Source organism: Sinobaca sp. H24, assembly GCF_023845525.1.
Genome location: NZ_JALBWT010000006.1, coordinates 1 through 56,499 on the forward strand (window position 1 = coordinate 1; position 56,499 = coordinate 56,499).

The window sequence follows — 56,499 nt, forward strand, 5'->3', positions numbered from 1 at the left end:
CCTGCATGGAAAACATCGATAAGGTCGTCGTATACGCTGTTTCAAACTCGTCTTTTGTAATTTCTTCCCCGTTCACTTCAGCGACAACATCGGGAACATCATCGAGGTTTACTTCCGGCTCCTGCGGCTGTTCCGCTTCCTGACCTTCAGATTCTGCGCTCTCCTGCTGTTCCTGTTCTTCATCTGATCCTGCTTCTTCTTCGGATTCTCCCCCGCATGCTGCAATAACGGAAAGGGAAATAGCCATACTGGCTGTTAGTAACCATTTTTTACTCAAAGAAAAGCTCCTTTCATATCTATGCTGTTCCGTATTGTATCATACTTCCAGGGTGGAAAGATAACGGAACGCCTGCTCCCACCTGCCTGTTCAAGGATTTACTTCACCGGTTTTCCGCTTTTGACTCGAAGCCAGGGACGTTCTTCTTCCCATGTGATGGACGCCTGCACATCAAAAGCCTCCGAGATCAGCTTATCCGTCAGAACATCTGCTTTGAACCCTTGACAGAGCAGCTTTCCTTCTTTTATAAGCGCCATATTGATAACAGCCGGCGGGAGCTCTCAATGTGATGGGTGACGTATAAAAGCGTCGGGGCATTCGGTTCACTCAGGGCCTGCTGCAGTAAAGAGAGCAGCTCTTCTCTTCCTTTAACGTCAAGACCGGTGCACGGCTCATCAAGGATCAAAAGTCTAGGTTTGATTACCCATGCTCGTGCCAGCATCACACGCCGTTTTTCTCCTTGGGATAAACTGGCTGTATGGTTTATCTGCGTATCTTTCGACTTGAAACCGATCCAGACATTTCAGTGCATAGGCGGTCACCTTTTCGTCGGGATCTTCGTACAAACCAACCGAGGCAAAATAACCACTGATAACAACTTCAAGTGCCGTATCGCTGCTTCTCGTCCGGTAACGGTCGTCAAGTGCATCGCTTACCCAGCCGATTTCCCGGCGCAGCTGCTGCATCGGTACCTGGCCATGTTTCCCCATCCAGCTGTGCACGGTTCCTTCTGTAGGCCAGATATAGCCTGTCAACAGCTGAAGAATCGTTGTTTTTCCAGAGCCGTTTAAGCCGAGCAGTCCGGTATGTACCCCTTGTTCTAAAGAAAAAGAAACATTTTCAAGTCTTGTCTGCCCGCCGGTTTGTACAGTGACCTTCTGCAATTGAAATAATTCCTCCGGCATCGCTGCCTGCCCCCTTTTTTCTTTTCAGTATAACAAAAAATGATCCGGCGCCCGGCCGGATCATTCGATTATTCGTTTATTCGTTGGACGTTTTATAAATTCTCCAGCCAAGCCGGTCAAAATACTCGTCAATAACATCGTCATTTGGTTTTGCATTCGGCTTATTGACCGCTCGGGCGATACTGTAGTGATACTCTGATACAGTATCGAGCGTATCTGCTTCAGGCATCAGCACATTTCCATTATCAAGCTCATAAAAACGAAGCTGTTCAATTAATGACGCTCCCAGATGGATGTCAAAAAACAATTCACGACCTTTGCTGCTTCCCGTTTTTGTGAACCAGTCTTTGCTTACCTCTTCGGTACCCCGTTCTTTACAGAAGTGAATGGATACGCTCAGGTTTTCTTTCAGCGTATACACCTGATGAAACTCATCATATAACCAGTCCTCGCTGTTGCCATTATGCACAATTAATGTTTTAAAATCTTCGTAATTCAAAAATAACCCCCTTTTTCGTATATAGTGCAGATGAATACCGCATTCCCCAGCCTGCAGCTCCTTAAACGAAGAAACCATACCAACATGAAAAATCGGGCTTCTCAAGACAGGTATGTTCGTCTATAATAGACTCTTATCTATAAAACAATATAATGTTTTTCTCTCGTATAAATTGCGGAAATATGGTCCGCGCGTTTCTACCAGGCTGCCGTGAACGGCCTGACTACGAGTGCAGCGACGGTATTTCTATGTATACGTCCGCCTGTCACTCGATCCGTCGGGAGGCAGGCTTTTTTATTTGTATAGGAGCAGATAACTTAAAAAAGGAGCAGACGAATGGAACGATTAAAACAAGCGATTATGGACCGCGGCAGTGTGTTATCCAAAAATGTCCTTAAAGTGGATACGTTTTTAAATCATCAGATTGATACCGTCTTAATGGCAGAGGTAGGAGAAGAATTTGCCCGTATTTTTCAAGAGGAAGGGATTACGAAAGTATTAACGATAGAGTCTTCCGGTATTGCACCAAGCTTTATGGCGGCCACGAAACTAGAAGTGCCGCTCGTATTTGCGAGAAAGCGGAAGTCGCTGACAATGGATGAGCATGTGTATGCCAGTAAAGTTTACTCGTTTACCAAGCAGCAGGAATCCGAAATTGCCGTATCGAAAGATTTTCTGGATCCAGGTGATAAAGTACTGATTCTGGACGATTTTCTTGCTAACGGCCAGGCGGCCAAAGGTTGATCGATATTGTTGAGAAAGCAGAAGCAGTTGTTTCCGGTGTCGGCATTGTTATTGAAAAATCCTTTCAGCCGGGACGGGAACAGCTTGTAAACAGCGGCTACCGGGTCGAATCTCTGGCACGGATCAAATCACTTGATGATGGACGCGTCACTTTTGTCGAATCGCATGCCCCCGTTAAATAAGAAAAGAGAAGGTGAAACAGTACATGAACGACCAGACGGTTCACTATCCGTGGTTTAAGCGGCAGGATCTTGATGCCTTTTTTGCTTTGTTCCAAAATAATCTAGCCAACTTTGTGGTAATTACCGTAACAATGCTTGGTATGGGTTTTCCTGCTTCGATCGTTTTGGAAAAGTAATTCCCGGTACGGCAGTGGCCGTAATGGCAGGAAATTTATATTATGCCTACATGGCTTCCCGGCTTGCTAAAAAAGAAAACAGGAGTGATGTGACGGCTCTTTCTTACGGTGTCAGTACGCCTGTTATGTTTGTCTTTTTATTCGGAGTACTTGCTCCGGCTCTAGCTATTACGAATGATCCGGATCTGGCCTGGAAAATTGCCGTGGCAGCTGCTTTATCAGCGGATTGATCGAAGCCCTTGTGAGTTTGACCGGCAACTGGATCCGTGATCACCTGCCCCGGCCTGCGCTTCTCGGCGCCCTGGCCGTGTGGCGTTTTCCTTTATTGCCGGTGAAATGCTGTTTCATACGTTTGCGATCCCTGTCGTCGGGCTGGTTGCACTGGCCATAATTCTTGTCGGGTTTGTCGGAAAAGTCGTTTTCCCTTTCCGGATGCCGGCGTCTTTACTAGCCGTGATCGTTGGTACTATTCTGGCATTTACGCTTGGATATCAGAGCCCGGGAGAAGTAGCTGAAGGGTTATCTAATGTAGGCTTTTATCCTATTCTGCCCAGCCTGGCCGCATTTGACGGCATGACCTTATTGTTTGGAGCAGCGATAGGACTGCTTGGGGTGCTGCTGCCTATTACAATCTATAACGCCATTGAAACAATGAATAATGTAGAAGCGATGTCTGCGGTTGGAGATTCGTATGATGTCAGGGAATGCCAGGCAGTTGATGGTACTGGTACGATGCTCGGTGCCCTGTTTGGCGGGCTGTTTCCTACGACTGTGTACATAGCAACGATAGGTTCGAAAGAAATGGGAGCCGGGAGGCTACAGTATCTTAAATGCATTTGTTATACTGGCTGCCGCTTGACCGGGATGATTGCAGCACTGTCTGCCCTGATCCCGCTTGCAGCTATAGCGCCGGTACTTGTTTTTGTCGGTATGTCCATGGTAGCGACCGCCTTTTCGACTACGACCAGCCGGTATTTTCCGGCGGTTGCGCTCGCTATGCTTCCATATCTCGCGAACTACACGATGACTCGTTTTAATAATCCGGCCGGAGAAGTGGTGGCTGATATTTCAGAAGGGATCGTTCCTCTTGTCAGGGAGCTCTCTTTACAGCAATACTGCTTGGAGCGGTAACTGTTTCCATTATTGACCGGGAATGGAGACGCGCAGTCCTATTTACGTTAACAGCAGCACTGTTTTCATTTGTTGGGTTTATGCACGCACCTGCACTTGCCTTGAATGCAGCGCCGGATTTCACGGCAGGCTATCTCGTGGTAGCTGTCTTTTTCGCTCTCTGCGCTTGGCAGCAGCGGTAGCCAGACGAAGACAGATCAATGGAAAAACGAAGAACGACGGGTATCTTAAAAGAGCCGGGTTCCTTTAAAAAGGACCCGGTTTTTTCTGTCATCTGTTTGAGTCTGCATCAGCAGGGGTACTGCTTATTATATTCAACCACAACAAGGAGGCAGAAATAGATGGAATTTAAAGATAAACAACAGGACGGCCAGCCCGCTCAACAGCAGCATAAACAACCCGGTGAAGTAGAAGAAATGAATCCGAAACCGGTTCATGATAATCCGGAATATAAAGGTGCCGATAAGCTGAAAGACAAAATAGCACTTATTACAGGTGGAGACAGCGGCATCGGGAAAGCCGCCGCTATTGCATACGCTAAAGAAGGAGCAGATCTTGCGATCGTGTATCTTGATGAGCATGAAGACGCCGAAGAAACCAAAAAGGAAATAGAAAACTACGGCCGTCGCTGTCTGCTGCTGCCAGGTGATGGCGGAGATGATGAATTTGCTAAAAAAGCAGTGGAAGATACAATAAAAGAATTCGGCCGTCTTGATGTACTAATAAATAACGCGGCCGAACAGCACCCTCAGGAAAAAATTGAAGACATTACTAAAGATCAGCTCGAAAAAACGTTTCGAACCAATGTCTTTTCGATGTTTTATTTCATTCAGGCGGCAATGCCTCATTTAAAAGAAGGGGCCGCTATTATTAATACGACGTCTGTCACGGCGTATGACGGTTCAGCCGGTTTAATCGATTACTCTGCTACAAACGGCGCGGTAACGACTCTGATTCGTTCCCTGTCTACCTCGCTTGCTTCGAAAGGAATCCGTGTGAACGGTGTCGCTCCCGGCCCAATCTGGACGCCGCTTATTCCTTCAACATTCGGCGAGGATAAAGTTGAAGGTTTTGGTACGAACACGCCGATGGGACGGCCGGGACAGCCGGCTGAACTGGCACCGGCATTCGTGATGCTTGGTTCCCAGGACTCGAGCTATATGACCGGCCAGGTTATTCATGTCAATGGCGGACGGTTTGTAACTACCTAAATAAAAAGAGATACCTTATCTGTTTATATAACAGCGGGGTATCTCTTTTTTATAGGCTGTATGGCAAGTATGCATCGCTTTCGAAAGGAGCGGACGGCTTTCTTGGTATGGCAGTAGGCAACGATTCGTTCTGGTTCGTTTTTATATATTGTTATCGTCCGTTGCGTAATACCGCTTTTGCTCTCATAAACGAGCTGAATTGGAACCTGTTCTTCAATCGCTCTTTCGATAATACCCTCCATCATCCCCACCTCTTTCTTATATAATCACATTATATAAGAACAAGTGTTCGATGTAAAGCAAACAGTTTTGACATACTGTTTACGTTTGGGACAGAAGATTTGTTATTTCATAAACGACCAATTTTTGATAATCAAAGTCTTCGCCATATCGTGCCTGTATTCCTTCATAGGCTCTTGTTCGTTCAACAGCGAAGTCAGCATCGGATTCTGTTAGCTGTTTTGCTTTAAAGGCAGCCATCGGTTCCTGGATAAACGCAGGTCTTGGCCCCCACGTGAAATGAACGTCTCCGGAAGTGTTGGACACAATTACCTTAGGAACTGATGCTCCTCCAAGCGTCCGAAAAGCATCTATAAAAGCAGGATGATCTTCCTGAATAAATACTTCTGTTGGGATAGCTGCCTGCTCCATTACTTTTGTAATAACAGGAAAGTTCCGGTGCACGTCCTCGCACCAGTCCGAAGCAATAATCGAGCAGTGCAGGTCTGACCTGGTCCGCAGAAAGCTCAGCACTTCCTGCGAATGATCTGTCCAGACAAATCCATTCTGCCACTCTTTCATTTTTTCCTGATAGTCTGGTTTCATTTGTGATTCAAAAGCATCTACGGTGATTCCTTTTCCAATCATATCTGCAATGTTCTGCTGCGCAGGCATTATGTACCCTCCTCGTTATTTTAAACGGATAAACGCTGTAAATACTGCATGCTTTCTTTTACGCTCTCGATAGGCTGCTGCCGGGATTCATCCTGTTCTACGATCTGCCAGTCTGCATCGCTTTGCTCCGCTTTTTTACAATGGCTTCTATATCCATACGTCCTGTTCCGAGCTCTGCAAAAAATGCCTCGTCGTCTCTGGTCATGTCTTTTAGATGGACGAGCGGCAGTCTCTCCTTACAGCGTTCCATCCATTCAAGTGGATCTTCACCGGCTTTCTGCACCCAGTATGTATCGAGCTCAATACTGACAAGTGATGGGTCGGTATGCTCCAGTATAACCGCAAGCGGAAGCTCTCCATCCAGCATCAGCAGTTCAAAATCATGGTTATGGTAGGAAAACGTAATATTTTCTTTCCGGCACGCTTCGCCAATGCGATTGAAAACAGCTGCTAAATCCTTGTATTGCTGGATGCTCCGGCGCCTCTCTGCCTCCAGATACGGGCAGACGATGTGCCGGCAGCCAAGTGCATGAGCAAACTCAATGTGATAGGCAAGATTATTCTCCAGCTCCTCCAGCGGTATATGAAGAGAAGCTGTTTCAAGCTTTATTTGTTTTAAAAACACATGGAGCACTTCAGCTGACATTCCACCGGTGTCCCCTGCCAGTTCAATTCCCTCATATCCCATTCTGGAAACCTGATGCATGGTGCCTTCAAAATCCTCTTTTAATTCGTTTCGAAGTGTATATAACTGCAATGCTGTTTTGGTCACAATTATCCCTCTTTCATCTATTATGTAATGGGTATAGTTTACCATTTTTTGATTATTTAATTGTAATTTTATTAATAAATAAATTTAGTACGTGAAATTATTTATTAAATTAATTGTTGTCTATTATTAAAATAGCCTCTTTCTATTCCCTTCATTATGGTATACCATAACGAAGGGTAGTGATATTTTGAGACTTAATCTTGCAATTATGAATGGTGATGATATTGGGCACGAAATTGTTCCGGCTACAGTAGATATAATGAAAAAAGCTATCATGAATTTTAATGATGTGCACATTTCTTGGAATGATCTCCCCATAGGCTACACTTCTCTAATTGATTATGGTGAAACACTGACTGATGAAACATTAAAAACGTTAGATGAAATGGATGGTTGGATTTTAGGTCCAATTGGTCATGCTGCTTATCCTAAAAATGACCCTGACGCCATAAAACCCTCACCCAATTATTAGAAAAAAATATGATCTTACAAGCAACATTCGACCGAGCCGTTCTTATCATGGAATTCCTTCCTTACACAACAATGTTAATTTGGTTATAGTCGAGAGAATAATGAAGGATTTCAACCAGATCGCAACATGCATACCGGCTCTGGAGAATTCATGCCAAACCCTGATATGGCTATGTCAGTTCGTGTTATTACAAGAACCAATTCAGTAAAGGTTGCTGAAACAGCTTTTAAATTAGCCGAACAGCGCAACAAAAAAGTAACAGTAGTTCATAAAAAATCTGTTTTTAAATTAGGGTGTGGTTTGTTCACAGAATCTTGTCGAAGTGTCGCTGAAAAATTTCCTAATGTAGAGTACAGAGAGGCACATGTAGATTCTATAGCAGCCGAGTTAGTAATGTATCCTGAACATTTCGATGTTTTAGTAACCACAAATATGTTTGGGGATATTTTATCAGATTTAGCCTCTGGTTTGGTTGGTGGTTTAGGAATGGCTCCGGGCCTTTCTGTCGGTCCAAAATACGTTATGGCGCAAGCAACACACGGTTCTGCTCCGGACATAGCAGGTAAAGGAATTGCTAACCCCTACGCATTAATCATGTCTGGTATGATGTTGTTTCATTGGCTTGGTACGAAAACAAATACATCTTCCTTACTCCACGCTTCCAAATATATAGAAGATGCTGTGCACAGTACTATTAAAGCAAAATTAGTCACACCAGACTTAGGCGGCAACTATTCTACTAAACAGATGGCTGAAGCTGTTATGGAACGTCTTCCAACGGCTTAAAAAACCATTCAAATTTAAAATAATGTTGAAACTATTTAATAAAAGGAGTTTTTATATGACCAATATAATAGTTTTAGGAGATTATGAAAGCGTTTTTATAAATTCACCCAAGCTTCAATCTTTAAAAGATCTTAATTGCAGAATTCAAATTTATTCAAAACCTATGTCTGGCACCAAAGTAACGGAAGCTTTGAAAGAGGCCGATATCGTTATTCTAGTTAGAGAGCGTGTTAAATTGACTAAAGAAATTTTATTAGAACTTCCCAACTTGAAAATGATATCTCAAACTGGATCTGGTACTGCCCATATTGATAAAGTGCAAGCAGAAAAACAGAATATATTTATTACTCTGACTGGCGGAACTTCTGGTCCTTCTGTAGTTGAATTAACTTTTGCTCTTATTATTGGGTCCATGCGAATGCTACCAATTCATCAAAAGAACCTTATGGAGAATCGTTGGATTCAGACTCCTGGTTTTGAACTTCAAGGAAAACGATTAGGACTTATTGGATATGGTGAAGTTTCTAAAAAAGTCGCCAAAGTAGCTTCTTGTTTTAATATGGAAGTTGTAACGTGGAGGCCAACAGGAGAAAAAGGGGATGAAGAGATTAAAGTTCTTCCTTTGGAAGAATTAATGAAAACCTCAGATGTAGTTTCCATTCATGTAAGGCTTGTACCCGAGTTAAAAGGAGTAATAGATGCTCAGAAACTACAACTTATGAAAAAAGGAAGTGTTTTGATAAATACCTCAAGAGGCGGGCTATTAGATAATGAAGAGCTCTCACGTTTGTTAGAAAATGGCCATTTGCTAGGGGCAGGTATTGATACATTTCCTGAAGAACCTTTAGTGGAAAACATTTTCAAAAATGCTCCTAATGTTTTATTAACCCCCCATATGTAAACGATAAACTAGAGAGAGCAATTTATCACAATTAAGACAGAGCAGGTTTCCACAAATAAGATTGACCAATTTCCCTACAAATATGACACTTTTAATAGGCTGAGGCTAGTTTATTGAAAGTGAGGAAATTGGAGTGAAGCGATTTATGAAATATGCAGAGATCCGGCAGTTACATGCCGAAGGGTTTTCCATTAACTCGATTGCAAAAAAACTAAATATGTCGAGGAATACGGTAAAAGATTATATGGGGATGGCCCCGGAGGAATTTGAGGATTTTCTCATTTCCCTGCGCCACCGGTCAAAGAAGCTGGATCCCTTCCGGGATCCGATTCTCCACTGGCTGCAGGAGCACCCGGATTTGACTGGGGCCCAGGTCCATGACTGGTTGGAAGAACGGATGAGTTTTCGAGGTGCTACGGAAAATACAGTCCGTAATTATGTGAATGAGCTGCGCGAGATGTACCATATTCCCAAAAAAATACAGCACCGAAACTATTCGGCCACTCCTGAAAGTTTTCCGGGGCAGCAGGGGCAAGTCGATTTTGGACAAACCGTCGTGAAAAAGAAAACGGGAGGACACAAACGCCTTTACTTCATTGCTTTTGTCCTGTCCCATTCTCGCTATAAGTATGTCGAGTGGCTGGATCGTCCCTTCCGCACGGCTGACGTCGTAAGATGTCATGAAAATGCGTTTGCCTATTACGAAGGAATGCCGGCGGAGATGGTTTATGATCAAGATGCGCTGCTCGCCGTCAGTGAGAACGCCGGAGATCTCATTTTAACAGCCGAATTTACCAAATACCAAACAGCACGAGGCTTTAAAGTGTACCTTTGCCGGAAAAGTGATCCAGAATCAAAAGGGAAAATCGAACAGGTCGTGAAGTTTGTGAAATACAACTTCAGCAAAAACCGAGTGTTCGATCAATTAGCGACGTGGAATGAAGCCTGCTTGGCCTGGTTAAAGCGGACCGGCAATAGGAAAGTGCATCACAACATAAAAAGAGACCTTTCGAAGTGCACGCCCTGGAAAAGCAACACTTACAAAAAGTCTCTACTACTTACCTATTTGAACATCATCTTTCCTCCAGTATACCAAGAACGATTCATAAGGACAATGTCATTCGTTACCTGCAGAATCGATATAGCGTGCCCTCAGGCACGTATCGAGAACAGGCATCAAATAAAGCATACCTCCAGATCATAGAGGGGCGTACCCTTTTGATTCGCTTAAAACCAACGGGCCCTGTGTTAGCAACACACCCTCTTTCCGAGAAAAAAGGGATCGTTATTTCAGACCCGCGGCATCGAGTGAAAAGCGAATCCAAGCGCAGTCTTTTAATTCATGAACTGTCGGACGCTTTTTCTAACAAAGCAGGTATTCAGTGGTTTATCGAAGCATTAACAGAAAAATACCCACGGCATTTGATCGATCAATTGAAGGTGATTCAACAAACCATTCGAGCCCATCCAAACAGCATAGAAGCAGCTCTAAAAGATATTCAAAAGCTCCAATTAATCAGTGGCAACGATTTTCGCGATATGGCTTATTCCCTGGACCGGCAGGTCCAGCTCTCTTCTTCTCCTGACGTTTCACTCAACCCAAAATACATGGAATGGAAAGCGCCTGAACGATCAAGCGATACATACTTGAACGTATTGAAGGGAGGGCGAGGGTCATGAGCCATCCTTTTGAGTTGTTACAACAGCAATGCCGAACCCTACGGTTGGCTGAAACAGCCAAAGAGCTGCCGACTCTTCTCCGTAAAGCAGAAGCTAAAGGGTGGACGTATCATGAGTTCACCCATGAACTTTTGACGTACGAGCTCCAGTGTCGGGAACAAAAAACCATCGAACGACTCATGAAGTGGGCAGAGTTTCCAGAAATAAAAACACTAGCTGCGTATGATTTAAAAGAACAAAATGCATTAGGAGAAAAGCAATTCAATGTCTTGAAAGATCTTCATTGGGTGGAAGATGATTTCACGCTCATTTTGATGGGACCGACAGGTGCAGGCAAAACACACCTGTCCGTCGCATTAGGCGTGCATGCCGTCGAACGAGGGTTTCAAGTCTCTTTTATTTCGATGGCCAATCTGATGTATATCTTAAAAACACGAGAGCACATCAAAAAATCCAACACCCGGTATAAACGGATCATTGGATCGGATCTCATCATCATCGATGATGTCATGTATATGACGTACGAAATGCATGAAGCGCATCTTTTCTTCCAATTTATTTATGACCTCTATGGAAAGGCTGCCTTCATCTTAACGTCAAATAAAGGACCGAATGAATGGGGAAAGTTCTTAGGTGACCCTACCCTGACCACGGCGATCTTAGATCGCCTCCTTCACCGCAGTGAAATCATTACGTTTGGCGAAGAAATGGACAGCATTCGCATGAAATATCGAAAAACATTGTTTCCCGAAACAAGTGGTCTATCTTAATTGGTGAAAGTTGATCTATCTTATTTATGAAAATTGATCTATCCTACTTGACGGTTACATATCGGCTATATAACCTGGGAAGTATTACAGCGCTTTGCAGAAGGTTCTTTAAATAATGTATTAGAACATTATTCTTTTGAATAAAATTTATTAAAAATATAAAGACACCTCTATTATTAAGGTGTCTTTAATTATATTCTGAAGTCTATCAATAAATATCAAATTTACTTTTTTAGCTTTATAACTTTTATGGACGTCAATACATGATCTAAACTATTATAATGTTGCTTTCGAGTTACGTTTTCAGCTAAAAAAGCATCTCCTTTTTTTCTCGCTTCTACTATTTCCACATGCTCATGTATATTAGTAGTAAGTCTTCCATCTACCGATAGTGAAGTAGATCTCATTAAATTAATACTCGACTGTAAGGAATGGAAAATATTAATTACATACAAATTTTCAGTACTTTTCGCAATTAGTTGATGAAAAGAACCATTAATTATAGTTTGTTCCTTAATATCATTTTTAGTAGCTGCTTCTTTTGCCTGAATTATCATATTTTCTAATTCAGATATCACTTTTTCATTACCCTTTTCTGTTACTAATCTAACTGCCAGTCCTTCAATGTATTCCCTAACGTCGTATAAATCTTTAACCTCTTCTTCTGTAAAGAAAGGAATCATCATTCCTTTTCTTCCTTTTTCAATTATTAATCCTTCTAATTTCAATTTATTGAATGCATCTCTTACCGGTGTTCGACTCACTCCCAGTTTTTCTGCTATTTCCCTTTCTTTTAAATAATCACCAGGCGAAAATAGCCATTCGTAATAAGTTCATGCAATTTATTTAAAACTAAATATTTTTTTTCCATTTTTCACCTCTCTGCTATCTTAACTGGGATTAACTATTCACTCTCTCATAAAAATAATAAAATTTTATTCCAAAATAGATAATCCCATCACTGGCCAATAATAGAAAGCTGCAGCTAATGTTACAATAATTATAGCAAGCGTAACTGGGAGTCCTACCTTAAAGAAATCAATACTCGTATAATACCCTAGAGAATAAGTTGTCATGCTCCCTATTGCTTGGGTAGGGATAAAGAAAGATGTACTACTAGCCATTAAGTAAACCATTCCAAGCCACACTGGATTAATATCACTAATTATACCCAAAGTTAGTATAAGCGGCATAGTAGAAGCAACCATAGAGTTAAAATTAGTGAATCCAATTCTAATAATAATTATTATTAGCATGACACTAAATGATAAAGCTAATGGTTGAACGCTTTCCAGCCTATATAATATATTATCAGCTATAAATTCAATTACTCCTCCAGACTCAAAAGCTGATGCGATAGCTAATCCAGCTGCAAAAAGTATTGGAACTCCCCAATCTACCTTCTTTTCTTGCCTCTTCCCACTTGATGATTTCTATACCAGGTAAAAATAAAATAATCATAGCTACTAGAGATACCATCGAAATAGAGATGGTATGCCACTCATTTGTAACCCAACCAAGTATTAATACTAGGTAAATGGCAATTAATTTCTTCTCTGTTTTTTTTACTTTTCCCATATTGTTTAATTTTGTGTGGAATAACACTGTATTCATTTTTTCAGCATTATTTAATGGAAACCAATAATTTAAAGAAAACCATAAGATTATTAACGTAAATATTGTAATCGGTGAAATTAATAATAACCAATAAAGATACCCCCATTGATAATCTAAAGTTGCTTCAAACAAACCTGCAGCATAGATAGATCCACTGGCTCCTGTGATTATAGCTACAGTAGTTATATAAGGAACAAAAGTGATCGTTAGAATTAAAGCCTTTCTGAAATTTTCTTTATTCTTCGATTTTATACTATCAATTACTCCTTGAGAGATAGGTAATAACATCGATAAGCGTGCCATAGAATTTGGTATTAGAAAAGTTAATATATAACCTAATACTATAAAAATTATAATAACTTTCTTTTCACTTTTTCCAAACAACGCCAAAGATTTATATGCAATTCTTTTATCCAAAAGAGTTTTTCTACTGCTGTACCTAAAACTAAAACAGATATAACTAGCCAAATTACTGGTTCACCTAACCCTGAAACTACCTTTTCAAAAGAAGAATTCCAAAAAAAGTAAATAATATCATTATTAAAATTCCAGTTATAGGCGCTGGCATAATATTTAAAAACCACATCATAATTCCAAAAATAAAAATACTTATAGTAGTAACCGGATATGGTTGAGAGACTATATTCGTTTCAAATTGGTATATAGTAATAATCCCTATTACACATAGTATAATAATGCTTAATCTACCCATGTCAGCACCTTCTTTTTGTAAATAAAGCAGCAGCCTTTATTGGCTGCTGCTTTCTAAATTATTTTGTAAGCTTAATTATATCGTTGAAATTAGTAATTTTTTCCCAATTATAAAAATCATGTATAAGTTGATTTGCCTGTTCCTTTCCTATAATAGGTTCGGTTAAATTTAAGAATTTGGATTTTATTTCTTTATCTTTCATGGATTATCAATACTACCCGTAGCATGTTTTACGTGATATTCATGAACCGAACCATCTTTTAATGTTACTTTGGTATAAGCTTCATCACTTTTGTAATCATTATCAACAGTAGGACTTATCTTTTCCCGGAATTCTATTACTTCTTTCGAATTAACAACTTCATCTGAATACTGTTTTTCTCCTGCTGCGCCATATAAATAGCCAACTGCCGCAGAGTGATAGATACTAAATTTCCTTCTAGTCCTGTATTTGGCTCCTTTTTACCCGTTAATTCAAGAACATATGGATTTACAGTGATTTCTATTTTTTTTACATCTTCCGGATCAGCCACTTTATTAAGTCAATACAAGTATCAATTGAAGGATGAAGCACTATTCCACACGCATAAGGTTTAAAACTATTTTTTAGAAGTTCCCACTGCTTTCCCCAGTTAACATTCACTTGTTCCAAATCGTGCTCTGGAGCTAGGACATTAGCAAATCCTCTTTTAGCTTCTAGAACTGTTTAGAACTTGTAAAACCTCTTTTTGCTAAAAGTGCTGCTAACAATCCATTTTGAGCAGCCTTTCCAGGGTGAAATGGTTTAGTCATTGTACCAAACATTTCTCTTAAACCACTAGCTTGTGTGCCGGCTACACCTAAGCTATTTAATATTTGCTCTTCCTTCATATCCAATATAAACAGCAGCTGCAATCGCTGAGCCAAATACCCTGCTGTACTAGTTATATGCCACCCTAAATCGTAATGACTTGGGTATACTGCGTTACTAATTCTTAATTCAGCTTCACATCCTAATATAAAAGCAAGAAGCAATTTATCAGGTTCAACACTATATTTTTCACCAAGTGCAAAAACGACTGGAGCTACCGGTCCACTCGGATGATGAATAGTGTCGAGATGCGTGTCATCAAAATCAAAAATATGAGAAGACATTCCATTAATAAGCGTAGCTGTTAGCATGTCACTTTTATCTTTTCTTCCAAGAATGGTGATTTCCTCGCTCCAATTTAATTCTTCTTTTAAATCTAACACCATGTCTACTGATGGATGATGAGAAGCTCCTATAGCTACTCCTAGCCAATTTAGCAAACTTTTCTGACCATGAAGCTTAACTTCCTCTGGGATATTTTCTAATTTCGTATTTAGTATGTTTTTAACTAGTGTTTTTGTCGTCATTTTATTCCTCCTGTGTAGTTGAAGATACTTTTTTTATCGCATTAGCCATTGCTTTTCTTACATGATATTTCGTAATTGATTCGGCCAGCATTGGATCTCCTTGTTTAATAGCTTCTAAGATCATCCAATGTTCTTTAATGTTTTTAGTGGGTCTTCCTGATTGTGATAATGATTTTGACATTACAAGGCTGATATGAGACTGAAGAGTTTCCATTATACTTTCTAAATATTGATTGCCAGATCTCTTTGCTAATTCTTGGTGGAAAGATGAATTGATTTTAGAAAGTTTTCCTATGTCGTTTTCATTTGCAGCTTTTTCAGCTTCATGAATGATATTCTCTAAAATTTCAATATCATTTTCTGTAGCTCTTCGGGCCAAAGCATTAGCACCTAATCCTTCCAATAATTCTCTCACTTCATAGAGCTGTTTTACAGAATCTATGCTAACTGTAATAACTCTAACGCCTTTATTTGGTTCGTGTTTGACTAAACCATACTTTTCTAACTTTCTTAAACTCTCTCTTATGGGTGTTCGGCTTACTCCTAGAGATTTTGCTAATGACCTCTCCGTGAGCATCTCTCCAGAAGCAATTTCTCCAGATACTATTGCATTCCATAAATGATCAAACACGGAATTTGGCTTTGATGAAGAATTCTCAACGGGCATTATCTCATTCTCCTTCTAATTATAAACTAGGTATTATTAGGTTTTCTAAAACTCTTAATAATAGGTACAAACAAGCTTAATCCGGCTAAGACTAGTAATACTGCAGCAATCGGCTGAGAAAAAATGAATCCAACGTCTCCTCCTGAAACTACCATAGCTCTTCGGAAGTTCACTTCCATTAAAAAACCAAGAACCATCGCTAGCACTACAGGTGTTGTTGGTATGTTCGCTTTTCTGAATATATAGCCTACCACTCCAAATATCAACATAATCCAGACAGGATACATAGAATTACTATAAGCGTATGCACCTAAAATACATATACTACCTACTATTATACCTAATATATGCTTGGGAATAAGTGTTACCCTTACCCACATGTGCACTCCTAACAAGCCAAACGCTAACATAAGAGGAGCAGTGAGCAATAATGAAGCGAAAATGGAATAAGGTATTTCCGGTGTTCTTGTAAACAACATTGGCCCTGGTTCAAGACCATGAATCGTAAGTGCTCCAATTAATATAGCAGCACTTGCCGAACCTGGAATTCCAAGTGCTAACAATGGACCCAATGAACCCGGTACCGCTGCATTATTAGCACCTTCTGAAGCAGCAATTCCTTCTGGGTTACCTTGTCCAAATGATTCTTTATCTTTGGCTGTTCTTTTTGCCTCGTTATAACTAATTAATGAAGCAATGGTCGTACCGGCACCAGGGATAACGCCGATAACATAACCAATCAAAGGAGCGCGCACTAAAGTTAATTTAATCTTTCTTAAAGCAGTTAATGACCCCTCGAAACCCTTTATTTTAGTTATTTCTCTTTTCTGAGGCTGACCTGACGTTTCAATCATATTGAAAACTTCTGACAGTGCAAATAATCCTATTAAAGCTGGTAAGAAAGGAACTCCCGAATACAAATCGTTTGTAAAAGCAAATCTTACTACTCCATCAACTGGATCAATACCGATAGTAATAACCATTAATCCAAACAGCATAGCTATCAAACTTTTCAGCATTGAACCTTGGCTTAAACTACTTACTAAACTTAAACCAAAAACTGCTAGTGCGAAATATTCAGCCGGACCAAACTGTAGAGCAACTCCAGCTACTGGAACAGCAGTGAATATTAAGAGAATCGCACTAATTACAGCTCCTATTGCCGAAGCCACAATGGAAACAGTTAATGCTTTTCCTGCTTCTCCTTTTTGCGTAAGAGGATATCCATCAAATGAGGTAGCAGCTGCAGCGGGAGTTCCTGGAGCATTTAGTACAATGGCAGTTATACCACCACCGTATTCGGCAGCTACATATAAAGTAATAAGTAGAATCAACCCTGGGATAGGATCCATAGTGAATGTAAATGGGATTAATAAAGCGATACCTATACTTGGAGTTAATCCCGGCAAAGCACCTATAAAATAACCCACCAGAGTGCCTAATAAAATCATTAACATTATTTCTATAGTAAATAAAGTGGAAAAGCCCGTCATTAAGTTCTCAAACATTATTTAGCCTCCTACGGTAGTGGCACCCCTAATGCAATATCAAATGCCGCCCAGGAAAAAAGTAAAAATCCAAGTGTTACTAGAGTTATTTTCAGCCACTTTTTTTCTTGTGCTATTATCAATAAAATGGGCATAAATATTATGGTCGAAATATAATAACCAATTAATGGCATTAAAAATGCATACATTCCGAAGGCCCCTACAGCAGATAGTATTCGCATTGGATTATCAAATCGAATTATATCTTCGTTTTTCTTCTTGTACTGATTAATCCCAATAACGAGTAGACTAATAGAAAATATCAGACATAGAGATGAAGCAAAGAGAGGAAAAGCAGCTGCTCCTACATCACCACCACCCAGGCTTAACGGAAGCCCCATCGAATTTATTAAAAACCATAGTGATAGTAAAATCATTATTGAAGATATCACTATATCAGCTGTATAAGATTTAGTTAAAATCATGCTACACCTCCATTACAAACCTTCTATTCAAAGCCGATTCTTTCATACCATTCCCTATTTAGTTCATCCACCCCCATAATATATTCATCAGTCTCCTCGTGACCTAAAGCACCCTCAACCATATAAGCATTGTCCATGTATTCTTGATATTCTTCCGTCTCCATTGCTTCAAGGAATATTTCACTTAAAGATTCTTTAACTTCTTCAGGCATCTCTGGTGGTCCGTAAATACCTCTAAATTGCTGCCAATCTGTATCAACTTCATACCCTTCTTCTTCATAAGTAGGTACATCTGGGAATGCTTCAAGTCTTTCATCCGACATGACCCCTAAAATTCTTAAATCTCCACTTTCTACATATTCTCCCACTGCTCCAGGATTCGAATTAGCTACATCTATATGCTGTCCTAATACCCCTGTTACTGCATCTCCTGTACTTTCATAGGGAGTCCAATCCGCTTCAATGTTAGCGCTTTCAGAAAAAATGTTAAAAGCGATATTATGACCGGATCCCTGGGCACCATAACCACCGACAGTTAAAGAATTTGGATTTTCTTCTGCTTCTTCTACAAAGTCATCAATAGTCTCAAAAGGACTGTCATTGTGTACTACCAAGACATAAGGGTCTATTTGTGAACGAGTTAACCACGAAAAGTCATCTATTTCATATTGATCATCTAATGTTCCATTTATTAAACCTACTTGCGAAGGTGTCATCGTTCCAAGTGTGTAACCATCTGGGCTCGCACTTGTAATTTCATTCATTTGAGTTGCTCCACTTCCTCCAGGCTGGTTTTCTACTACGACATTTTGGTCTATCACACTCTCCATAGCACTAGCTAATTCTCTTGTCATTAAATCAGCAGGACCGCCGGCACTTGTGTGTACAATCATTGTAATATCATTTTCTGGAAAATCTGAATCGGCTTCTCCACCGGATTCTCCACCCCCACCACATCCTGCTACTAACAACAAGCCAGAGATGGAGATCAGACCAAATGTACTTCTATTAAACACTCTCATAAAACTTTCCCCCTTTGTTATAATGATTAAAACGATATATTGTATACCATTTGATTGAAATTATGATGTATCATTATTGTTATGTCAATGATATTTTTTGTATTTTATTATTAAATGCTTTTATATAAGGGTTTTATAGTTTTAATTTTAATTTCATTTTTTTGTGATAATTAAAAAAGGTATACCATTTTACCTAATAAAAGTTACAAAAATTTAATTTTTTATTATTTAAAACTCTAAATTTATAGATATATAAATTATCTAAGTATTAATAATTTTCTAAAAATAAATTATTATTTAGAAAATAGCAGGTTTTGTTGAATAATTTAAACGTTTCTTTCTATTTCATACTATAACGATCTTCACTCACTCCTCTTCTCCTCCCAAAATATGCTACACTTATTGGTATACATAACGTTCCTGCCAGAAGGGAGAAAATTCAGCATGAGTTACCCGGTGCTCCATCTACAGAAAGTAAAAGGGTCCGAATTAAAAGAAGTCCAGGCTCACATTCAACGTGAAAAAGAGGCGCTCCCCGGTGATGGTATTGATCGGCGCCGTACCGTTCTAAATTATGATTTGATAAACGAGCAGCCGTTTGACTATAAAAAAGTCATTAATAAAACGATTGATCAACGCTATTCCGGTCAGAAAGTGATTCGAAAAGAAACGATTAAGCTGTGCAATATGACGGTAATAAATGACGCTTCTTTCTTTGAAAGCCTCTCCCCTGAAGAAGAAGCACGCTTTTTTGATACCAGCTTACTATTTTTTAAAGAACGGCACGGCCTTGAAAATATCATGTATGCAGCCGTACATAAAGACGAAAGTGCCCCCCACCTTCATATTGGATTTATTCCATTTACTGTCGACGGTCAGCTTTCTGCCAAAGACTTTTTTGGACATAATAAAGATTTATACACGCTCCAGGCCGAATTTCATACGTTTTTAAAGCAGCATAATTTTGATCTGGACCGCCCGGATCCGAAGGTTGAAGAGCTTCACCTCGAAGCACACGAGCGCGACCTTTTGATCCTTCGTGAAGAAGTAACTCGGCTGGAGCAGCGTCTGCATGACGGCGAAGGATTTCTCGGCGAATTTGAAAAATTAACGGGATCGGTAAAAGAAAAAAATGCCATCCATCTCTCTGAAGGATTTAAAACAAAACCAGTCATGGAAATACCTAAGGAAGACTACAAACAGCTTTATACGCTGGCGCTTCATTCCTACACCAGACGCCGGGATGCTGATTCCTACAAGCAGAAGTATGAGCAGTCGCAGGCTGAATTAAATGAAGCACGGACCCGTCTGCGTGAAATCAAACAAACGAAAGACCAGGCGCTTGCCTATGGGAAAGTATTAAATAGTGAATCCGAGCTGCTACGCGATACGCTGCTTCATTTTAAAGAGATGTTCTCGGACTCTTACGAGCATTTGAACTGGGCGATCGGACACGCGAAAGCTTCCGCCCATTTATCGAGTAAAACGAAAGAAGTACCTATCGATTTCTACAACAGCGAAGATCCTGAAGAACTAGAAGGAGCCAGAGACTTTTTCGAGCAGGGCAAACAATCCCTTACCCGGCAGGAAAAACTCCATTTTCAACGCTTATTTCCAGAAGAAATCGCAGTTGATGACCACAACTATCCTAAATCATAAAAGAAGGAAGGCTCTCCGTATGGAAAGCCTTCCTTCTTTTTATTTACAGCTGTTCGCCGTTCGTTTGAATCACCTTTTTGTACCAGTCAAAAGACTCTTTTTTCGAACGCTTCATCGATCCCTTGCCCTGATTATCACGGTCTACGTGAATCATGCCGTACCGCTTTTTCATTTCCCCGGTCGTAAAGGAAACAATATCAATAATTCCCCACGGGGTATATCCCAACAGCTCGACACCGTCATATTCCACGGCTTTTTCCAGCGCTTCAATATGGGACCTTAAATATTCAATCCGCTGGGTATCATGGATGGATCCGTCCTCTTCTGGTGTATCCACGGCACCAAAACCGTTTTCTACAATAAACAATGGAATCTGATATCTATCATACAATCTGTTCAACGTATAGCGCAGGCCTGTTGGATCAATGGCCCAGCCCCAGTCGCTTGATTTGATATACGGATTTTCTACTCCGTTGGCCAGACCGCCGTTTACGATATTTCCAGTCGTATTATTCTGCGCCCCGCTTTTAACGGTAGTCGACATGTAATAGCTGAAGCCTAAATAGTCGACAGTGCCATTTTTCAAAATCTCTTCGTCTCCATCTTCAAAAGGAATGTCATATCCTTCTCTTTCAAATTCTTTCAATGCATACCTTGGATAAAAGCCGCGAATATGGACATCCGGAAAGAAATAACGTTGTCTCATCGATTCTTCTGCAAGCATCACATCTTCAGGATTGGAGGAGTAAGGATAAATCGGTACATGGGAAACCATCGCTCCAATTTCAAATGCCGGATTAATTTCTTTTCCTTTTGTTACGGCGAGCGCACTTGCTATCAGCTCATGGTGCCCTGTCTGATACATAATTTCTTTAGCGTTTTCGCCTTCTTTTACAACAACACCGGAGTTAGTCCATAGAAATAACGGATTCTCCACGTCCATTTTGTTATTAATTTCATTAAATGTCATCCAATATTTCACTTTATCCTTGTAGCGGCTGAAGCATACTTCCGCAAACCGGACAAAGAAATCAACTACTTTTCTGCTGCGGAATCCCCCGTATTCCCGGGCAAGATGAAGCGGCATTTCAAAATGGGACAGCGTAATGACCGGCTCGATTCCGTGTTTAATTAATTCGTCCAGTACATTATCGTAAAACTGCAGGCCCTCTTCATTTGGTTCCTCTTCGTCTCCTTTTGGAAAAATCCGGCTCCATCCGATCGATGTACGCAGGCATTTCAGCCCCATCTCCCCAAATAAGGCAATGTCTTCTTTGTAATGACTGTAGAAATCAATGGCTTCATGGTTAGGATAAAATGTATCGGCTTCAATCTCTTCCGTAATTTCCCGAGCAACGCCGTGGGCTCCCGCTGTCATTACATCAACGACACTTGGGCCTTTACCGCTCTGATCCCAGCCCCCTTCAAACTGATGGGCAGCAAGCGCGCCGCCCCATAGAAAATCTTTTGGCATTGTTGACATATATTTGTCCTCCTTATTTTATAACCGTGAATAATTCCTGATCGAGCGTGCTGTCTGCTTCGTCTTTAAAAATGATTTCTTCATAATCGCCGGAATTGGTCACGATAATAGGTGTAATCGTATCCAGTCCTTCCGCTTCAATCGACTGCTTATCAAATTCAAGCAGCAGATCTCCTTTTTCAAAAGTGCTGTCATTTTCTACCTTCACAGTGAATGGTTTTCCTTCCAGATTCACCGTATCCAATCCCACGTGTATCAGAAGTTCCACTCCTGCATCCGAGCGAAGGCCGATGGCGTGCTTTGTCGGCGCGGTCATCACAACCGTGCCGTTAAAAGGTGCGTAGACCTTGTTACCTGAAGGTCTTATGGCAACCCCTTTACCCATAGCTCCGGAGCTGAATACTTCGTCCGGCACCTGATCAAGAGGAATGACACTTCCGGCAAACGGAGCACGTACGGTTTCTTCATTAATTCTTGTGTCTTCATTTACTGCCGCTGCCGCCTGGGCACTGCTTCCCTGCTCATTAATCAGCGTATTGTCTCCAGCCTGTTTTGCGGTATCTTCGCCAAAACCGAGAAGTTGAATCAAAATAATAGGAAGAATAACCGCAATGCCTACACCAAGAAGGATACCCCAGATTGACATCGGATATTCCGGGTCAATTCCGTTTACAATCGTAAGCGGACCGGGAAGCCCTGCATAGGCAAAGTAGTAGGGATTAAAGAAGCTTGCGGCGATCGCTCCGACAGCGCCGGAGATACAACCGTAAATAAACGGCTTTTTAAATCGCAGGGTGATACCGTAAATAGCCGGCTCGGTTATACCGAAAATGCCGGTAATACCGGCCGAGGTACCCACCTTCTTAATTTCCTGTGATCTGGTTTTAATAATAACACCGAGCACTGCACCGACCTGTGCCATCACGGCAATGGTCTGGTACGCCTGGAACGAATCTCTTCCATATAATTCGAAGTTAGCCAATACCATTGGTGTAATACCCCAATGAACACCAAAGATGACAAGAACCTGCCAGAAAGCTCCGATAATAGCTCCTGCCAGTGCCGGGGCATATTCTGCAAGGAAATTATAGCCGTTGGCAATACCATTCGCACCCAATGTAGTAATAGGACCTATCAAAACAATTGTCAATGGCACCATAATGACAAGACATAGTAATGGAACAAATAAAGGACGAATGACTTCATTAATTCGTTTGTTTAAAAACCTTTCCAGATAAGACAAGATCCAGACGAGAAACAATGGAGGCAGCACCGAAGAGGTGTATACCGTTTCCGACAGCGGCAACCCGGCAAACGTGGTCTGCGCCCCTTCCGAAATCTCTGCAGCCATGCCTGCCCACTCTGGAGTCACAAGCGCGGCGCAGGCGGCCACCGCTATATACATGTTCGTTTTGAAATGTTTGGAAGCTGTAATAGCAATGAAAATGGGCAGAAATGTAAAAGGCGCCCAGGATATAAAACTGAATACTTGATAAGTACCGGTTTCGGCGAATGAGTCCGAGAATAAGTTAATAAGTATCAGCATACCCTGAAGGATACCTGCTGCTGCCAATATATAGATAAAAGGAGCAAATACAGCTGACATCGTTGCAATAACCCGGTTGACGACCGTTCCTTTGCTTTCCTGCGTATCCTCTGATACGTCGTTTTTCACGAGGGAAACAAATTCATCGTGAACCTCCCCCACGTGCTGGCCGATTACAACCTGAAACTGGCCGCTGTTTTCCACAACGGTAATAACACCGGGCATCGAAGCTACGAGCTGCTTCGCATCAGGCTTGGACCGTTTCAGTACAATACGCAGCCTTGTCGCACATCTTGTTGCGCTGAGAACGTTTTCTTCTCCTCCTACTGCTTCTAATATATCTTTTGCCAGTTTTGGATAGTCCCTTACTTTTTCTGCCACATTCCATCCTCCTTCAATTGTTATCCGTTTACATTTTATATTGTACCGTAACAATTTAATAATTACTATATAAATTTTTGATGTATGTACAATTAAATTAAACTGTTTTCAGCACAATTATGGTAGAATTGGAACACAGACCAGCGCTAAACTAGACGATAATGAGGAATGTCCATGTTAAAATACCAGCAGATTGCAGCCGAAATCGAAAAAGATATAGAAGAAAAAGACCTGCAGCAGGGAGATAAACTTCCCGTCCTTGACGCTTTTATGGTTCAGTTTGAAGTCAGCAAAAGCACCATTACAAAGGCATTGGATCTACTTGAAAAAAAGGGAATCGTCTATCAAGTGCGGGGAAGCGGCATCTTCGTGCGGAGACATAAGCGTAGAGGCTATATTGGGCTTCTTTCCAATCAGGGCTTCAAAAAAGAGCTGGATGGTTTTCAAATTACCTCGGAAGTACTCGCGCTTGATGTGCGGATCCCTACAGAAGAGGCTGCCCGTAATCTGGCAGTTGACCCGGCAGAGAGCGTATATTATGTAAAAAGAGTCCGGTATATTAACGGACAGACGTTATGTGTCGAGGAGTCCTATTACAATAAGTCGATCGTGCCCTATTTAAACAATGAAATTGCTTCTGAATCGATTTTCAATTATATAAGCGAAGCACTGGGCTTAAATATTGGATTTTCCGATTTGTATTTTAATATTGGAAAGATTAACGAAGAAGAGGCCGGACTGCTTCGGCTGCCTAATGCTTCTCCCGGATTATTTATGGAACAGATTTTCCATCTCACCAACGGACAGCCGTTTGACTTTTCAAAAATCACCTACAACTATGAACAATCTCAGTTTTTTATCCAGGCGAATAACTATTTCTTATAAATAGACAAAACAGGCCCCTGTACAGAGTGGATCTCATACAGGGGCCTGCTTTCTATTCTGCTGGTTCGGATGGCTCGGACTCCTGTCCGAAAATATCTACGGTGGTAACGTAATACTCACCGTCTGCCAGATCGGGTGAACTGAAGCTTTTTCTTTCGTGAACAGCGATACTCTCTATATGCTGGTCCTCTCCTTCTGCATTCCTCTCATACACCCGGTATCCGGCCACATTCTCATCGCGGACGGCATGAAACGACAGCTGGCTGGCTGAAAGAATGACATTGTCCGGTGCTTCGGGAGGATCGCCGTTTTCTATTTTTTGGACGTCCTCCTCCTGAAGCTCCGTATATACGACCAGGCGTTCATCGTGCGTTCCCTCGGCCTGGTCAAACGTGCCGGTACACGTAATTAGATTAAGGCTGCGTGTATTTGATGGCCCGAAGATTTCTTCAATCGGCGCCTCCGTTCTGTCGTAGCTGACGGAGTGGGTCACTACAAATGTCAGTACTTCCCCTTCTTCATCGGTCACTTCAATCTCATCGCCTTCTTCCAGCTTATCCAGATCATAAAATACGGCAGGCCCGGTTCTGCTGTCCACATGTCCGGCCATCACCGCATTTCCTTTTTCACCGGGCTTTGCCCCCGGTTCAAACCAGGCGACCCCGTCTTCGGTGGAAGGCACGCCCATCTGCCCATTTTCAAGCACGCCCTGCGGCTCAAGCTCTGCCGTAATATCAATCGAAGGAATCGAAAGGCCGGAAGGTGCAGTCTGCTCTGCTTCTTCTTCCAGAGCCATCTCGGCTTCTGCTTCATTTAAAAGGACAAACTCTTCTTCCACCGCTTCCAGTGACTCCCCTAAATCTTCTCCGTTTGTTTCCGGGCGCTCCTGCACGTCGGCGGGAGTCGTATCCTGATTCGATGAACCAGACGCAAACACCTGAAACCCCGAATAGCCGGCAACCCCTGCAAACAAAAGCATAGCGAGCACAATCAGAATACTGCTTTTTCTTCGAGCTTTTTTATTTTGGTTCATCCGTGTCATAAACTGACCCCCACCTTATTATATCCTTTTATGGCATTCGTTTTATCTGTTATGTAGCTAACGAAATACAGCAGCAGATGGATCACTTTTTACGTATATTTATAAAAAATCCGGCCTCTGTGGGAGGCCGGTCTGCACACTATTCTTTGTTTACCTGTTTTCTAACTTCCTGTTCTACAAACTGAACGCTGGTGCCGACAATCACCTGAATATTGTATTTACCGACAATATTCGTTCCCGGTACGCCGGTTTGTTTAATTCGTGCCTCGTTTACTTTGTCCATATCGTTGACTTCCAGGCGCAGTCTTGTCGCGCAGCTGTCGATAGCGGCAATATTAGATGCCCCTCCCAGACCTTCAATAATTCCGGCGGCCTGAACAGCGGTGGCATCATCCTGATCAATGTCAGATTCAGTCATTCCACCTGCCGCTGCTACAGCTAATTCTTCTTCCCGTCCTGGTGTTAAAAGGTCCAGCTTCACAATTAAGAAACGGAACAAAACATAATAAATGATGGCGAAAAAGACTCCCTGTACAAGCAGCATATACGGCTGACTCGCCAGCGGCATCGCAAAGGCCAACAGATAATCGACGAGACCGGCGCTGAAGCCAAAGCCTGCAATCCATTCAAAATTAGCTGCTATGAATAAGGAAAGCCCGGTTAATGCCGCGTGCACTACATATAAAAGCGGTGCTAAAAAATAAATGAGAACTCAAGCGGTTCGGTAACACCGGTGAAAAAAGAAGCAAATCCGGTTGCTAAAAGGAGAGATGCTGCTGTTTTGCGCTGCTCGTTTTTGCTGTATGATACATCGCAAGCGCAGCAGCCGGCAGTCCGAACATCATAATTGGGTAAAAGCCTGCCATATATCGTCCGGTAATACCCTGCTCTCCTTCACTGCTCCAGTAATTTCCAAAGTCATTAATACCAGCAAGATCAAACCAAAAGACCTGATTAAGCGCATGGTGAAGACCGGTCGGGATTAACAGCCGGTTGAAAAATCCATACAAGCCGGCACCGACGGAGCCCATATCGCTTAGCGTTGTTCCAAATACCACCAGGCCGTTGTAAACAACCGGCCAAATGAAGAAAAAGATGGCCGCCAGTCCTACTGATGCCGCGGCGGTTACAATCGGCACCAGCCGCTTCCCACTGAAAAAGGCGAGCGCGGCAGGAAGCTTCACCTGGCTATAGCGGTTGTACAAAGCAGCCGCTACCAAGCCGGTAATAATTCCTATAAATACATTTTCCGTTGCTTCATAGGCGAGTGGTACTTCTTCCACCGGTACTCCCGTAAGCCCTGCTACTGAATCGACGTTCAAAAGCTGTGTAATAACAAGAAAACCGACAAGACCGCTCAGAGCCGCCGCCCCGTCTTTATCACGAGACATGCCGATAGCAACACCAATTGCAAATAAGATAGCGATATGATCAATAATAGAAAGACCTGCGTTTAATAAAAATAACCCTGCCACATTGCCCTCATCAAAACCAATAATCCAGTTCCCTATACCTGAGAGCACGGCTGCTGCCGGAAGTACAGCTACGGGAAGCATTAACGAGCGCCCGATATTTTGTATATATTTCATCATACATACCAACCCCCTATTATTTTTTTATAGTGTTATGCTTTATTCCGGCTTTTCTGAATCAAACGAAAGACCGTGTCCGGCCGGGTACAGCTCCGTACCATCCGCTGCCGGCAGACTTACCGGAAGTGTTCCCTGCGGTGGGATTTCCCCGAACAACACCCGGCCCGTTGCAGCAAAGCTTGCGTCCTGAAAGCCGTATTGTGCCACGTAGGCATCGGCCTTTTCGTAGGCGGATAGATCATATGGATTACGGACCCCGACCCCAATTACCGGTATATCGTACGTGTTAATCAGCTGATTGAACAGCTTCATATTAGGATTATCCGCTGCTCTCTCTTCTGAGGTCGATGTCATCGAACCAATAATAATCACGTCGGATTCTTCGATTTTTGCTGTATCTTCCTCGCTGAGCGTATCCTGATCCGGCTCAAGTGCTATATGATGGACTACTTCTGCACGGCTGTTAATTTCATCTGCAAGCGGGGAACCTGTTTGTGTTTCTGCGACTACTTCCTCATCTATGGTCCCGCTGTAGGAAGAATCAACGACTGTTATGGTCTGCTCACTGTTTGCATCAAGCGGCAGCACTTCTCCGTCATTTTTTACAACAGTGATTGATTGTTCTGCTATGTTTTGTTCTGTTTTCTGATGTTCTTCAGATCCCACCGTATCCAGAGCCTCTTTTTCAGCTCGCTACGGTCTGCAGGTGATTCCTCGGCAAAAACACCGCGGTTCATTTTCAAAAGCAGTATTCTTTCGACTGCTTCATCGATTCGTTCCTCTTTAATGGCTCCTGTTTCTACGGCTTCCATTACCCCGTCGTATACGTCCGGCAGTCCAACGGGCATTAGAACAATATCGGTGCCCGCATTAATCGTGCGAACGGCAGCATCCACCGGTTCAAAATGAGTATCGATAGCTTCCATGTTCATAGCGTCCGTCATTACGACTCCTTCAAATCCCATGTCATCCCGCATTAATCCGGTAAGCACCTTTTCGGACAATGTTGCCGGCAGTGCAATATCCGAGCCGTCCTCTCTCGAGGAGACGACCGTATCATCTATATTAGGAAACGTAACGTGTGCGGTCATAATAGCATCCATTCCTTCTTTCTGAGCAGCCAGAAAAGGAACCAGTTCGACATCAAACAGCCGGTCCCTGTCATGCGGCACTTCCGGAAGACCTATATGAGAGTCTACATTCGTATCACCATGGCCCGGGAAGTGCTTTGCAATCGCGGCAATCCCATGCTCCTGCAGGCCGTCCGTGTAGGCATTGCCGAGCTCTCCTACGCGGACCGGATCCTCCCCAAACGAGCGGACACCAATCACTGGATTATCAGGATTATTATTGACATCCATTACCGGCGCCAGATTCATATTAATGCCGAGTGCCTCCAGCTCCGCACCGATAACGCTTCCTGCCTGTCGGGACAGCTCGTCTGAATCCGCTGCACCTACTGCCATGTTCCCGGGTAAATCGGTTCCTTCCTGCAATCGGGTTACAATGCCTCCTTCCTGATCAATCGTTACGAGCATGCCGAACTTATCCGCTGTTTCCTTATAATCCTGAACAAGATCCACCGTTTGTTCTGTCGTTTCCACATTTTCAAAAAACAAAATGGTTCCACCGAGATGATGGTCCTGTACTTCTTTCTTTATGTCGTCATTCATTTCTGTCACATTTTCCCCGTCCCACGTTCGATAGTCCGGCATCATCATCTGCCCGACTTTTTCTTCAAGCGTCATTTCATCCAGCGCTCGGTCTATCATTGCGTAGCGGTCTCCTTCAGCTGGTTTCAAAGATGCTTCATCATCGTCTACGTGTAACATAATGGAATCATTATTCGTTCCATCTGAAACTGTAAGCTTCGTTTTCCCGGATTTTTTCAGGGAAAGACTGCCTTTTTTATCTACTTTTGCTACAGAAGGATTGGAAGACCGCCACTTAACGCCGTCCGTCACCTCCGAATAGCCGCCTCCCGACGTATATCGAAGCACCGTTAAAGCATCATCTTCTTCGATATTCTGTAAGACCTCTTGTTCTAAGTAAGGAACATTTTCCAAAAGAAATATATCTCCCTCCTCCTGCATGGATTTTTGTGCCTGCATGGCTTCCGGCATCCATAAATGACTTATTAATAATACAGTTAAGCCCAGCTGCATAGGGTATTTCATAGGCAGTCTTCCTCCTTCTTTTGTATGTAGACTTTTATCAGAATAATAGCTCTTTCTTAGTTATATAGTAGTCTATACCAATTTAATTGTAAAGGTTTATTTATGTCAATATGCCTGCTTTTTATAAGGTTTACTCTATGTTTTTCCATTTTTATCCGGTAGAATAGTAATCGCTTACAAACTTCTGTTTGGAAAAGAAAGGGCGTTACGATGGTTTCCCTACCCAGACTTCTTTCCGCTCACCTGCCGATACTTATTGTTCTTACCGCAGTACTTACTTATTTTTCCCCTTACTATATTATTACGTATTCCTGGGTACCGGGACTTCTGCTTGGCATTGTTATTTATTTTACCGGCTTATCGATGGACAGCAGCAGCTTCCGGGACATGCGGTTCAAAAAACGGGAAATAATGATTGCTGCTTTGTTAAAGTGGTCGCTGACCGCTGGTATCTCCATGATTCTCGCCTATACCTTCTTTTCCAGCGAGCCGCAGATTGCCGCGGGGATTATTCTGTCAGGTACCGTCCCGAGCGCGACTGCAGCTACGCTATATACATTCCTGGCCGGAGGCAGCACATCGCTGGTTGTTATCTCTTCTTTGCTTGACACTGCTATCAGCCCCTTCGCCGTTATCATAGCAATGTTCGGTATCGAAGGAAGCCAGGTATCGATCTCTTTTTGGAACCTGCTTCGTTCTTTTCTGCTGATTGTTGTGATGCCGCTGATGCTTGGTCTTCTAACTCAGCGCCTGTTTTCCCGTGCAGCGGCCTATTCCCAATCGCTGACCCGGCTTGGCTCGTCCTTGTCTCTTCTCCTGATCGTTCACCTCATTACAGGTGAGGGAGCACAAGCCGTCCGGGGGTATCTGCCTGTCATGCCTCTTCTTACGGTCATAGTTTTTATTCAGGTCACGGCACCAATGGCTCTTGCCTATGTGGCTGCAAAAAAACTGCGCCTGTCCGAAGCAGACGCCAGAGCCGTTCTCTTTCATGTCGGCCTCTGCAATACAGCGCTTGCAGCTATTCTTGCGTTTGAATTTATCGGCGATATAGGAGCCATTCCTCCTATTATTAACATGATTTTTAATTTATCAATCGGCTCTGCTGTCTCTAATCGATTTAAACACACTGTCTGATTTTATTATTTCAGCTCTTTACTGGAAAAAAGTGTTTTATCTTGTTATAAACAGGGGATTATAAAATATAGTCAATTTATTTACAAAGAAGACCCGCAAAACAATAAATATCTGACAGCAATCGTTTAGACTATAGAGCTGAACATAAGTCGAAAAGTGGAGAGCACCTGCTCTCTCTTTTCGGCTTTTTTATTTTCACATAACTAAAGGAGAGATAAAGATGACACATTTACTGCCCCGCACTAAGAAAGAAAATCTAAAAGAAGGGGTAACTTCCCCTGAGACATCTAACGTTTTCCGCGCCCAGCCTTTCAGGGAACACTTGGTGGAAGACTGGACAACAAGCTATGGCCTTCCGCAGATAGATATATGGGAAGACAGCCAAATGTATGTACTCGAAGCAGCACTTCAGGGTTTTCACAAAAGTGAAATAAGCGTTGAGTATGAAAATGGCTATATAACCATGCGCGGTGAAAGAGACGTGCCTACATTACAAAATGACCTCAGAAAATACATTCGTAAAGAACGTTCTTTTGATACTTTTTTGCGAAGCTTTTATATTGGCCAGGTGGAAGAAGAGAAAATTAAAGTGCAGTATCAAAAAGAGATTCTTACGATTCAGGTGCCAAAGTTAAACAGCAAAAATCAATTTACGTTCAAGCGTATAGAAGTACAATAAGTTGGCTTTGAGATTATACAAAAAAGAGCATTCGCTTCCCCTTACAAAAGGGATAATGAATGCTCTTTTTTAACTTCTTTAGTTATTTATTCATTTACTCTCTTATACTCTTTTTCCCCATACATGGACTGGCTTCCTTCTTCATCTTCCGGGAAGATTCTGTTTAGTAAGAAGCGGTGATAAAAGAATTCGAAAATCCCAATAATCACAGATACAATAACAAATCCTGTATATAACTCTACAGGTTCAGATCCCATCCACGTGCCAAGAAACCACATTATTAAAAACGCGGTTATTACGTCCCCCAGGGTCGTGTAGATGTTTTTGATCAGCGGCATAATGGTCAAATCAAGAACGTAAATGAACAATGCTACCAATAACGCAACAGCAGCTGTTTCTGCCAGATTAAACTGGTCAAAAATAAGATAGAGCACTATCCATGTAAGAAGACTGACAACCCCTATTTTTATACATAATGCAATAACGTGATGCATCCGTATCCCCCCTTTTACATTCATTTCCGCCATACAATCCTATCTATTTTAAAAAGCCGAAAAAAGACATAGCATCTTTTTTCGGCTTATCCATCAGCTTCGTTGTTCTGTAGATTACTCCCGGCATAATAAGAATGTAATATTCCCTTTCCCCACTTCTTCTGGCTGTGAAACGCGCTTTTGCCTAAAGCTTTTATTAGCTTTGCAGACGGCCTTTTATTTGACGGATAGCGCCGTTTACTTCTCCAGCATGTTTTGTAGGCAGCTGATGTGCCCCTCCTTTTATTCGGGTAACAGCAAGATCAGGAATTCTTTTCTGAAAACCTTTTACGTATTTCAAGGTGAGTACATCCGCACTTCCATATAGAACAAATGCGGGACAGGTGAGATATTTAAGCTGTTCCCTTGCATCATACATTTTCCCGCTCTTATACATCTGTTTTAACAGAGTGGAATTACTATTTTTTATGTTAGCTGAGATTTTTCTTTGCTGCTCTTTCTTTTTCGTATGAGTAAAAGATAATCCATTGCCTATAAGACCTAGTAACCCTCCTGATGCGCTCCAAATGCCTAACTTAAATTTAACAGATAAAAAAAACGTATTGACGACTGGAAATGCATTAACTAATAACAGTGCTTTAACCTTTTCCGGGTATTGTAATGCTGTAATCTGGGCCGGTGTTCCTCCTAGAGAATACCCGCATAGAATTACTTTTTCATCCAGATGATCAATCAGGTCTCTTATATCTTCTGCCCAATTTTCCATCGTAAGCGTCTGATTATCTCCGCTTTCACTTTTTCCATTTCCTCTTGGATCAAATGTAACGACGCTGAAATCTTTCTCCAATTCAGACTGCTGTTCAAATACAGCCGCTCCTAAACCTGGCGGCGGTATAAATAATAAAACCGGGCCGACACCCTTTTTTTCATAATACATTTCAGCATTTGTTGTTTTAAAATAGGGCACTTCATTCATCCATCCTTCGCTTATTTATTTAATACTGCTTCTTTGAAATACACTGAAAATTCCTTTACGGCGTCATATGCCTGAGGATAGACGCCGATTTTTCTGATAAAGGCGTGATCCATACCTTTATATTCAATATGGCGGACAGAAACTCCATTCTCTATCACTTGTGATGCAAATTGTTCAGCCTGGAGCCGGAGAAAGTCAAATTCAGCCGTTATGACAAACATTGGCGGCAGTTTTTCCTTATCTTCTCTTAACAAAGGAGATACTAATGGCATATACACATCTTCCAAATGTTCTAAATACAGATTTTGAATAAAATAAAGCGATTCTTTCATCGTAATTAGTTCCCTGCGGATAAGTTCCCTGTCTTCAGACAGATCATAATGATTGATATCCCAGGCATTTCTTGACGTGTCGGATAGGTCGACTAATGGACAAAAAAGACCAATAAAGCGGATGTTCCATTCTTCTTCTCGGCTTAGGTGATGCACGCCCAGTGCAAGGTTGCCGCCTACACTGTCTCCGACCAAACCGATTTGATCCGGATTAATATAAAAACGATCAGAAAAAGTATACGCATACCGGACAGTTTCCAGACAATCATCCATGCCGTCCTGGTAGGGATGCTCTGGAGCGAGGCGGTATTCAACGGCTATGACTACTGTATTCGAGGCATCAGCTAAAAACTTACAAAGATTCTCTATCACATCTTCATCTCTTTCAAAAAAACCGCCGCCATGATAATAAATAAGAGCAGGCTTTACCGTTTTCGTTCGGTTGTAGACTCTTAGCTTTAATGTGCGGTTTTCTAGATGAAGATACTCTGTTTCGACCTTAATATTGTCACTCATATCTTTATTGTCTACATTTTCCTGAGCGCGGATTTCATCCAGGTCTTTTGTTTCCAGTGGCCTGCGAAGAGTAGGATTTACTTCTTCCAAAAATTGTTTAACTCTTGGATCGAGACCTTTATTATCTTCCATAAATGGAATTCCTTTTAGAAGCCTGCTCTCCTTTTCTTTTTCAATATACGTGCCATTATTCGCTAATCTGGCGGCCAGTTCATCGTGGGTATACTTCATATTTTCTTTTTCACTCATTCTTTCCACTCCTACTTTCTTTTTTCTTTTGCTTATATTGCTGCAGACTCAAGCAGAATTAGTGCTTATGTAAAAATCGTTATTTTTTTCTGCATTGTTATTTCATAATTAACTGGTGTAGCAACTTTTTTACCGCTATTATAATTATTCCCCTGTCTATTTTTTTTATAAACCTACCACTTTTTCTTTTATTTATGTTTATTTTTATATGAAAGCAGGTATCCACTAAAGAGCAGGCGTATATATTACGTAGGCCTGTATAAGCAAATGGTCATCTATTACCAGCCTGACAAACATACTTATAAACACCGGCAGCAATGAGTCAAATATAAAGTTGACCATAAGCCGAGAAGAAGCTACCCAGCTTTTTCTCGGCTTTTTTTAATTGATTAAAGGAGGTGCAGAACATTTGGATCACATAATTTATTTTTGTGACCATATGAATGCTCCGCCGGATAGTATGATTCATGATGTTTTTGACAACATCGTCAAGTATTAAAGCCCTTTTATGGGCAAAAATAATAAAAGAAGGAGTGCATCAAATCATGACAACAGATAGATATCCATCCCGTCACCAGACCGAGGCGTCCATTACGGAGCGCAAGGACCCGGTGGCGTATCGAAACCCCGACTTTTCCGACGGCCCGCTTACGAAGGCAGACGAGGATTTTTACGACGAAAACGGCTACCTGCTGTTTGAAAATCTGTTTGAACCGGACGAAATTAAAACGATGATTAAAGAGCTCAAGCACACGATGGAGCGCAACCAGGAAAGCGACTCCGTTGAAGTGATCAAGGAGCCGGAAAGCAACGATATCCGCACCGTGTTTGAAATTCATAAAGACAGCGGCTTCTTTGAGTCGCTCGCCCAAAATGACCGCATTGTGTCTGCGGCCCAGCAGCTGCTCGGCAGTGAGGTGTACATTACGCAGTCGCGCATTAACTTCAAGCCCGGTTTCAAAGGCAAGGAGTTCTACTGGCACTCCGACTTTGAAACGTGGCACGTTGAGGACGGTATGCCCGACATGCGTGCGGTGAGCTGTTCGATTGTGCTGACCGACAACTATGAGTTTAACGGGCCGCTTATGCTCGTGCCCGGCTCGCAGAAATGGTACATTTCCTGCCCCGGTGAGACGCCGAAGGACAACTACAAGTCGTCCCTGCAGAAGCAGGAAAGCGGCGTGCCGGACAACGACAGCATGAGCTGGCTCGTCGACAAAGCCGGCGGCCGCATTGACCGTGCGACCGGTCCGGCCGGATCCGTGCTGTTCTTTGACTGCAACACGATGCACGGCTCGTCCGGAAACATTTCCCCGTACGCACGCAGCAACGTCTTCTTTGTGTTCAACTCAATTGAAAACAAGCTGACCCACCCGTTCTCCGGGCAGCAGCCGCGTCCGGAATTCCTGGCTAACCGCGAGAACATCAAGCCGATTACACCGGATAAAAGAAAATTGACTGAAATTGCTACAACTACTTCATCCTCTTCTTAATATACTAAAGCGGACAGGCTCAAACCTGTCCGCTTTTTTATTTGCTTTCCTGCCGCTGTGGTTCATTTCCGAAAAAGGAGGGTATTCTATAAGAGAAGAAAACTAATAGCTGGGATGAGGAAAATACATGAAAATAGGACTAATCGGCATTGGAGATATTGCTAAAAAAGCATACCTGCCGGCGTTGACCCAAACAAAAGACGTAGAACTTCACTTATGTTCCAGAAACCAGACTGCTCTAGAGGAAGCTTCCTCTGCATTCTCTGTAAACGAAATATTTACCGATAGGGAAAAATGGATGAAAAGCGGCATTGAAGCCGCCTTTGTCAGCACAGCCACTGAGGCCCATGAAGAGATTATAGACGATCTTCTTGATCATGGGATTCATGTTTATATTGATAAGCCGATTACCTTTTATGGGATTGCCTCTAAACGGCTGCTTGCGAAGGCAAAAGATAAAAATCTAATATTAATGGTAGGCTTTAACCGACGCTATGCGCCTCCCTATCAAGCGTTAAAAGAAGTACCCGATCCAAACATGATCATTATGCAGAAAAATAGAGACCATCAGGCCGCTGATTACCGCACCTTTATCGTAGAAGACTTTATCCACGTCATCGATACTCTTTTATACTTATTTCCGTATGATATTCAGAATATCCAAATCCGCGGCATGCAGAAAAACGGTCTCGTGCATCAAGTGGTGCTTGAGCTTGAGGCAGCTGAAGGCACTGCCATCGGCATTATGAACCGCAATGCGGGAACGACAGAGGAAAAAGTGGAATTGATGAGCGAGAGCGAAACGAGAGTAGTTCACAATATCAACGATGTAGCCACCCATCAAAATAAACAAATCATAAAACACTCTGCGAACGACTGGGAGCCAATGCTTCAAAAGCGCGGTTTTTTCGGGGTTATTGATGCATTCATTAATGCCGTGCATCAGGGCGGTGCTTCCTATACAGGATATGAGAGGGATGCGCAAAGACATGATATCGCTGAACAAATGGTGCAGAAGCTTATGAAAGAACAGTAATACCGGATGTGACAGACAGGAGGCTCCTGTCTGTTTTTTTATTTTACATATGCTTTGTATCATTCTTTTGCATATTGGATTTTTCATGCTACTATGAAAACAAATAATCTTTCTTACGAAAAATAATTTGGCATTTGTTAGAAAGCAGGGATAACTAATGGCTCTTCCAGAAACAATCTATCAGGCATTAATTCAACATATAGATCTTGGCATCCATATAGTCGATGAGACAGGGAAAACGGTTGTTTATAATGAAAAAATGGCACAGATTGAAAACATGAACAGCCGCGACGTGCTTCAGCGTAATATTTCCGATGTATTTGCTTTTAACGAAGGACACAACAGTACCCTTGAGCAGGCATGCCGGGAGGGAAAAGAGTCCCGCAGACCTCGTCAGACCTATTTAAATAATCAGGGCGCAGAGATAACGACAGTAAATCACACCTTTCCCGTATGGGAGAACGGCCATATTATTGGAGCGGTGGAAATCGCCAAGGATATTACGAAGCTGGAACGTATACTTCAGGAAAACCGGAGCCACAGCAGCCGCCGGTACACTTTTCAGCATATTATCGGCAGCAGCTGTGAGCTTGCAGAAGCCGTGGAGATTGCCAGGCGCGCCACACGAACCACTTCCTCTGTATTAATTATCGGGGAAACCGGTACAGGAAAAGAAATATTTGCCCAGAGCATTCATAATGAAAGCAGCCGCGCCTCCAGACCGTTCATCAGCCAGAACTGTGCGGCGCTGCCGGACAGCCTGATTGAAAGCATCCTATTTGGCACGAACAAAGGAGCGTTCACCGGTGCTTCCGACAGGCCGGGACTGTTTGAGCAGGCTGAGGGCGGAACCCTGCTGCTTGACGAGCTCAATTCGTTAAGCCCGCCTCTTCAGTCCAAGCTGCTGCGGGTGCTGCAGGAGCGGGCAATCCGGCGAATTGGCGGCACAAAAGATATAGACGTGGATATCCGTATTATCGCTACGATGAATGAGGATCCGATCGATGCCATTACCGAAAACCGCCTTCGTAAAGATTTATACTACCGGCTCGGGGTCGTTACCGTGTTTATCCCTCCCCTTCAGGAACGCAAAGCCGATATTGCCCCTTTAGCGGAATTTTTTATATCTAAATACAATCATTTATTTCAGCTGCAGGTTAAAGGACTGGACCCGGCCGTAGAGAGCCTTTTTCAACAACACAGCTGGCCGGGAAATGTGCGGGAGCTCGAGCATGTTATTGAAGGGGCTATGAACGTAATAGAAACCGAAGAATTAATAGACACAAAGCATCTCCCCTTCTCCTTCCGCAGCCGTCCTATCGCAGAAGAAAAGCGTGCAGCCTCTCCCGTTCCTTATTCTGTGCCGGCAGATTCTTCGCTCATTCATGAATCGACCGGGCTTCATGACTATTTATTTCAAGCAGAAAAGCAGTATGTAAAGCAGGTTCTCGAAGATAACAATTATCATATTAAACAGGCTGCGGAGGTGTTGGGCCTCAGCCGTCAGAGCCTGCAGTACCGCCTTAAAAAACTAGGAATCCAGAAAATATTAGTATAATGAAGACCGGGGCTGTTAATGCAGCACCGGTTTTTTCATTACATTCATGTTGGCATGAAAATTGCAATATTAATAAGCGAGTCTTACATACGTTGAAGGAGGACTATGATGAAACATATTAGTATTATTGGAGCTTCGATGGATTTAGGTCAGCAGAGACGCGGGGTCGATATGGGACCGAGCGCTATCCGCTACGCCGGTGTGGTGGAACGTCTTCAGAATCTGGGCCATACCGTGACAGACCTGGGAGATCTTGCGCCTCCGCTTCCCTCTGCCGGTTCCTCCTCACCAGAAACACTGCGGAATATTGAGCAGGTCGTGGATGTGAATACACGGCTGGCGGAACAGATATCCAGCGCCATTGCATCCGGCAGCTTTCCTCTTACACTTGGAGGAGATCACAGTATCGCTATCGGAACGGTCGCCGGGGTAGCCGGACACTATGAGAATCCAGGTGTCATCTGGTATGACGCCCACGCAGATCTGAATACGAGCGACACCTCTCCCTCTGGTAATATTCATGGCATGCCGCTTGCCGCCGCACTTGGACTTGGAGAGGACCGCCTCACTAGTATCGGCGGCAGCGAAGTAAAACTCTGTCCCGAAAACATCGTCATTTTCGGGGCACGGGCGCTTGATGAAGGAGAAAAGCAGTTAATAAAACAGCTCGGCATTCAGGTTTACACCATGCATGAAATAGACCGCCACGGCATGAGCGTGATGATGGAAGAAGCGATTGCTTACCTCAAAGACAAAACGGACAGCGTCCATCTAAGTCTCGATCTGGATGCACTTGACCCCCAGCATGCCCCGGGTGTCGGCACACCGGTTGTAGGCGGCCTCAGCTACCGGGAGAGTCACCTGGCAATGGAAATGCTGGCCGAAGCAGACATTATTACGTCCGCTGACTTTGTGGAAGTGAATCCAATATTGGACGAAAAAAACCGCACCGCCAAAGCTGCCGTTGATTTAATCGGCTCCCTCTTTGGAGAAAAACTCTGTTAAAAGCCAAAAAAACGATACATTTTATCTATATAAAGGAGAGAGAAAAATGACCGCATCGATTTCAACCGCTTCAATTATTGAACAGACAGAACAATATGGCGCCCACAACTACAAGCCGCTTCCGATCGTTATTTCCAAAGCGAAAGGAGTATGGGTCGAGGACCCGGAAGGCAACCGCTACATTGATATGCTGAGCGCTTATTCTGCCGTGAACCAGGGTCACTGCCACCCTAAAATTATCCGTGCGCTTCAGGAACAGGCAGAAAAAGTAACCCTTACGTCACGAGCCTTTCACAGCGAGCCGCTGGCCCCGTTTTATGAAAAGGTTTCTGCATTAACGAATAAAGATATGGTCCTGCCGATGAATACGGGAGCGGAAGCGGTGGAAACAGCGATCAAGGCCGTCCGCCGCTGGGGCTATGAAAAAAAAGGGATTCAACAGGATCGTGCCGAAATCATTGCATGTACCGATAATTTCCATGGCAGAACCATGACTGCGGTCTCGCTTTCCTCCGAGGTAGAAAACAAGCAGGCGTTTGGACCAATTCTACCTGGCATTAAGTTAATCCCTTATGGAGACGCCGAGGCCCTTCGACAAGCTATCACGCCTCAGACTGCCGCCTTTCTCGTGGAGCCTATTCAAGGAGAAGCCGGTATTGTTATTCCTCCCGAAGGATTTCTGAGAGAAGCGTATGCCATCTGCCGGGAGCAGAATGTTCTGTTTGTCGCAGATGAAATTCAATCAGGACTTGGACGAACGGGCAAAACGTTTGCCTGCGACTGGGAAAACGTCGTGCCGGATATGTATATTCTCGGTAAAGCGCTTGGCGGCGGGGTCTTCCCTATCTCCTGCGTGGCAGCCGATCACGAGATTCTCGGCGTATTTACGCCGGGCTCACACGGCTCTACATTCGGCGGCAATCCGCTAGCCTGCGCTGTATCCATAGCAGCGCTCGAAGTGCTTGAAGAAGAAAATCTGGCAGCGCGTTCTCTTGAGCTTGGCACTTATTTTAAAAACAAGCTGAAAGATATCCAGAATCCTATTATTAAAGAAGTACGCGGCCGCGGCCTTTTTATCGGACTGGAGCTTACCGTGCCTGCACGTGCATACTGTGAAAAACTAAAAGAAAAAGGCCTCTTATGTAAGGAAACACATGAAACGGTCATCCGCTTTGCCCCGCCGCTTGTTATTGAAAAGGAAGACCTGGACTGGGCGATTTCCCAGATTAAAGACGTATTTACAACAAACTAAGGAGGCTGTTTTATGTACACCCCATACAAGCACGAACCTTTTACTGATTTTACGAACGAGCAGAACCAAAAGGAATTTAAAGAGGCGCTGCAAATGGTAGAACAATCTCTGGGGCGTGACTATCCGCTCGTAATCAACGGGGAAGCTGTTACTACAGAAGATAAGCTTGTTTCTATTAATCCGGCCGAGAAAGAGGAAATTATCGGGCGGGTGTCCAAAGCCACCACTGCTCACATTGACCAGGCCTTTGACGCCGCCTCCACGGCATTTGAGAGCTGGCGTTATACGAAACCAGAGGCCCGGGCGGAAATGCTGTTCCGGGCAGCCGCTATTATGCGCCGCCGCAGGCATGAATTCTCAGCTATCCTTGTAAAAGAAGCAGGCAAGCCATGGAAAGAAGCAGATGCCGATACGGCAGAAGCCATCGACTTCATGGAATACTATGCCCGCCAGATGATAGAACTGAAAGACGGCAAGCCAATCAACAGCCGTGAAGGTGAATATAATCAGTATGTGTACCAGCCGATCGGCGTAACGGTGTCAATTCCGCCATGGAACTTTGCCTGCGCGATTATGGTCGGTATTACCGTTGCACCGCTCGTGAGCGGCAATACGGTACTGCTGAAGCCGGCAGAGCCCACGCCGGTCATTGCCGCTGAATTTGTTAATATTCTTCACGAAGCCGGCGTACCAAAGGGCGTTGTCAACTTTGTACCCGGTGATCCGGAAGTGATCGGCGATTATATGGTAGATCATCCAAAGACATCCATTATCAGCTTTACCGGCTCCCGCGCAACCGGAACACGCATTTATAACCGTTCATCTGTTATTCAGGAAAACCAGTTCCATTTAAAGCGGGTTATTATTGAAATGGGCGGCAAAGACACGATTGTCGTCGACAGCGACGCCAACCTGGAAACAGCAGCCAAGGCTGTGATCCAGTCCGCCTTCGGTTTTTCCGGACAGAAGTGTTCCGCCGGCTCCCGCGTGATCGCCCATCAGGACGTGTACGAAGAGCTTCTCAGCATTATTGAAGAACGCACACAGCGCCTGACCGTAGGAAACCCTGTTGACTACGATCATTATATGGGACCGGTCGTCAACCAGAAAGCTTTTGATAAAATTACCGGCTACATTGATATAGGCAGACAGGAAGCGCGACTTGTGACCGGCGGCGAAAGTGATGACTCCACCGGCTACTTTATCCAGCCGACCGTGTTTGCCGATGCCGCCCCCGATTCCCGTATTATGCAGGAAGAAATATTCGGGCCCGTAGTTGCCTTTGCGTCAGCCGAAAGCTTCGAGCAGGCAATTGACATGGCTAATAACACCGAATACGGTTTAACCGGTGCTGTCATTTCCCGTACGATAGATCATCTCGAATATGCCAAGCAGCGCTTTCATGTCGGCAACCTGTACTTCAACCGCAACTGCACCGGTGCGATCGTCGGATACCACCCCTTCGGCGGATTTAAGATGTCCGGCACTGATGCTAAAGCAGGCGGTCCCGACTACCTGATCCAGCACATGCATCCGAAAACAGTCAGCCAGATGCTGTAAAACTAAAACCGCAATCCTCCGTAAATGGCGGGTTGCGGTTTTTTCAGCTTATTCATTCTTTATTTTTCTCCGTGTTTGGGAATCCATAATGCCTGCCATCTTTGTGAACAATTTTATCTTCCACGGGAGTTCGTACGTCCCGTTCTTTAGATCGTCCATATAGCTATAAGGAGCATCCATAATGCCTCCTTCAACGGCAACATATCCTCTGTGGCCGAGCTGATAGATATTATTTTCTACAGCCCAGTTCACTCTCGCTTCCAGCGCCAGGTCAGGCCTTACCTCTCCGGTAATAATTTCATCCGGTCTGCGGCTGCCGGTTACCAGCGGCACGCCGTCAAATCCTACGATCATGCCTTCCCCCATGGAATCATTTATTCCATCGCTCCCACACATGGCGACAGAGACCGTGTAGGCAAGGTTTGTGAAAGCATTAGCCTGATTGGTAATATTCCATGAATGGTAGATAGGTGCTGTGTATCCGGCTGTACGTATAAGAACATCAGCACCTTTGTACGCAAGCTCACGGGTTACTTCCGGAAACATGCCATCATGACAGATAGCAAGTCCGAGCGTACTATTGTTCGGACCCGGACATACAGGAAGTCCCATATCTCCTGGTTCCCACGGTTCAACCGGCGTCCAGGGATGAAGCTTTCTATAATTCAATTGGATGGTTCCTTTATTATCGATAATGAGTCCTGTATTAAATGGATTTCCCATTCGGATTGTATTCCATGATGGAAAAACATCCCCAGATCCCGGTATCTCTGCACGCCTCTTTAAGCGCTTCTACTTCTTTCCATCTACCGTACACATAATTTCTTCATTCATATCCATGGAGAGACCATGCAGCATATACTCTGGAAAAACGAGTAAATCCACAGGTGCGGCCATATGTTCAGCCGACCTTACCATGTCGCAGACTTTCTTTGTCTGGGTTTCCAGGTCCTCTTTTTGTTTTCGTAACAGGCAGCTGCAATTGCACCAACCCCACCACTACGCCGTTTGGTGATTTATTTAATCCGCTCAGTCCGCTCATTGAACTCCTCCTATTGCTGCTGGCTGCGCGGCAGCCAGTTCTGCTGCTATTTTCCCTATCTTCTCCACGCCTGGCGTATCACTGTGTATACAAATAGAATCGTACTTCCCACTCGCTATGGCTTTTGCCGTTCGTTGTTTAATCGCTCCATGCGTTCCCAGCTCTTCCGATGTCCATCCAAACATTTTTACTTTGCCATTTTGGTAAGGACGATCCGCAAAATATTCCAGGGCAACGGGAATTTCTGCTTTCAGCGCCTTGGACGATAATACGGAGTCCGGCAGGGTATAAAGGGTTAATCGATTTTGATAGGTTAAGAGGGCCCCAACCACTGCTTCAGCTAACTCTTCCTTTTCGGCAGCCATCATATAAAACGCCCCATGCAGTTTCAAATGGTGGAGCGGCATATTATAAAGCGAAGCAAATGCCTGAAGCGCTCCGACCTGATATACGATATAATCATACGCTTCTTCCGGGGATACATTCATTTCTCTTCTGCCAAATCCCAATCGGTCTGGAAATCCAACATGGGCTCCGACTTTCACATTATTTGCAGCGGCAAGCTGTATCGTTTTTCTCATTTGATGAGGGTCCCCGCCATGAAATCCGCAGGCAATGTTTGCTGAATCTACTAACGGGAACAGTGCTTCATCTTTACCATAGTGATATACTCCAAAACTTTCGCCTGCATCCACATTGATATCTATTTTTTTCTTACGTTCTGTCATAAAAACGCCCCTATTCCGTTTGTTTTTCATAGGACTCAAGTAGAGGATGTTGACGTTTCGGCGAAGCTTGCTCATAGGCATAGGCCAGCTGCAGCAACTGTTTTTCCTGTAATGGCCTTCCGAGCAGTTCCATTCCTACAGGAAGTCCTTCGTCTGTGAAGCCGGCTGGCACCGATACCGCAGGCAGGCTCGATTGAGACGCTATAACTGTATTGGTAGGAAATGTTAAACAAGACCACGTCTCATTTTCCAGCTCTTCGTAAGAAGGCGGTGGAATCTGTACATCCGGAAATAGCAGCGCATCCAGCTCATGTACGGCCATCACATGAAGAATTTCCTGTCGGAAGGCTTCCTGGGCCTGTCTTTGCTCGTAATAATCTGCTGACGCGGAAGGGTCATCGGGCCCATCTGCGATGATATGAAATAAATCGTTTAACGGGTGAAAAGCCTGATTGTCGTATACCTCTTTAAAGCTCTGCAGCGGGGCATCCGGTCTACTTTGAAGAAAAGCCGTAATATCTTTTTTGGACTGGGCTGCATACAAAGAGGTAGAGTCTAAAAAAGACTTTAAATCAGGAATATGAACATCTTCAATAATAGCAGCACCATTGTTTTTCAACAGCTCAATTTTTTTGTCTATCAGCTGATTTACCGGAGCTGCCTGTGCTGATTTTCCGAACACATCGCGGAAAACACCAAACCGCTTGCCTTTCAGTGAGGCATCAGCTAAGGACTCTTCATAATTCCCTATATCGCTGCTTAAACTTGCAGTAACAGTATATTTATCTTCCGGATCAAACCCTGCAATGACATCCAATGTCTTTGCAACATCTTTTACGGTAGCAGCCATAGGACCAGGAGTATCCTGGAAATGAACTAAAGGAGAAAACCCCGTTCGGCTGATCAGCCCGGTTGTGACCCGGATCGTATACAAATGATTAAAGGAAGCAGGCAGACGAAGGGAGCCGCCGGTATCTTCTCCTATCCCTGCCGGAGCCATGCCGGAAGCAATGCCTGCAGCGGTGCCTGCACTTGATCCACCAGCATCTTTTGTTCCATCATAGGGATTTTTCGTATGTCCCTGCATTGAGGAAAACGAAAACCATCCTGCAGCAAAATCACATAAATTTGCTTTAGCTAAAATAATGGCTCCCGCTGTTTTCAGCTTTTGAATGACGACCGCGTCTTTTTGCGGTACGTAGTCCCGAAAAGCACTGCTGCCAAACGTTGTTACGATGTCTTTTGTTTCAGCCTGATCTTTCACAAGAAAAGGTATACCGTGCAATGGTCCTTTGAACGTGCCGTTCTCTTTGTAATACATATCAAGCTCTCGTGCCTGCTTCAGTGCCTTCGTGTTTGTTGTGATAACGGCTTGAACAGCGGGACCCTTTTTGTTGAATGCTTTGATTCTTTCCAAAAACAGCTCGGTTACCCGCTCGGCTGTTATCTCTTTTAAGCGGAAAGCTTCCTGAATGTCTTCTATAGCGGCCTCGTGAATGGTATCTTTTCCTATCTTCATTCAGGCTCCTCCTTCGTTATACATTCTGAGTATTAAGGTTACTTTCCTTTGCAGTGACACTTTGAATAATATGATGGGAGTCGGCTGTCCAGCCAAAAATACCTCCCTGCTGTGAAACCATGTGAAGCGCAGCCTGGTGATCCTCTTGATCAAAAGCTGCTGTTCCATCCTTGACAACCAAACAATCAAATCCCCGGTCATTTGCCTCGCGGAGCGTAGAATGGACACAAACATGAGTGGTTACTCCAGTGATAATGAGTTGATTAATATTTTTCTTTAAAAGCTGTTCTTCAAAATCGGTTTTGTAAAAGGCTCCTTTTCCCGGCTTATCTATCACCGGCTCTCCCTGCCTTGGCTTTAGCTCATCGATAATTTGATTTCCTTCTTCTCCTTTTATGAGAAGCCTTCCCATTTTTCCAGAACGCCCAATTTCCGCTCCCTGTTTTTTACTTCGTTTAAGTTTGGATGCTGGACAGTCCGACAAATCAGGCAAGTGACATTCTCTTGTATGAAAAATGCTACCTTTATGATATCTAAACAGCTCCAGCAGATCTGCTATAGGCTGAATAGGCTGACGGATATGCTGCAGGGAATTTCCAAGCTCTTCGGCAAACCCGCCGGCTTCCAAAAAGTCCTTCTGCATATCAATAACAACCAGAGCAGTGTGCTCAAAATCAAATGCATAAGGATAAGGACTGCTTTCGCCTATGTGATAGCTACTCATGCACAATGCTCTCTTTTTCTTCGACAAGCACCGTATCGAAAAATACGTTGCCCACGTTCGTCTCATCGACCGGCAGAAAGATACTGAGCTGCTCTGAAATTTCCGGGGAAACGTTTCTTACGGAGTGCACGACTCCTTTTGGAATTAAAAAAGTATCTCCCTGTTCGTATTTATGCCAGCCGTCCTCTCTTAACAACTCTACTTTCCCTATTGTGATATGAATAAGCTCTGCCACGCTGTGATAGTGGGGAATAACCTGGCCGCCTGGTTCAATATGCTCGCGGAGCACAGAGCTCACACTGACCTGCAGTTCATCGGCTTCCTTCGCATTGACCACTTCTTTATTCCAGACTTTTCTATGTTCTTCAAATTTATTCCATTCCAGCTGTTGATTTTCATTTACTTTTGATTTCATTTTGTATTGCCTCCTATAGGTTGTTTTAACGTTTGCAGAAAAGTATGGACATGTGTTGAATGAGTCACACTTCCAAACACCCCTCCCTGCATTTTCACCATATCCAGTGCGGCCTCGTGGTTGGATTGTTTTGTAGCTCCCGTGCAGTCTTCCAGAATCAGGCATTCATATCCCCGGTCGTTGGCTTCCCTCATTGTTGTATGCACGCACACGTCTGTCGTAATGCCTGTCAGTATAATGTTCTCAATGCGATTTTTTCTTAAAATTAAATCCATGTCTGTGGCATAAAAACTTCCTTTGCCCGGTTTATCGATTATGATTTCGCCCGGCTCAGGCGCAAGTTCCGGAATAATCTCCAGCCTTTCTCCCCTCGGACTAATATCCGTCCAGAAGGGCCGGCACTTCCAATTTCCGCCCCAATTTGTTTACTTCTCCAGCGTTTGTTTGCAGGCAAATCCGATAAGTCGCTGCGATGGCCCTCCCGGGTATGTATGATAGTAAAGCCATCGATGGAACGAACTTCTTTCAGCAGAGCTTGAATAGGAGCAATAGCCCGTCTTGTTAAGGCAAGATCATATCCCATGCTGTCCACATACCCACCTTCCCCACAGAAATCCTTCTGCATATCAATGATGATCAACGCAGTATTTTCCGGCGTAATTGTTCGTTAAAAGGCCAGCTGTATGGTTCTGCTTGTATACTCATCGCTATTCCTCCTTCTATTTATTTAATTCCTGCAAGATGACATCTCTCGTATTCGTGAGGTGCTTGACCAACAGATCAAGCGCTTTATTTGTTTCCTTACGGTAGGCAAAAGAAATAAGCTGCTGGTGCTCTTCATAAGACAGGGAAAAGGTATTTACATTAGAGGACGCGGAAGCGTAAATATTCATATATGCTTCTACAGATCCCCATATGTCATGCAGCGTCGATAACAGCGATGGGGAACCTGCATACGAATAAAAAGTTAAATGAAACTGCTTGTTTAATTTTTCCCATTAATATCGGGATTGTATTCCTTCCCCATCTGATCAATTATCTGCTGGAGATGAGCCGTTTTCTCCTCATTAATATGAGGAATAGCCCACTCCAGTGCCAGTGTTTCCAGACGGATGCGTATTGCGAATATATCTTTGACATCCTTTGCTGAAAGCTCTTTAATTTTCACGGTACGATTCGTAATCGTTACAAATCCATCCGAATGGAGTCTGGCCAGTGCCTGTCTTACCGGCATCATGCTTACCTGATATAACCCGGCTATCTGCCGGATCGTCACTTTATCCCCCGGCATGAATTCACCCGAAACAATCTGCATCCGTAATTTAGCATACACCTCATCTGCTTTTGTTTGGTGTACCACCTGTAATTCTTCCATCAAAACATCTCCCTCTCAAACTCTCTCTAGTGTGATCACATATTTATTACTGTCACCGTACCGGATTATATTATGAACCGCTACTAATCTGTCAGAAATTCTTACAGTTAATTTAAATCTGCTTTTTCTCTTCTCCATTTATAGATAAATACTTATTCAGAGGCTATATATAGAAGGTATTATTTGAGAAATAAATAATTTTAAGATTGTATGTCAGACTTGCTGACAAACTTACTTTTGATTTCTTTATATCATGCTACTATCAAACCTAATCAGTTGTGATCACAAAATAAAACATTAAAAGGAGAGAAATTATGTCGTCATCTATTCAGGAAAAGCATGATGTGCCCGTTGGCAAAGATCAAAGGGAGCCCTTGTATAAACCTTCTCTTATCTGGCTTGGTTTTGCTGTTAGCTTTATGAGTTTCTGGGTAGGAGGCGAAATTGAATCCGCTTTGGGAATGCCTAATGCCCTGTTTGCTATTCTTGCAGGAAGTGGATGTCTCGTTATTTTCTCAGGTTTTATTGCAGTTATTGCAGCCCGGACCGGTTTTTCTTTCCCAATGATGGTAAAAGCGACATTTGGTGTTAAAGGAGCCTGGATTCCTATTCTCATAACAGCACTTATTGTAAATGGATGGTTTGCGTATCAGCCCTGGTTGATGGCAGATTTAATCTCTGTTCTATGGGTGGAAATACAATAATATGGGGATTTTTATTCGGTTTATTGTTTCTTCTTTCCGCTTTGTCCTACCGATTTATGGTGTATCTGCGCTATATCGCTATACCAGCTATTTTATTGATGGCTCTTTATCTTATATTTGCGATTATTGTTCCTGCGGGCGAAAGTGCCTGGATCAGCACACCGCAGGAAGCACAGCCCTTTAGTCTCGGACTGAGCATTGCACTCGGACTGTTTGTTGTAAGTGGTACAATGACAGGAGATATTGTGCGCTATGCCAAAAATAGTTATCATGCCATCATCGTCACGTTAATTGCTTTTTTTGTAGGAAACAGCGGAGCGCTCTCTCTAGGAGCGCTGGCAAGTGCAGCAGCTCCCTCGATCGATTCCTATTTTGGTATGACAGCCATAGCAGCCGGAATACCTCTTGTAATAGCAGTATGTTTGAGTAACTGGTCTACGTCAGATAGCTGCCTGTATAATGCCACGATGGGTATGCCAACCTGAGCTCTAGAATAAAGTGGAAATATGCAGCTATATTCGGCGGCGTATTGGGGTCTGTAATAGCTGCTACCGGCGTTATTTCAAACCTTGAAAGCTGGATGAATCTGCTCGGTATTATCGTGCCGCCTATTGGTGCTGTTATTATTGCTGAGTATTTTATCGTGCAAAGAAATGAACAAGAATATAATTCAAAAAGAGCAGGTGTAAATATATATGCGCTTGCTTCCGCCTTAACTGGTTCTATCGTTTCCTATATTACGCTCGTCTCTTTTCCAGCAGTACCAAACGCCGTAATAGGTATAATAGCAGCATTTAGTGTCTATTCTGTTCTAGGTAAACTATTTTTACAGAAAAGATCTGCTCCAGCCGTATTCACGGAGCAGCATGCGGCCACAACAGAAACCTCTAAACACAAATAATAGTATGCTCATTAGTACGTAAAAAGCCGCAATCCTTTTTTAATAGAGGATTGCGGCTCTTTTAATTTCTGCGTTCCATTAGATTGATACCGATACCCATGCAGAGAACGCCAAACAGGAGAAGCAGGGACAAATGGCCGGCTATGCCGGTAATGCCGTAACCAAGTGCCGATGCATCATACAGGGCCTGCACGCCGTAATATATGGGCGTCCCTTTCGATAATGCAAGTACAAACGAATTGGATACAATCTCCAGCGGCCAGAACGCCCCTCCGAGCATTGCCATCGACGTAACAACAATCGGAATGACCGCCTGCAGCTGCTGAGTTGTACGGACAAGACCAATCAAGAGCATACCGATAGAAACAACAGCAAACGTAAAGCAGGCCGTGATGACGGCTATGACTCCGATTGGAATATTAACGTCATAACCCAGCACCCATTCAAAAAAGACAAAGATCATCATAATCTGCAGCATACCGAGCACAAACAATATGCCAGATGCCCTCCATTACACTTCCCATTTTCTGAGCGCGTGACACAATCATCCGATCCAAGTCCCCTGCCGTTTTTCATCTGCCACGTTAGAGAGGCTGAACATAATCGTATACATGGAGAAAAACAGGGTCATGCCAAACAGTGCCTGCAGGCTCGCATCGTATACAAACCCGCTTTCTTCCCCGCTCACAGAAGTAATTGTTAAGTGAAGCGGGGGATTGGTCATTTCTTCTGCCACTCCGTCTCTTAAATTAACTGCATCGGTCTGTTCCTCTGCCTGCTGCAGCCTTTGCTCTTCTCTGAACACCTGATTTGCATAGCTGTCGACAAACTGATGATTCTGATCTTCCACCGCCACGAGCATCCGGTAATCATTTTCTCTTATTTCTACCGCGAGGCTGCGGCTTCCATCCATGATGGCGGCTCGCGCCTGGTCTTCCTCTACCAGCTCAAAATCGAAAGAATCCGACTCATTGAGCCTGTCTATCCAGGCCTCAGCCTCTGTTTCCTGCACATTCTCTCCAGGGTACGCATTTACTTCCATTTCTCCTCCCTGCCCATTACTGCCTAAGAAAAAGACAAATAACAAGGTAAGAACAAAAAACGTAAGAACGAGATAGGGCATCCGCCGAAGTCTTTTCCACTGTAAAAAGAAAATAGCTTTCATGAGGACACCGACCTCCTTTTAGGAAACAGCAGAAAGCTGAGAATAGCAGCTGCGAGCGACACGATGCCAATTTGCGTAAACGGCCAGGCCAGCTCAGTCCACCCAAACCCCTGCATCCATCGTAAATAGGCGTTCATCGCTGCACCGTTTGGCGTCCAGCTGCCAAAAGCAGTAATAAAGTCCGGCATGCCGTCGAGTGGAAAGAAACTGCCCCCGGCAAAAGCAAACAGTGTGACCAGGACACCCGTAAAAATACTTGATATCGTATCAGATTCGGTTCGTATCGATAAGGAAGTCAATAAGCCGCCCAGGCACCCCACGCAGGCTGCAAGAACAGCGGAAATAGCGAGCATCCCCGTCCAGAAAGAAAAAGAAGTCATTTCAAAAGTTTGAAATACCAGCGCCGACAGCATAAAAAGAATCGTCAGCTGTGCAAAAGCAATCAGCCCGGTGGATATCATTTTTCCGGCCAGGTATTTCCAGGGGTTTGCACCCGATAAAATAATTCTATTATAGACCTGCTGCTGTTTTTCTACGAATGCTTTTGCTGCTATCGTTCCCGCCACATAGAGGACAAACATTACCGCCATTCCCACGGTGTAGTACTGCATCGCACCGACAGGCTCATTTTGGGATACTGTCTCGGTACCGCCCACTTCTATTGGAGCAGATGATGCGGCTGCCTGTTCCCCGCCGGCTGCTGCAATAGCACTTTCTGTATTCAGGTTATTGGTGAATCCTGTTATCAGGTCTTCTAGTATCGTTGTATTAATAGAACTCTGATCACTGACCAACAGCTCCATATCGCCGCCGCTTCCTTCATTGAGCAGCATGGCGTTTAACGTATCTTCGGTAAATTGTTCCGGGAACGTAAGCACGGCATCCAAGTCACCTTCCTGCAGGGCGGCTTCCGCCTCTTCCTGATTCATCGTTTCGACGTGAACCATATCTGCCAGTTCCGGACTTTCCAGCATCTCGTGCAGCAGTCCAACAGGATGAACAGCAGTTGATGCCTCGGCTAATTCCGCTTCAGACTCCGGGGGCAGTCCTCTGTTCTCCAATTGGGTTTGAAAAGCGGTTATACCCTCCTCCGGCACATCGTTTTCCACCACGGCAAGTTCAATTTCAATAGAAGACGTATCACCCTCCATAACACCACTTAGCGCCGTACCCAGAATCCCCATAATAATAAAAGGCATAAGCAGCAGGGCAACGAGCTCGGAGCGGTCCCGAAGCAATATTTTAAAATCTTTGATGAGAAAAGGTTTCACCTTTCTCCCCTCCTAATCACGAAGTTTTCGTCCCGTCAGATGAAGGAACACATCTTCGAGTGATGGTACGCTGACATTCACATTGGTTACCTGGGCTTTATGCCGCTCGGTAATCTGAAAAATACGGCTCAGCAGGCGGCTGCCTTTTGGAACAATCAGCTTCAGCCCATGTTCAGTTTCTGAGGCACGCAGTACGTCTTTATGATGCTTTAGTTCGTCGTACATGTCAGGATACACCCGGTCAAAATCTATATAAATGGTCTCTTCGGCAGATAAAATATTTTTCAGTTCTTCTTTCGTACCGGAGGAAATAATCCGTCCGTGATCCATAATGTACACCCGGTCACAGAGCCGCTCGACTTCTTCCATGTAATGGCTCGTATACAAAACCGTCATTCCTTTTTCAATATTCAACCCGCGGACCATCTCCAGAATGTAGCTTCGTGACTGAGGGTCAATTCCGACAGTCGGCTCATCCATGATTAAAATATCCGGATCATGCAGAAGAGCCGCGGCAATATTTACCCGTCTTTTCATGCCGCCGGAATATGTTTTGACAATGTCCTTTTGGCGGTCCTCGAGCCCAACCAATCTGCACACTTCCTGAATTTTTCCTGCCAGCTCTTTTTTACGTATATTGTACATCTGGCCGAAAAAAAGCAGGTTTTCGTAGGCGGACAGCTCTTCGTATAATGCAATTTCCTGCGGCACAATCCCAATGACCTTCCGAATCATTGAAGGCTTTTTGATCACACTGACACCGTTCAGCTTCACATCGCCGCTGCTCGGCTTAAGGAGCGATGAGATAATAGAAATAGTTGTTGATTTTCCTGCTCCGTTTGGCCCAAGCAGTCCGATTGACTCTCCTTTTTCCAAGTAAAGATTCATTCCCTCCACTACGGTTTTGCCTTTGAATGACTTAGAAATATTTTCTACCTCAAGCATAATCCCTGCCCCCTTCTGCTGGCTGTTATATGTAGTGTATACACAAAAAGACAGTGCTCCCACTGTCTTTTGTCATCTATACGGATACTTTGAGATGACTTTAGTCATCTCTTTATACCAAATGGCTGCGGATTGCATAAATCGCAAGCTGGGTGCGGTCCCGCAGCTCAAGTTTATCAAGTATCACGCTGATCTGATTTTTGACCGTCCCTATAGAAAGATAGAGAGTGTCTGCGATTTCTTTATTATTCATTCCTTTTCCCACGCAGCAGATAAGAGAGATTTCCCGTTCGGTCAGCGACGCATCAAGTATCTGTTCCTCCTGAAGACTGCGTCCCATTAAATTGGGCAGGACCTTAGCGGCCACATGGCTTTCCAGTACGAGTCCTCCTTCGAGGCAGGTACGGATCGCGCGTAGGAGCTCTTCTGTATCAGCCGTTTTCAGCAGGTAGCCTCTTGCCCCGTTTTTCAACGCTTCAATCGCATACTCATCATCATTAAACGTCGTCAGCATTAGGATATGCATTTGAGGGTATGCCTCATGCAGTTTTTTGGCGGCCTGCAGTCCATCCATGACCGGCATCCGTATATCGAGAATGGCGATATCGAACCGTTTACCGCTTTGGCATAGTTCCACTGCTTCCAGGCCGGTTGCTGCCTCCCCCTCTACGCTCATCTCTTCATCCGTTTCGATCATCACTTTCAATCCCTGTCGTACCATGTTCTGATCTTCCGCCAGCAGTATATGGATCACCTTCTGAACCCCCTTCCTGCCCTAGTGGCAGTGTTCCTTTTACAATGAACTCTTTATTATATGATTCAATGTGTAAACGACCACCTGCTTCTTTCATTCGCTCTCTCATCGAGGAGAGACCAAAGCCTTCTTTTATAAGCAGTTCCGATTTAATAGGATTGCTTACGATGAATCGAAAAACGTGGCCGGCCGGTGCCTCAAATGTTATATGTATTTGATTGGAACTACCGTGTTTCATGGCGTTTGTAATAGCTTCCTGCACGCCCCTGTAGACAGCGATAGACTGGGTATTACTCAGTGGGGCTGTCAGCGCTCTTTCTTTTATCGTGAAATGAATGGTAATCATACTTTCCGCTTCCAGCTTACGGATCAAAAGCAGAATGGCCGGAAGCCCCGAGCTTTCCTCCCGTTTCAACGATTTAACCGCGGATCTGGTTTCTTCAAGGCTTTCATTGGCCAGCTGCTTCAGCGCCTGCAGCTCTTCCTGCTTTTCCGGTGCATGCTGAATCCGAAACACTTCCAGCTGCATGAGCAATGCTGTCAGCTTATGGCCGACCGAATCATGAATATCCCTGGCAATCTGTGTCCGCTCCTCCCGCCGTATTGCCTGTTCTCCTGAAATCAGCGAACGTTTCATTTTACGAAAATCGGTGAACAATATTTCGTTTTGCCTGGAGACTCTCTGCTCCTTCCTGTACATAAACGTATACAGAATTAATCCCGCAGCAGCCGTAAGTATATAGAGAAGAAAAAAGCTTACATTATTCGATAACCCGGAAAAAGCAGCAATAACGATAAACCCAACACCTGCTATGCCGGCGTATACACCAGGCAGATAAAAAACAGCCAGCCCGCTGAGCAGTGAGTATACAAGCAGCAGCTCGTATACGGGCAGTTCCGTCCCTGCCGGCCAGGCCGCTGCGCCCGCCGCTAAACCGAGTATAAAAATAAGACCTGCCTGCACTTTCGGATACTCATTTGCGAGCGGCATCAGAAAAAATACGCCAAAAAAGAAAGCAGCGAGGAGCGCCTTCAGCGGTAGTTCCAATAACGAAACGTCTGTATATAAAATGGACCCCCATGACCCGATCAAAAGCATCAGCCATATCCAGAACTGATGGCGCTCTATTATGTGCATCACGATTCCCCCCGCTTCAGGATTTTCTTTAACTTTATCACAGATAAGTAATGGGTTGGTTTTTTATTATTAATTTAATATAGTACGTGAAATTATGTATACAGCTGCATCTTTGTACACAACATAAAGAAAAAATACAGTCTGTTTTTATTCGTGTTCTTTTCATATAGTTAAACGATAATAAAGAAAGAGGTTTTTTATAATGAAAATAAATCCCCCAACATACCAGACCAGCTTGCTGCTAGATATTTCAGCGATATTTTAACAGAAGAAGACCCGGAGCTCGAGCTTTGTTCCATCACAGATTCTTCATTTGAATCGGAATCGCTCCCTCGTGCCCGCTTGTCGAAAATGATTATAAGAAACTGCCGATTTTCCCATACGGTGTTTAAAGACATGGATATCATGGATGTTCAGTTTGAAAACTGTGATTTCTCCAATGTTGATTTAAGCCATTCTTCCATTCACCGCGTGTTGTTCCGCAGCTGTAAGTTAATGGGAGTGAATTTTACCGAATCCCGGTTCGGGCATGTATCATTTGAGCAATCCCAGTTAAACCTGGCCGCGTTTGGCGAATCCAAATGCGAGAAAACAGCTTTTCAGGATAGTTCATTAGTGAACACCGATTTTTATGACTGTCTTTTTAAAAATGTTGCCTTCCAGTCCTGCAACATAACGGACGCCAACTTTGAACAGACGTCATTAAAAGGAATCGACATCAGCACCTCTACGTTTGATTCCCTTACGATCTCGCCAGATAACCTATTCGGCTGCAAGGTGTCCAGCCACCAGGCGCTGCAGTTTGCGGCTCTTTTAGGACTGGAAATTGTGGATTAGGTTTTTATACTCCCGCCCTTTTGATCATTACGTTTACAATATACGGGAAAAAGCCTTCCCCTCATAAAATATCAGGGAAAGGCATCGCTTCCGATTTTTTATTCTGCTGCAATGGTTATTATTTTTTATTTTGACTTATTTCCAAATTTTCTTCCTAACCAAAAAGTAAGAAGGATCAGCAGAATGCCCAGCGAAATCCAAATCCAGATGGGAAGACCATCGTCATCTTCGGCTTCAGGCTCCGGCATGTTTTCTTCGGCTTCCTCCGCTGCATCATCCTCAATTGTAAAAGTTTCTTCGGCAGAAAAGGCTTCCTCCGCTGCTGTTCCTTCCATCGTCAACGTGTATTCCCCTGGTTCCACTTGTTCGGATTCCCATGGTATTTGATAGCGGATTTCGGACTTCGGCGCCATGCCAAACTCCGGGAATTCTCCTTGAAATAGTTCGTTTCCCTGGTCATCACTTACCTCATAGGTGCCGGTAACTGCCCCTTGAATGCGGTGAACATCATTCGTCATTTCGATAAATACCATTTGTGTTTGTGGTAGAAATCCTGCTTCTCCCAGTGAAAAGTTGTATGGTTGTTCATACGGAAGATTGAGTTGGACCGCCACGCTGTATGTCGTAATCGTTTCCAGCTCTACGCCGGCTTCTCCCTGATCTTCTTCTCCTTCCTCCTCTTCCTCTTCTACTTGGGCGGTGAAATGAACCGCACCTAAAAAGGTCATCCCTTCTACTTCCGGTGCTTCCAGCTGCACGGTGATTTCTTCAGAGGATTCAGCGGGGATCGAAATATCTTCCTCTATCGTAATATCTTCTGCTAGTTGGACAGCATCCTCTAAAAGGATAGAATTTTCAGAAATCAGATCCGGGACATACAGAATTCCTCCTGTAGGATGAGAATAGGCATTTCCAGACTCCATCACCAGCAGAATATCTTCTTCCAAGTTATTTGTTACAACAAAGGATATTTCCTGTGTCTCTCCTGGTTCCATCGTCAGATCAAAATATCCTGATGTATCCGGATTTTGATTTTCCGGAAGCTGTGGACGAATTTCAAGAGGAGGATCTTCCTCTGCCCCAACTGCTAAAGGCATCATACAAAAGAAAATAATCACCATTGCAAGTAAGCGGAAAAACATGTGTTTTCCTCCTTTCCAGA

At 43.6% G+C, this 56,499-nt stretch carries 65 protein-coding genes, 4 pseudogenes and 1 riboswitch; of the genes and pseudogenes, 25 read left to right on the top strand and 44 right to left on the bottom strand.

The window, feature by feature from the left end; translation table 11 throughout:
- From MMY81_RS09990 to MMY81_RS10010, 5 genes and pseudogenes are all read right to left on the bottom strand, one after another.
- A pseudogene (locus MMY81_RS09990) lies at positions 1-277 on the bottom strand (SurA N-terminal domain-containing protein); the annotation flags it as partial.
- A gap of 98 nt (positions 278-375) precedes the next feature.
- Positions 376-534: a hypothetical protein gene (locus MMY81_RS09995; RefSeq protein WP_252312745.1), complete on the bottom strand. Its 159-nt coding sequence runs from the start codon at positions 532-534 to the stop codon at positions 376-378.
- Positions 522-719 (bottom strand): ATP-binding cassette domain-containing protein, encoded by a 198-nt coding sequence (locus MMY81_RS10000; RefSeq protein WP_374561668.1) that lies wholly within the window; start codon positions 717-719, stop codon positions 522-524. Before MMY81_RS10000 ends, MMY81_RS09995 begins: the two co-directional genes overlap by 13 nt.
- Positions 688-1,182, bottom strand: a complete 495-nt coding sequence (locus MMY81_RS10005; protein ID WP_252312747.1) for an ATP-binding cassette domain-containing protein — start codon at positions 1,180-1,182, stop codon at positions 688-690. Before MMY81_RS10005 ends, MMY81_RS10000 begins: the two co-directional genes overlap by 32 nt.
- A 76-nt stretch (positions 1,183-1,258) precedes the next feature.
- On the bottom strand, positions 1,259-1,681 hold the full coding sequence (locus MMY81_RS10010) for a hypothetical protein (protein WP_252312748.1): 423 nt from the start codon (positions 1,679-1,681) through the stop codon (positions 1,259-1,261).
- 143 nt (positions 1,682-1,824) lie between these two features.
- Positions 1,825-1,927, top strand: a riboswitch (purine riboswitch).
- Between the two features lie 90 nt (positions 1,928-2,017).
- Between MMY81_RS10010 and MMY81_RS10015 the strand changes: the two are divergent.
- From MMY81_RS10015 to MMY81_RS10025, 5 genes and pseudogenes are all read left to right on the top strand, one after another.
- Positions 2,018-2,607, top strand: a pseudogene (locus MMY81_RS10015) (xanthine phosphoribosyltransferase).
- A gap of 23 nt (positions 2,608-2,630) precedes the next feature.
- On the top strand, positions 2,631-2,783 hold the full coding sequence (locus MMY81_RS33965) for a hypothetical protein (RefSeq protein WP_308215296.1): 153 nt from the start codon (positions 2,631-2,633) through the stop codon (positions 2,781-2,783).
- 23 nt (positions 2,784-2,806) lie between these two features.
- Positions 2,807-3,013, top strand: a complete 207-nt coding sequence (locus tag MMY81_RS33970; protein ID WP_308215297.1) for a hypothetical protein — start codon at positions 2,807-2,809, stop codon at positions 3,011-3,013.
- A 79-nt stretch (positions 3,014-3,092) separates the two neighbouring features.
- Positions 3,093-3,914, top strand: a complete 822-nt coding sequence (locus MMY81_RS33975) for a SulP family inorganic anion transporter (protein ID WP_308215298.1) — start codon at positions 3,093-3,095, stop codon at positions 3,912-3,914.
- A gap of 341 nt (positions 3,915-4,255) precedes the next feature.
- A complete protein-coding gene (locus MMY81_RS10025; protein WP_252312749.1) occupies positions 4,256-5,125 on the top strand; it encodes an SDR family oxidoreductase in 870 nt (289 codons plus the stop codon).
- A 23-nt stretch (positions 5,126-5,148) separates the two neighbouring features.
- Here the strand turns inward: MMY81_RS10025 and MMY81_RS10030 are convergent, their stop codons facing one another.
- From MMY81_RS10030 to MMY81_RS10040, 3 genes are all read right to left on the bottom strand, one after another.
- Positions 5,149-5,370, bottom strand: coding sequence for a hypothetical protein (locus MMY81_RS10030; protein WP_252312750.1), 222 nt, complete (start codon positions 5,368-5,370; stop codon positions 5,149-5,151).
- Positions 5,371-5,446: 76 nt separating this feature from the next.
- Positions 5,447-6,019, bottom strand: coding sequence for a thioredoxin family protein (locus MMY81_RS10035; RefSeq protein ID WP_252312751.1), 573 nt, complete (start codon positions 6,017-6,019; stop codon positions 5,447-5,449).
- 97 nt (positions 6,020-6,116) lie between these two features.
- Positions 6,117-6,791 (bottom strand): sugar phosphate isomerase/epimerase family protein, encoded by a 675-nt coding sequence (locus MMY81_RS10040; RefSeq protein WP_252312752.1) that lies wholly within the window; start codon positions 6,789-6,791, stop codon positions 6,117-6,119.
- Between the two features lie 187 nt (positions 6,792-6,978).
- On the opposite strand from MMY81_RS10040, the gene MMY81_RS10045 reads away from it, so the two are divergent.
- The 6 genes from MMY81_RS10045 (at position 6,979) to istB (ending at position 11,400) form a co-directional block, all read left to right on the top strand.
- Positions 6,979-7,263 (top strand): isocitrate/isopropylmalate family dehydrogenase, encoded by a 285-nt coding sequence (locus tag MMY81_RS10045; protein WP_252312753.1) that lies wholly within the window; start codon positions 6,979-6,981, stop codon positions 7,261-7,263.
- A 150-nt stretch (positions 7,264-7,413) separates the two neighbouring features.
- Positions 7,414-8,049: an isocitrate/isopropylmalate family dehydrogenase gene (locus tag MMY81_RS10050; RefSeq protein WP_252312754.1), complete on the top strand. Its 636-nt coding sequence runs from the start codon at positions 7,414-7,416 to the stop codon at positions 8,047-8,049.
- 55 nt (positions 8,050-8,104) lie between these two features.
- On the top strand, positions 8,105-8,950 hold the full coding sequence (locus MMY81_RS10055; RefSeq protein WP_252312755.1) for an NAD(P)-dependent oxidoreductase: 846 nt from the start codon (positions 8,105-8,107) through the stop codon (positions 8,948-8,950).
- Between the two features lie 133 nt (positions 8,951-9,083).
- Entirely contained in the window at positions 9,084-10,154 is a 1,071-nt protein-coding gene (gene istA / locus MMY81_RS10060; protein WP_252312756.1) for an IS21 family transposase, read from the top strand.
- A 14-nt stretch (positions 10,155-10,168) separates the two neighbouring features.
- Positions 10,169-10,630 carry a hypothetical protein gene (locus MMY81_RS10065; RefSeq protein WP_252312757.1) on the top strand — a complete coding sequence of 154 codons (462 nt, stop codon included), beginning with the start codon at positions 10,169-10,171 and terminating at the stop codon, positions 10,628-10,630.
- Positions 10,627-11,400 (top strand): IS21-like element helper ATPase IstB, encoded by a 774-nt coding sequence (gene istB, locus MMY81_RS10070; protein WP_252311436.1) that lies wholly within the window; start codon positions 10,627-10,629, stop codon positions 11,398-11,400. Before MMY81_RS10065 ends, istB begins: the two co-directional genes overlap by 4 nt.
- Before the next feature lie 224 nt (positions 11,401-11,624).
- Here istB and MMY81_RS10075 read toward each other — a convergent pair whose 3' ends face one another.
- The 11 genes and pseudogenes from MMY81_RS10075 to MMY81_RS10110 form a co-directional block, all read right to left on the bottom strand.
- Entirely contained in the window at positions 11,625-12,086 is a 462-nt protein-coding gene (locus tag MMY81_RS10075; protein WP_308215304.1) for a GntR family transcriptional regulator, read from the bottom strand.
- 6 nt (positions 12,087-12,092) lie between these two features.
- Positions 12,093-12,203 (bottom strand): annotated as a pseudogene (locus tag MMY81_RS33330) (GntR family transcriptional regulator); the annotation flags it as partial.
- A 132-nt stretch (positions 12,204-12,335) separates the two neighbouring features.
- Positions 12,336-12,782: an anion permease gene (locus MMY81_RS35140; protein WP_374561669.1), complete on the bottom strand. Its 447-nt coding sequence runs from the start codon at positions 12,780-12,782 to the stop codon at positions 12,336-12,338.
- Positions 12,742-13,485, bottom strand: coding sequence for an SLC13 family permease (locus MMY81_RS10080; RefSeq protein WP_252312759.1), 744 nt, complete (start codon positions 13,483-13,485; stop codon positions 12,742-12,744). The genes MMY81_RS35140 and MMY81_RS10080 overlap by 41 nt, the downstream gene beginning before the upstream one ends.
- 442 nt (positions 13,486-13,927) lie before the next feature.
- On the bottom strand, positions 13,928-14,155 hold the full coding sequence (locus MMY81_RS35145) for a hypothetical protein (RefSeq protein ID WP_374561671.1): 228 nt from the start codon (positions 14,153-14,155) through the stop codon (positions 13,928-13,930).
- Positions 14,068-14,262: a hypothetical protein gene (locus tag MMY81_RS10085; RefSeq protein WP_252312760.1), complete on the bottom strand. Its 195-nt coding sequence runs from the start codon at positions 14,260-14,262 to the stop codon at positions 14,068-14,070. Before MMY81_RS10085 ends, MMY81_RS35145 begins: the two co-directional genes overlap by 88 nt.
- A 163-nt stretch (positions 14,263-14,425) precedes the next feature.
- Positions 14,426-15,106 carry an MmgE/PrpD family protein gene (locus MMY81_RS10090; RefSeq protein WP_252312761.1) on the bottom strand — a complete coding sequence of 227 codons (681 nt, stop codon included), beginning with the start codon at positions 15,104-15,106 and terminating at the stop codon, positions 14,426-14,428.
- A 1-nt stretch (position 15,107) separates the two neighbouring features.
- Positions 15,108-15,773 carry a GntR family transcriptional regulator gene (locus tag MMY81_RS10095; protein WP_252312762.1) on the bottom strand — a complete coding sequence of 222 codons (666 nt, stop codon included), beginning with the start codon at positions 15,771-15,773 and terminating at the stop codon, positions 15,108-15,110.
- Positions 15,774-15,799: 26 nt separating this feature from the next.
- Positions 15,800-17,281 carry a tripartite tricarboxylate transporter permease gene (locus tag MMY81_RS10100; RefSeq protein ID WP_252312763.1) on the bottom strand — a complete coding sequence of 494 codons (1,482 nt, stop codon included), beginning with the start codon at positions 17,279-17,281 and terminating at the stop codon, positions 15,800-15,802.
- An 11-nt stretch (positions 17,282-17,292) separates the two neighbouring features.
- A complete protein-coding gene (locus MMY81_RS10105; protein ID WP_252312764.1) occupies positions 17,293-17,745 on the bottom strand; it encodes a tripartite tricarboxylate transporter TctB family protein in 453 nt (150 codons plus the stop codon).
- 23 nt (positions 17,746-17,768) lie between these two features.
- Positions 17,769-18,767, bottom strand: a complete 999-nt coding sequence (locus MMY81_RS10110; protein ID WP_252312765.1) for a tripartite tricarboxylate transporter substrate binding protein — start codon at positions 18,765-18,767, stop codon at positions 17,769-17,771.
- Positions 18,768-19,211: 444 nt separating this feature from the next.
- Between MMY81_RS10110 and mobV the strand changes: the two genes are divergently transcribed.
- The gene (gene mobV / locus MMY81_RS10115; RefSeq protein WP_252312766.1) at positions 19,212-20,426 is read left to right on the top strand and encodes a MobV family relaxase; all 1,215 of its coding nucleotides are present in this window, start codon (positions 19,212-19,214) and stop codon (positions 20,424-20,426) included.
- Between the two features lie 43 nt (positions 20,427-20,469).
- Here the strand turns inward: mobV and bglA are convergent, their stop codons facing one another.
- Positions 20,470-21,909, bottom strand: a complete 1,440-nt coding sequence (gene bglA / locus MMY81_RS10120) for a 6-phospho-beta-glucosidase BglA (RefSeq protein WP_252312767.1) — start codon at positions 21,907-21,909, stop codon at positions 20,470-20,472.
- A 13-nt stretch (positions 21,910-21,922) separates the two neighbouring features.
- Positions 21,923-23,836 (bottom strand): beta-glucoside-specific PTS transporter subunit IIABC, encoded by a 1,914-nt coding sequence (locus MMY81_RS10125; RefSeq protein WP_252312768.1) that lies wholly within the window; start codon positions 23,834-23,836, stop codon positions 21,923-21,925.
- A gap of 174 nt (positions 23,837-24,010) precedes the next feature.
- Here MMY81_RS10125 and MMY81_RS10130 point away from each other — a divergent pair, with 174 nt between their 5' ends.
- Positions 24,011-24,721, top strand: coding sequence for a GntR family transcriptional regulator (locus MMY81_RS10130; RefSeq protein ID WP_252312769.1), 711 nt, complete (start codon positions 24,011-24,013; stop codon positions 24,719-24,721).
- 52 nt (positions 24,722-24,773) lie between these two features.
- Here the strand turns inward: MMY81_RS10130 and MMY81_RS10135 are convergent, their stop codons facing one another.
- The 4 genes and pseudogenes from MMY81_RS10135 to MMY81_RS10150 all read right to left on the bottom strand — a co-directional run bounded on the left by MMY81_RS10135 (position 24,774) and on the right by MMY81_RS10150 (position 29,532).
- Complete coding sequence (locus MMY81_RS10135; RefSeq protein ID WP_252312770.1) at positions 24,774-25,763, bottom strand: class F sortase; 990 nt, start codon at positions 25,761-25,763, stop codon at positions 24,774-24,776.
- Between the two features lie 139 nt (positions 25,764-25,902).
- Positions 25,903-27,355: pseudogene (gene nagE / locus MMY81_RS10140) on the bottom strand (N-acetylglucosamine-specific PTS transporter subunit IIBC).
- 39 nt (positions 27,356-27,394) lie between these two features.
- On the bottom strand, positions 27,395-28,021 hold the full coding sequence (locus MMY81_RS10145; protein WP_252312771.1) for a glycoside hydrolase family 3 C-terminal domain-containing protein: 627 nt from the start codon (positions 28,019-28,021) through the stop codon (positions 27,395-27,397).
- The gene (locus MMY81_RS10150) at positions 27,982-29,532 is read right to left on the bottom strand and encodes a glycoside hydrolase family 3 N-terminal domain-containing protein (RefSeq protein WP_252312772.1); all 1,551 of its coding nucleotides are present in this window, start codon (positions 29,530-29,532) and stop codon (positions 27,982-27,984) included. Before MMY81_RS10150 ends, MMY81_RS10145 begins: the two co-directional genes overlap by 40 nt.
- 210 nt (positions 29,533-29,742) lie before the next feature.
- Here MMY81_RS10150 and MMY81_RS10155 point away from each other — a divergent pair, with 210 nt between their 5' ends.
- On the top strand, positions 29,743-30,669 hold the full coding sequence (locus MMY81_RS10155; RefSeq protein WP_252312773.1) for a bile acid:sodium symporter family protein: 927 nt from the start codon (positions 29,743-29,745) through the stop codon (positions 30,667-30,669).
- Between the two features lie 220 nt (positions 30,670-30,889).
- Positions 30,890-31,348, top strand: a complete 459-nt coding sequence (locus MMY81_RS10160) for an Hsp20 family protein (protein ID WP_252312774.1) — start codon at positions 30,890-30,892, stop codon at positions 31,346-31,348.
- A gap of 86 nt (positions 31,349-31,434) precedes the next feature.
- Here the strand turns inward: MMY81_RS10160 and MMY81_RS10165 are convergent, their stop codons facing one another.
- From MMY81_RS10165 to MMY81_RS10175, 3 genes are all read right to left on the bottom strand, one after another.
- Positions 31,435-31,842: a DUF2512 family protein gene (locus tag MMY81_RS10165; RefSeq protein ID WP_252312775.1), complete on the bottom strand. Its 408-nt coding sequence runs from the start codon at positions 31,840-31,842 to the stop codon at positions 31,435-31,437.
- 196 nt (positions 31,843-32,038) lie between these two features.
- The gene (locus MMY81_RS10170; RefSeq protein WP_252312776.1) at positions 32,039-32,818 is read right to left on the bottom strand and encodes an alpha/beta fold hydrolase; all 780 of its coding nucleotides are present in this window, start codon (positions 32,816-32,818) and stop codon (positions 32,039-32,041) included.
- Positions 32,819-32,829: 11 nt separating this feature from the next.
- Entirely contained in the window at positions 32,830-33,915 is a 1,086-nt protein-coding gene (locus MMY81_RS10175) for an alpha/beta hydrolase (RefSeq protein ID WP_252312777.1), read from the bottom strand.
- Positions 33,916-34,460: 545 nt separating this feature from the next.
- Between MMY81_RS10175 and thpD the strand changes: the two genes are divergently transcribed.
- The 6 genes from thpD to pruA all read left to right on the top strand — a co-directional run bounded on the left by thpD (position 34,461) and on the right by pruA (position 41,819).
- Positions 34,461-35,408, top strand: a complete 948-nt coding sequence (gene thpD, locus MMY81_RS10180; protein WP_252312944.1) for an ectoine hydroxylase — start codon at positions 34,461-34,463, stop codon at positions 35,406-35,408.
- A gap of 127 nt (positions 35,409-35,535) precedes the next feature.
- Complete coding sequence (locus MMY81_RS10185) at positions 35,536-36,444, top strand: Gfo/Idh/MocA family protein (protein ID WP_252312778.1); 909 nt, start codon at positions 35,536-35,538, stop codon at positions 36,442-36,444.
- 157 nt (positions 36,445-36,601) lie between these two features.
- Entirely contained in the window at positions 36,602-38,002 is a 1,401-nt protein-coding gene (locus MMY81_RS10190; RefSeq protein ID WP_252312779.1) for a sigma-54 interaction domain-containing protein, read from the top strand.
- A 108-nt stretch (positions 38,003-38,110) separates the two neighbouring features.
- Positions 38,111-39,007, top strand: coding sequence for an arginase (gene rocF / locus MMY81_RS10195; protein WP_252312945.1), 897 nt, complete (start codon positions 38,111-38,113; stop codon positions 39,005-39,007).
- 46 nt (positions 39,008-39,053) lie between these two features.
- Entirely contained in the window at positions 39,054-40,259 is a 1,206-nt protein-coding gene (locus MMY81_RS10200; RefSeq protein ID WP_252312780.1) for an ornithine--oxo-acid transaminase, read from the top strand.
- Positions 40,260-40,271: 12 nt separating this feature from the next.
- A complete protein-coding gene (gene pruA / locus MMY81_RS10205; protein WP_252312781.1) occupies positions 40,272-41,819 on the top strand; it encodes an L-glutamate gamma-semialdehyde dehydrogenase in 1,548 nt (515 codons plus the stop codon).
- A 48-nt stretch (positions 41,820-41,867) separates the two neighbouring features.
- Here pruA and MMY81_RS10210 read toward each other — a convergent pair whose 3' ends face one another.
- The 9 genes from MMY81_RS10210 to MMY81_RS10250 all read right to left on the bottom strand — a co-directional run bounded on the left by MMY81_RS10210 (position 41,868) and on the right by MMY81_RS10250 (position 47,622).
- Positions 41,868-42,542 carry a nitrilase-related carbon-nitrogen hydrolase gene (locus tag MMY81_RS10210; RefSeq protein WP_252312782.1) on the bottom strand — a complete coding sequence of 225 codons (675 nt, stop codon included), beginning with the start codon at positions 42,540-42,542 and terminating at the stop codon, positions 41,868-41,870.
- A gap of 315 nt (positions 42,543-42,857) precedes the next feature.
- Positions 42,858-43,589, bottom strand: a complete 732-nt coding sequence (locus MMY81_RS10215; RefSeq protein ID WP_252312783.1) for a 5-oxoprolinase subunit PxpA — start codon at positions 43,587-43,589, stop codon at positions 42,858-42,860.
- A gap of 10 nt (positions 43,590-43,599) precedes the next feature.
- Positions 43,600-45,108, bottom strand: coding sequence for an amidase (locus MMY81_RS10220; protein ID WP_252312784.1), 1,509 nt, complete (start codon positions 45,106-45,108; stop codon positions 43,600-43,602).
- A gap of 16 nt (positions 45,109-45,124) precedes the next feature.
- Positions 45,125-45,832: a cysteine hydrolase family protein gene (locus tag MMY81_RS10225; RefSeq protein WP_252312785.1), complete on the bottom strand. Its 708-nt coding sequence runs from the start codon at positions 45,830-45,832 to the stop codon at positions 45,125-45,127.
- The gene (locus MMY81_RS10230; RefSeq protein ID WP_252312786.1) at positions 45,825-46,247 is read right to left on the bottom strand and encodes a cupin domain-containing protein; all 423 of its coding nucleotides are present in this window, start codon (positions 46,245-46,247) and stop codon (positions 45,825-45,827) included. The genes MMY81_RS10225 and MMY81_RS10230 overlap by 8 nt, the downstream gene beginning before the upstream one ends.
- Positions 46,244-46,627 (bottom strand): cysteine hydrolase family protein, encoded by a 384-nt coding sequence (locus MMY81_RS10235; protein WP_308215305.1) that lies wholly within the window; start codon positions 46,625-46,627, stop codon positions 46,244-46,246. Before MMY81_RS10235 ends, MMY81_RS10230 begins: the two co-directional genes overlap by 4 nt.
- The gene (locus MMY81_RS10240) at positions 46,561-46,887 is read right to left on the bottom strand and encodes a cysteine hydrolase family protein (protein ID WP_252312787.1); all 327 of its coding nucleotides are present in this window, start codon (positions 46,885-46,887) and stop codon (positions 46,561-46,563) included. Before MMY81_RS10240 ends, MMY81_RS10235 begins: the two co-directional genes overlap by 67 nt.
- A 79-nt stretch (positions 46,888-46,966) precedes the next feature.
- Complete coding sequence (locus MMY81_RS10245) at positions 46,967-47,185, bottom strand: GntR family transcriptional regulator (RefSeq protein WP_252312947.1); 219 nt, start codon at positions 47,183-47,185, stop codon at positions 46,967-46,969.
- Between the two features lie 47 nt (positions 47,186-47,232).
- Positions 47,233-47,622 carry a GntR family transcriptional regulator gene (locus MMY81_RS10250; protein ID WP_252312788.1) on the bottom strand — a complete coding sequence of 130 codons (390 nt, stop codon included), beginning with the start codon at positions 47,620-47,622 and terminating at the stop codon, positions 47,233-47,235.
- Positions 47,623-47,936: 314 nt separating this feature from the next.
- On the opposite strand from MMY81_RS10250, the gene MMY81_RS10255 reads away from it, so the two are divergent.
- Genes MMY81_RS10255 through MMY81_RS10265 form a run of 3 tightly spaced genes read left to right on the top strand, consistent with a single transcriptional unit; the run spans position 47,937 to position 49,227 of the window.
- Entirely contained in the window at positions 47,937-48,326 is a 390-nt protein-coding gene (locus tag MMY81_RS10255) for a cytosine permease (protein ID WP_252312789.1), read from the top strand.
- Positions 48,308-48,811, top strand: coding sequence for an SLC5/6 family protein (locus tag MMY81_RS10260; protein ID WP_252312790.1), 504 nt, complete (start codon positions 48,308-48,310; stop codon positions 48,809-48,811). The genes MMY81_RS10255 and MMY81_RS10260 overlap by 19 nt, the downstream gene beginning before the upstream one ends.
- Positions 48,812-48,855: 44 nt before the next feature.
- Positions 48,856-49,227, top strand: coding sequence for an SLC5/6 family protein (locus MMY81_RS10265; RefSeq protein ID WP_252312791.1), 372 nt, complete (start codon positions 48,856-48,858; stop codon positions 49,225-49,227).
- A gap of 61 nt (positions 49,228-49,288) precedes the next feature.
- On the opposite strand, the gene MMY81_RS10270 is transcribed toward MMY81_RS10265, so the two are convergent.
- The 6 genes from MMY81_RS10270 to MMY81_RS10295 form a co-directional block, all read right to left on the bottom strand.
- Complete coding sequence (locus tag MMY81_RS10270; protein WP_252312948.1) at positions 49,289-49,714, bottom strand: ABC transporter permease; 426 nt, start codon at positions 49,712-49,714, stop codon at positions 49,289-49,291.
- Positions 49,715-49,771: 57 nt separating this feature from the next.
- Positions 49,772-50,392: an ABC transporter permease gene (locus MMY81_RS10275; RefSeq protein ID WP_252312792.1), complete on the bottom strand. Its 621-nt coding sequence runs from the start codon at positions 50,390-50,392 to the stop codon at positions 49,772-49,774.
- On the bottom strand, positions 50,389-51,663 hold the full coding sequence (locus MMY81_RS10280; RefSeq protein WP_252312793.1) for an ABC transporter permease: 1,275 nt from the start codon (positions 51,661-51,663) through the stop codon (positions 50,389-50,391). Before MMY81_RS10280 ends, MMY81_RS10275 begins: the two co-directional genes overlap by 4 nt.
- Before the next feature lie 12 nt (positions 51,664-51,675).
- Positions 51,676-52,608, bottom strand: a complete 933-nt coding sequence (locus MMY81_RS10285) for an ABC transporter ATP-binding protein (RefSeq protein ID WP_252312794.1) — start codon at positions 52,606-52,608, stop codon at positions 51,676-51,678.
- 112 nt (positions 52,609-52,720) lie between these two features.
- Complete coding sequence (locus MMY81_RS10290) at positions 52,721-53,362, bottom strand: response regulator transcription factor (protein ID WP_252312795.1); 642 nt, start codon at positions 53,360-53,362, stop codon at positions 52,721-52,723.
- Positions 53,289-54,500 carry a sensor histidine kinase gene (locus tag MMY81_RS10295; RefSeq protein ID WP_252312949.1) on the bottom strand — a complete coding sequence of 404 codons (1,212 nt, stop codon included), beginning with the start codon at positions 54,498-54,500 and terminating at the stop codon, positions 53,289-53,291. Before MMY81_RS10295 ends, MMY81_RS10290 begins: the two co-directional genes overlap by 74 nt.
- A gap of 180 nt (positions 54,501-54,680) precedes the next feature.
- On the opposite strand from MMY81_RS10295, the gene MMY81_RS10300 reads away from it, so the two are divergent.
- Entirely contained in the window at positions 54,681-55,337 is a 657-nt protein-coding gene (locus tag MMY81_RS10300) for a pentapeptide repeat-containing protein (protein ID WP_374561675.1), read from the top strand.
- A 125-nt stretch (positions 55,338-55,462) separates the two neighbouring features.
- Here the strand turns inward: MMY81_RS10300 and MMY81_RS10305 are convergent, their stop codons facing one another.
- Positions 55,463-56,479, bottom strand: a complete 1,017-nt coding sequence (locus MMY81_RS10305) for a WxL protein peptidoglycan domain-containing protein (RefSeq protein WP_252312796.1) — start codon at positions 56,477-56,479, stop codon at positions 55,463-55,465.
- Between the last annotated feature and the right edge of the window lie 20 nt (positions 56,480-56,499).

What these genes read in the sequence shown, in the direction of transcription:
- MMY81_RS09995 (WP_252312745.1), bottom strand. Translation starts at nt 534, where the DNA reads ATGGCGCTTATAAAAGAAGGAAAGCTGCTCTGTCAAGGGTTCAAAGCA.
- MMY81_RS10000 (WP_374561668.1), bottom strand. Translation starts at nt 719, where the DNA reads ATGCTGGCACGAGCATGGGTAATCAAACCTAGACTTTTGATCCTTGAT.
- MMY81_RS10005 (WP_252312747.1), bottom strand. Translation starts at nt 1,182, where the DNA reads ATGCCGGAGGAATTATTTCAATTGCAGAAGGTCACTGTACAAACCGGC.
- MMY81_RS33965 (WP_308215296.1), top strand. Translation starts at nt 2,631, where the DNA reads ATGAACGACCAGACGGTTCACTATCCGTGGTTTAAGCGGCAGGATCTT.
- MMY81_RS33970 (WP_308215297.1), top strand. Translation starts at nt 2,807, where the DNA reads ATGGCAGGAAATTTATATTATGCCTACATGGCTTCCCGGCTTGCTAAA.
- MMY81_RS10025 (WP_252312749.1), top strand. Translation starts at nt 4,256, where the DNA reads ATGGAATTTAAAGATAAACAACAGGACGGCCAGCCCGCTCAACAGCAG.
- MMY81_RS10030 (WP_252312750.1), bottom strand. Translation starts at nt 5,370, where the DNA reads ATGATGGAGGGTATTATCGAAAGAGCGATTGAAGAACAGGTTCCAATT.
- MMY81_RS10035 (WP_252312751.1), bottom strand. Translation starts at nt 6,019, where the DNA reads ATGCCTGCGCAGCAGAACATTGCAGATATGATTGGAAAAGGAATCACC.
- MMY81_RS10050 (WP_252312754.1), top strand. Translation starts at nt 7,414, where the DNA reads ATGCCAAACCCTGATATGGCTATGTCAGTTCGTGTTATTACAAGAACC.
- MMY81_RS10055 (WP_252312755.1), top strand. Translation starts at nt 8,105, where the DNA reads ATGACCAATATAATAGTTTTAGGAGATTATGAAAGCGTTTTTATAAAT.
- istB (WP_252311436.1), top strand. Translation starts at nt 10,627, where the DNA reads ATGAGCCATCCTTTTGAGTTGTTACAACAGCAATGCCGAACCCTACGG.
- MMY81_RS10075 (WP_308215304.1), bottom strand. Translation starts at nt 12,086, where the DNA reads ATGATGATTCCTTTCTTTACAGAAGAAGAGGTTAAAGATTTATACGAC.
- MMY81_RS10090 (WP_252312761.1), bottom strand. Translation starts at nt 15,106, where the DNA reads ATGACGACAAAAACACTAGTTAAAAACATACTAAATACGAAATTAGAA.
- MMY81_RS10095 (WP_252312762.1), bottom strand. Translation starts at nt 15,773, where the DNA reads ATGCCCGTTGAGAATTCTTCATCAAAGCCAAATTCCGTGTTTGATCAT.
- MMY81_RS10100 (WP_252312763.1), bottom strand. Translation starts at nt 17,281, where the DNA reads ATGTTTGAGAACTTAATGACGGGCTTTTCCACTTTATTTACTATAGAA.
- MMY81_RS10105 (WP_252312764.1), bottom strand. Translation starts at nt 17,745, where the DNA reads ATGATTTTAACTAAATCTTATACAGCTGATATAGTGATATCTTCAATA.
- MMY81_RS10110 (WP_252312765.1), bottom strand. Translation starts at nt 18,767, where the DNA reads ATGAGAGTGTTTAATAGAAGTACATTTGGTCTGATCTCCATCTCTGGC.
- mobV (WP_252312766.1), top strand. Translation starts at nt 19,212, where the DNA reads ATGAGTTACCCGGTGCTCCATCTACAGAAAGTAAAAGGGTCCGAATTA.
- bglA (WP_252312767.1), bottom strand. Translation starts at nt 21,909, where the DNA reads ATGTCAACAATGCCAAAAGATTTTCTATGGGGCGGCGCGCTTGCTGCC.
- MMY81_RS10130 (WP_252312769.1), top strand. Translation starts at nt 24,011, where the DNA reads ATGTTAAAATACCAGCAGATTGCAGCCGAAATCGAAAAAGATATAGAA.
- MMY81_RS10135 (WP_252312770.1), bottom strand. Translation starts at nt 25,763, where the DNA reads ATGACACGGATGAACCAAAATAAAAAAGCTCGAAGAAAAAGCAGTATT.
- MMY81_RS10150 (WP_252312772.1), bottom strand. Translation starts at nt 29,532, where the DNA reads ATGAAATACCCTATGCAGCTGGGCTTAACTGTATTATTAATAAGTCAT.
- MMY81_RS10155 (WP_252312773.1), top strand. Translation starts at nt 29,743, where the DNA reads ATGGTTTCCCTACCCAGACTTCTTTCCGCTCACCTGCCGATACTTATT.
- MMY81_RS10160 (WP_252312774.1), top strand. Translation starts at nt 30,890, where the DNA reads ATGACACATTTACTGCCCCGCACTAAGAAAGAAAATCTAAAAGAAGGG.
- MMY81_RS10165 (WP_252312775.1), bottom strand. Translation starts at nt 31,842, where the DNA reads ATGCATCACGTTATTGCATTATGTATAAAAATAGGGGTTGTCAGTCTT.
- MMY81_RS10170 (WP_252312776.1), bottom strand. Translation starts at nt 32,818, where the DNA reads ATGAATGAAGTGCCCTATTTTAAAACAACAAATGCTGAAATGTATTAT.
- MMY81_RS10175 (WP_252312777.1), bottom strand. Translation starts at nt 33,915, where the DNA reads ATGAGTGAAAAAGAAAATATGAAGTATACCCACGATGAACTGGCCGCC.
- thpD (WP_252312944.1), top strand. Translation starts at nt 34,461, where the DNA reads ATGACAACAGATAGATATCCATCCCGTCACCAGACCGAGGCGTCCATT.
- MMY81_RS10185 (WP_252312778.1), top strand. Translation starts at nt 35,536, where the DNA reads ATGAAAATAGGACTAATCGGCATTGGAGATATTGCTAAAAAAGCATAC.
- MMY81_RS10190 (WP_252312779.1), top strand. Translation starts at nt 36,602, where the DNA reads ATGGCTCTTCCAGAAACAATCTATCAGGCATTAATTCAACATATAGAT.
- rocF (WP_252312945.1), top strand. Translation starts at nt 38,111, where the DNA reads ATGAAACATATTAGTATTATTGGAGCTTCGATGGATTTAGGTCAGCAG.
- MMY81_RS10200 (WP_252312780.1), top strand. Translation starts at nt 39,054, where the DNA reads ATGACCGCATCGATTTCAACCGCTTCAATTATTGAACAGACAGAACAA.
- pruA (WP_252312781.1), top strand. Translation starts at nt 40,272, where the DNA reads ATGTACACCCCATACAAGCACGAACCTTTTACTGATTTTACGAACGAG.
- MMY81_RS10210 (WP_252312782.1), bottom strand. Translation starts at nt 42,542, where the DNA reads ATGGGAAATCCATTTAATACAGGACTCATTATCGATAATAAAGGAACC.
- MMY81_RS10215 (WP_252312783.1), bottom strand. Translation starts at nt 43,589, where the DNA reads ATGACAGAACGTAAGAAAAAAATAGATATCAATGTGGATGCAGGCGAA.
- MMY81_RS10220 (WP_252312784.1), bottom strand. Translation starts at nt 45,108, where the DNA reads ATGAAGATAGGAAAAGATACCATTCACGAGGCCGCTATAGAAGACATT.
- MMY81_RS10225 (WP_252312785.1), bottom strand. Translation starts at nt 45,832, where the DNA reads ATGAGTAGCTATCACATAGGCGAAAGCAGTCCTTATCCTTATGCATTT.
- MMY81_RS10230 (WP_252312786.1), bottom strand. Translation starts at nt 46,247, where the DNA reads ATGAAATCAAAAGTAAATGAAAATCAACAGCTGGAATGGAATAAATTT.
- MMY81_RS10250 (WP_252312788.1), bottom strand. Translation starts at nt 47,622, where the DNA reads ATGGAAGAATTACAGGTGGTACACCAAACAAAAGCAGATGAGGTGTAT.
- MMY81_RS10255 (WP_252312789.1), top strand. Translation starts at nt 47,937, where the DNA reads ATGTCGTCATCTATTCAGGAAAAGCATGATGTGCCCGTTGGCAAAGAT.
- MMY81_RS10260 (WP_252312790.1), top strand. Translation starts at nt 48,308, where the DNA reads ATGGGTGGAAATACAATAATATGGGGATTTTTATTCGGTTTATTGTTT.
- MMY81_RS10275 (WP_252312792.1), bottom strand. Translation starts at nt 50,392, where the DNA reads ATGAAAGCTATTTTCTTTTTACAGTGGAAAAGACTTCGGCGGATGCCC.
- MMY81_RS10285 (WP_252312794.1), bottom strand. Translation starts at nt 52,608, where the DNA reads ATGCTTGAGGTAGAAAATATTTCTAAGTCATTCAAAGGCAAAACCGTA.
- MMY81_RS10295 (WP_252312949.1), bottom strand. Translation starts at nt 54,500, where the DNA reads ATGCACATAATAGAGCGCCATCAGTTCTGGATATGGCTGATGCTTTTG.
- MMY81_RS10305 (WP_252312796.1), bottom strand. Translation starts at nt 56,479, where the DNA reads ATGTTTTTCCGCTTACTTGCAATGGTGATTATTTTCTTTTGTATGATG.